Genomic DNA, 54,538 nt, shown 5'->3' on the forward strand with positions numbered 1-54,538 from the left:
TCGTTGACGAGTGATTCGCCTTCGAGCAGATCAACGATGCGCTGCGGCAGGCCGTTGGTCGGGGTATAGGCCGGGTTGTTGATCTGGAAATAGCCGCTGCCATTCCAGTCGCGCGCGATCGTGTCGACGCCGTCCTGATGAAAATATTCGCCGCTAAGCAGGACATGCAGCCGGTCGCCCAGCAGTGACAGCCCGACGCTCGCATCGATCTTGTAATTATGGCCGTCGCCATAGGTCGTAAGGCCTTCGTCGGCCGATATCCTGAAGCCTTTGAACTTCTTGTCGAGGATGAAATTGACGACACCGCCGACCGCGTCAGAGCCATATTGCGCCGACGCGCCCCCGGTCACGACCTCGACACGTTCGATCAGGTCCTGCGGAAAGGTATTGATGTCGACGACGCCACTCACCGCGGATGCGACCGATCGCTGGCCATCGAGCAGCACCAGCGTGCGACCAACGCCGAGCCCGCGCAGGTTGACCGAATTGATGCCAGCGATCCCGTTCGACAGGCTGCCCGAACTGTTCGACGACGTGCTGCCGCCCGCGGTGATCGCCGGCAACTGGTTGACGAAGTCCGAGATATTGGCCGGCGACTGCGCGGCGATATCCGCGGCGCCCAGCACGGTGACGGGCGTCGGCGCGCTATAGCCGTCGCGCACGATCCGGCTGCCGGTTACGGTGATGTCGGTAGCCCCCCCGGCTTGATCCTCGCTGGCCGTCGTCTCGGGTGGCCCGGCCTTTGCGTCTGCCGACACCGGCGCGGTCTGCGCAGCCGCGTTAGTACCGAGCATCAGCGCCATCACGGCGGCCGTCGCCAGCAGTGTACCGCGGGCTTTCGATCCTACCATCATCGTTATCATTGCCGACCCCCTTTGACCGTCCATTCAACCCTGGGCGATCCTCTCCGGTTCGGCTCGGCGGGGCAGGTTCCCGAAACGTAATCGGTTGCCAACGTGTCCGCTCAACCAGCGATGCCATAATATGCGATTTGGCATCATCCCATCACAAGGTCGGGTATTAGGCGCATTTTATTACGCACCGATCTCTTGAGACGAACGTTTGATACACCAATCGGATTGTCGTTTCTCATCAAAATTCGATCAATTGCCGAACGCTCACGCACGATAGATATATGGAATGCCATAATCGTGACCGAATTCATCGATGACCGACAAAATGGCACTGAGAATCGGTCTTCAAGACGCGGATCGATCGCGTTAAGCGCCGTAGAATACCACTGGTGGCACGCCACGCTGCGTAACTTCACGCATCACGAAGCTGCTGCGGATCTTGGCGACGTGCGGCAACGTGGACAATTCGCTGCGATAGACGCGGTCGTAGTCTTCGAACGATCGCACATGCACCATCATCATGAAGTCGGTGTCGCCGGAAACGAAGCTGCAATAGGTCATCGAGGGACAGCGGATGACGGCGGCTTCGAATTCGTTGAGCACGTGCTCCGCCTGCGACCGCAGTTCGATGCTGACGATCGCCACGATCCCGTAGCCAAGCCGGTTGAGATCGAGTTCAGCCGTATAGCCTTTAACCGCGCCATTTTCTTCCAGGATTTTGCGGCGGCGTGCGGCGGCGGTACTCGACAAATGGACACGCTCTCCGATCGTCACGTCCGACGCACGGCCCTGAAGCGTGAGTTCGCGCATGATGCGAAGATCAGTCTGATCGATCGCTTCAAAATGGTTTTCCATCGGATCGGCTCCACCGCTGGCATGAATGCTGCGATATAGCCGTTTCGATGATCGATAATGACGGGAACCGCAACGTCGTTCATACTAGCCTGCAGGTGATAGGTATTCGATCGTACGAGGGGCCAGACAATGATGCGGATATCACGGCGGAGATGCGGACTGACGCTGCGCATCGGGACGGCGCTGGCAATCGTAGCGGCAGCCATCGTCGGCGCGCAGGATGCGGTGGCGCAGGCAGCGGCTGCGCGGCCCTCTGCCGACGGCACGCTGCTACCGGTTCGCGTGGATTCGGCGGACGGGAAAATCCTCGTGACGCTGCCCCCCGTGGGTGCAGACGGGACGATGGGGCGGTTCCTTTATTCCGCCACGCTCAAGACAGGGCTGGGATCCGCACCGATCCGTCTTGATCACGGCATGCTCGGGCCGACGCAGGTTCTCGCGTTCCGACGACTCGGCAAGAAGGTCGCAATCGTCTTCGAGAACCCGCGATACACCGCGGCCGGCGATGGCGATGCCCAACGGGGCGTGCGCGAGAGCTTTCCCTACAGCGTGATCGCCATCGTCGATACCGTTTCGGTCGATCCGTCAGGCGACACGACGATCAACATCGCGCCCCTGCTGACGCATGACACGATGAACATTGCCGGTGCGCTGAACGGCGCGGTCAAGGGGTTCCGGCTGGTCGAAAGCCTCAGTGCAGCCGATCCCGGCGCAGTGAAGGTCTTTCCCGACAATATCGAGATGGAGGCGGTACAGACCTATGCCTCCGAAACGCCGGGCAAGGAGGTCGATACGATCGCGCCCGACGGCCGGCAGGTGAGCTTCACCGTCCACCACTCGTTCGTCCGGCTGCCGGCACCCGGCTTCCTGCCGCGGCGCTTCGATATCCGGTCCGGCACGCACGCGACGCAGGTCTATGATTTCGGTACGCCGCTCGGCGATGACGTGATGCGGCAATATGCCAACCATTTCCGCCTCGACAAGATCGATCCGGGTACGGCAGGCTCGCATGTGCGCAAGCCGATCGTCTTCTACATCGACAACAGCGCACCCGAACCGATCCGCAGCGCTTTAGCAGAGGGGGTGGCTTGGTGGAATCAGGCGTTCGATGCGGCGGGCTACATCGATGCCTTCCAAGTTAAAATCCTGGAACCCGGCATGGATCCACAGGACGTCCGCTACAACATCGTCAACTGGACGGAGCGGCAGACGCGCAGTTGGTCCTATGGCGGCGGCGTGATCGATCCCCGGACGGGCGAGATCGTCAAGGGCAACGTCGTGCTTGAAGGACTGCGGTTGCGGCAGGACATCATCCTGTTCGAGGGGCTGGTCGGCACCGCTGGCGACAATACCGGAACCGCCAACGATCCCATCCGCGTCTCGCTGGCACGCATCCGCCAGCTGGGCGCGCATGAGGTCGGCCATGCGATCGGCTTCGTCCACAATTTCGCGGGCAGCACGCAGGGGCGCACCTCGGTCATGGACTATCCCTTCGCGCGGATGACGCTGACCGACGGCAGGATCGACCTGTCCGACGCGTATGCGACCGGGATCGGACCATGGGACAAGTTCACCGTGGACTGGCTTTACGGACGACCCCCGCCCGGCATCGATCCGGATGCCGATGCCGCGCGCAAGGCGGCCGCGGTGGAGGCGGCGGGCCTGCACTATCTGACCGACATCGACGGACGCAATCCGGATCTGGGTGTTCCGGGCGATAATATGTGGACCGACGGTACCGATGAGGCGCCCGATCTCGCGCGCGTGATGGCGGTGCGGCGCGTGGCGCTCGCCAATTTCGGGCCGGGGGTACTGCGTGCGGGCGAACCCCTGTCCGATCTGCGCCGCAAGTTCGCGCCCGTCTGGCTACTCCATCGCTACGAAGTAGCCGCCGTCGGCAAGCTGATCGGTGGCATCGACTATCGCTACGCGATCGTCGGCGGCGCTAGCCCAACGCCGACGCCCGTCGCCGCCGCCAGGCAGCGCGCGGCGCTGGATGGGCTGATCGATACGCTGTCCGCCAAGGCGCTGACCATTCCCACGGCGGTGTCGCTACAACTCTCTTCGGGTGTGAACGGCCGGGAGGATCCGCAATTCGATACCGAGGTGTTCGACACGGCCGGCGCATCGGTGTTCGATCCGCTGGTCGCGGCCGACGTCGCCGCACAGGTCACGCTCGATACGCTATTGGCGCCATCGCGGCTCGCCCGGGTGTATCTCCAGCATAGCCAGGATACGGCGCTACCGGGATTGGACGAGATACTCGACGCGCTTTCGAAGGCCGTCATCGACACCCGGTGCACCGCGGTCGAGCGGCGCGTGGCCCATCGCACCATTCTGGAGATGGCCCGCACCCGCCGCGATCCGACGACGTCGATCGATGTCGCCGCGGTGCTGAGCGGCCGCCTGGGCGCGCTCGCAACTCGCTTCGCCGCGGCGAAGGGGGACGGCGAGGATGCCGCCTGGTGCCGCGGCACCGCCGACCTGTTGCGCGACGACGCCACCTTGGAGCGCGAGATCGGCAAAAGCGGGCGCTCCACCCCTACGATCCCGCCCGGCATGCCGATCTGAGGAATAATGCGACTCCTTAAGAGTCTCGTTAAGTAGCGGCGGCACCGTGCTCGCAAATCGCAAGACCAATCGTTGCGGTAGCGGCAAAGCAAGTGTTCGAGGCGAATGGAATGAAGACCCAGCAGCAGCGTATTTGAGTGATTTGTTGAGATGGATCCTGCTCCGCTTTCCGCCGATCTCTTCCGAAGCCTGTCGGACAGCAAGCGATCAGCGCAGACCGTCGGCGCCGAAGACGGTTCGAGCGGTGCTCATAGGGTTTGACCGGGAGCGGGTGAAGGGAATCGAACCCTCGTCGTAAGCTTGGGAAGCTTCTGCTCTGCCATTGAGCTACACCCGCGAAACGCCGTCAACCGACTGCCACAAGCATCGCGCCCGGGTCAACAGACATTGCGGACCGTGGGTGAGACCGCCGAGCCTACCGTTCTGCGGTCATTCCGTCAGCGCACCGTTATAGGCGACCTCGAAATTGCCCCAGCGGCGGCCATTGAAATATAACGGGACGTAGACGCTCTTTATGAGGACGGGATCGATCCCGCGATCGATCTGGTAGACCGACATCATGAACGGCGCGTCGCTGGCGGTGGCACGGGCGGTCGCGGCATCCATCAGAATACGCCGATTGCGGCAATGCAGGTCGTTCCATTCGTGATCGCCCGTACGCGGGGTCAGCGAGCGCGATGACTGGTGCGTGACGAGATAGCCGTTCATGTCAGAACACACCGTTCCTTCCACACGGTCGTGATCGCGCGCGACCTCGTCCAGGATCGGGCGGATATGCACGTCCGCAAACGCGTTGAACCAGTTGTCGAACCGCGGCGGGCTCGACCCTTCGATCGGCCGGTAGGCCGTGTCGAAAACATCCTCCGCGCGCAGTTCACCGCGACCGAGTGCCGCCTCGACCACGCGCCGGACCGCGTCTCGCCCGCGGATCGCCACATCGACGAAGGACTGGTCGTTGGCGGAAAATCCCCCGGTCACCATCCGGTCGAACATCCCGTTCGCCAATGCCTCAAGCGTATTGACCCGGGTCGCGGCCTCGCCAAGCCGGACGCCGTTGGTCTTCGCATCGGCAATGAACCCGGCGAGACCGTCGGCCATCCGATCGATCCCCTGCAGCACCACCGAACTGGAATGCGCGGTACTTTCGGCCTGCGCGCGGACGAATTCGGCGAGCCGGGTAACCTCGTCCATGACGCCATCGACCGCGCCGAACTGCGATTGCGCGCTGCGGGCGCGATCGACGCCCGATTGCAGTTCGGCGGTGATCGTCTGCGCCTCCTGATACAGCGACGAAATGCTCGTTTCGATCCGGTCGTTGGCAGCGCGCGTGCTGCCCGCCAGCCGCTTCATCTCGTCCGCGACCACGGCGAAGGCGGCACCGCCGCCCCCCGACCGCGCAGCCTCGATCGTCGCGTTCAACGAAAGGACCTTGGTCGTCTGGGCAAGCCCGTCGATCTCCGCGGTTGCGTGCTGCACGGCACCCATCGCGCCGGAAAACCGCGCGATCCGCTCGCCCAGTTGAACGACCAGTTCGGTCAACGCGGCGAAATCTTGGATCGCGCTGCCCACCAGACGTGCGCCCGTCTGCGCATTGTCCAACGACATTTCAGCCACGCGCAGTCCGTCGGCGGAGGATTGCGCGCTGGTTCGCTGTTCGTTGGACAGTGCGGTGGCGACCGAATCGAGCGCAGCGAGCGTCCGGCGCTGATCATCGATACTGTTGGACACCCGCTTCAGATGGCCAAACGCATCCGTTGCACCGATCGCGACCGCGCCGCAGCTATTGGCGATGTCGTCGACCGCGCCACGAACCCGCGCCTCCAGCATCTGATTGAGCTGGCGCTGTTTCTCCTCGCTCGACCGCAGTTCGTCTTCGAGCTCGCATTGGCCGCTCATGTCGATATTGGTGCCGAACCAACGAAGGATCGTGCCGTCGGGATCGCGGTGAGGAACGACACGCGTCAAAAACGGGTGGAAGACGCCGTCATGCCCGCGCAAAGGAAAGGTCTGTTCGAACGGCGTACCAGCCGCGATTGCCGCCTGCCAATTGCGCATGACATTCGGCAGGGCTGCCGGATCATGCACCGATGTCCAACCCGACCCTTCCGTCTGGGCGGGCGTCGTTCCGCAATAGTCGTGCCAGCGGCGGTTACACCATACGTTCGAACCATCCACGTCGGCTATCCAGCACAGCACGGGCAGGTTGTCCGCGAGAACGCGAAAGTCGATATCGCCCCCCGCCCGTGGAGGCGTCGGCGTTCTCGATGCCAGGTCCAGGCCCGGCTCATGCGCATCCGTTTCGGTCTGAAGCATCGTAGCCCAATCAAATTGCGCTACGTCAGTATCACGTCTTGGTTAAATTCCTGTTTTCGACGAGCGTGTCTGCTTGGAAAAAACAATTGCAGCCACTTGAAGTCAACCCTGTGTCGGGTTCGATCGTGGCTGCTACCCACAACGCGGTTATGGTGCCATTTCGTTAGGCGGCACCGACTCGTGAGACGGTGCCGCCAACCGGCGCATCAGGAAATCGATCGGGGCAGCAAGCTGTGCCAGAAAAAGCGTTTCATCCGCCGCTTCCCTGAGGCGGTCCGGTTCGAGCAAATGACGAAGCGCTTCGTCGTATGATCGCATGGTTTTCCTATCGTTGCGCGTAACCGATGACGACGTGCAGATAACATGACTTCGCGGGTGCAGAGAAGCGTGCCCGTTCGCGCGATATTAACCCGGTATAATGTCGTTTGGAGAGAGTGACGCCGATGCCGGGGCTGTCAGATCGTCCCGATTATTCGAGATCGTTCTCGCTCACCACGATCAGCGCGGCGTCGTCGTCGCGCGCCAGCGCGGCAAGCGAGGCATCGGTGATGGGATCGATGAACCGATTGAACATGTCGATGGCGCTGTCGTCGGCGTCGGGCCGATCGCCGCTCAGCGCCTCCAGCACGTCATATTGCACCGCGAATTCATATTCGTCGCCGTCGACCTCCGCGGCAAATTCGACCTGTTGCTCCTCGATATTGTCGAGGATCGTCGCGTTGTCGATGTCGAGGCGGTTCGCAGCCATATGATCGTCTCCCCAAGTCGTGTCATTGTCCCGTGAGGCTCGGGCTAGACGCCGCAGGGATCAAACGGTTCCGCCTTGCAGCAGCGGACCAGCAATTACGCGGCGAACGCCCGCGGTGCACAGCGTCGGGCGTCCAGGCAGGACCGCGAGATAGCATCGACCTTCGACGATGGCATCACGTCAAAGTCTCGACTGGCAGATTACCGCGATGCGATCTGCGTGTTCGGCTTAGCAACCCATTGCGCGACCCGGTCGCCGGCATCCTTGCGAACGAAACACGCGCCACCATGCGCACGGTAGCGGTCGCACAGCGCATTCGCGTCGGCGCGCGCGAAGCCCCCGACCGACAGACGATAGAAGGTGGCGCTCTTGGCCGCAAAGGTCATGCCCTGCGGGATGCGCGACCCCATATCCCCGAGCATATGCCGCGCGCGGCCCCAGGCATCCTTGGCAACTCCGGCATTCGCGAACGCGCCGATCTGTACCACGAACGGACCCTTCGCGATGGTGCGGCCCAGCGACGGGGCTGCGGCGACCTTCGTTGCGCCCTTCATCGCCGGGATCGTGACGACGGGCAGGCTCTGCACGACTTCGCTACGTGGCCCGAAAACCGTACCGGCTGTGGCGGTGGCTGCTACGGTCGTCGATGCGGCGACCGGTATCGGCTCGACCGGCGCGCTCGCCACGACCGGGGAAGGTGCAACCGCTGCGACCGCGGCCGGAGGCGTCTGCACGTTCAGCGCCAGCGCGACCGGCTGACCATGGTCGACCGTCGCATGCACGCCGAGCAGGGTCGCTACTTGGTCCGACGCCGCGGCGGGCTGCGCAAAGCTGGCCCATTGCTGCAGGCGGCTATCGAGCTGATCGCCGGCCAGATCCATTCCGGCGACGAGACGCGCCGCCTGCCATTGTCCCGCCAACGCGAAGCTGAGCGCGAGGTTCTGGCGTGCCTTCGCATCGCCAGCGGGCGAACGAACCAATGTCGTCAGTAGCGTTATCGCGCCCTGCGTGTCGCCGGCCAGCGCGAGCGCAAGGCCACGGTCGCGGACGGGGATGATATCGGCGTGATCCGCCAGTTGCGCGCGCGCCGCCTGCCAGTCGCCGGTCGCGATCGTAGCGAGCGCCTGGTTCAGCGCGGCCTTGCCGTTACCCGGCGACAGCCGGAGCACGTCGGCATAAGCTTGGCGCGCGGAGGCGAAACGGCCCGCCTGGATATAGCTTTGGGCCAGCAGCAGCCGGTATGCGACGTCGCGCGGCGCGGCACCAACCGCGCTTTCGGCCAATCCGACCGCGCCGGGGCCGTCGTGCCGCGCCAATGCCTTTTCGGCCCGCGCGGCATCTTGCACCGCATCCTCGGCCGCGGCATCGGTTGCGTGATCACTTGCAGATGCGATGCCGAAGCCTCCGGCGGCACCCCCAAGCATCAACGCGGAAAGAGCGATCGGCAGCAGCGTGCGGGTATTCATCGCGAAAGTCCTCACTTGATCCGACCTTTGGCCGGGGGAAGCTGCACGGCGAGAGTCTCGACCTCCGGCAGCGTCGACAGGAGTTGATCGAGTGCCTGCGCCAACAGCGCCTGCGCCGACCGATTGGTGATCGCACTGGCCAGCCGCATCCGCAGATGGCGATCGGCGTCGAGTCGCAAGGTGAAAGCGGACTTGCCCGCATGCGTCGTTTCGCGCCGCAACCGCGCGGCGGTCGGGACGGAAATTGATTTCACCGCGACCAGCGATCCGGCGACGGACGGTTCGGCCGCGGGCGGCGCTGGATCGGGCGCGATCTCGGCTGCCAGCGCGGCGCGTTCGACCAGGACCGCGGGAAGCGGTATTGCGGGAATGACCAGCTCCGATGCACCCTCCAGATGCTGTGCAACGATGTCCCGATCGGTCGGTTTGTCGGCCTGACCCATATCGTTCCAGCCAAGGTCTTCCAGCGGATGCGCGGGAGCGCCGAACGCGTCGAACCCCTGCCCGCCATAGCCCTGCGATCGCATCGCCGGACGCGCCTGCCCCTTGCGCGCCAACAGCCCCGAGGAAAGGGTTGCAAGCCCGCTCGCCGGCTGTCCGCGCATCACGCGACCACCCGGCGGCCAAAGCCGCCATTCGCCGTACGATTGCCGTGTCCGGCCGGTGCGTTGGGCACACTGAAGACGGTGCGACGGAAATTCTTTTCGAGCCGGTCTGCGATATAGCCCCACAGCGCGACGACCTCAGCAGCCGATCGGCTGGCCGGATCGACCTCCATCACCGTTCGGCCGTCGATCATCGACGCCGCGAAGTCGACGCGGTGGTGGATCGTGATTGGCGCGACGGTGCCGTGCTGGGACAGCGCGACGGCGGCGTCGGCGGTGATCCGCGCCTTGGGCGTTGCGGCGTTGACGACGAAGATCGCGGCCTTGCCCGCGCGCTCACACAGATCGACCGTGGCACCCACCGCGCGCAGATCGTGCGGGCTGGGGCGCGTCGGTATGACGACGAGTTCGGCAACCTGGATGACGCTCTGGATCGCCATCGTGATCGCAGGCGGCGTGTCGATGACCGCGAGCTTGAACCCTTTCTGGCGAAGCGCCTCCAAATCGGCAGCTAGTCGCGCAACAGTGGTCTGCGCGAAGGCTGGATATTCGGTCTGGCGCTCGTTCCACCAATCGGACAGCGATCCTTGCGGGTCGATATCGATCAGCACGACCGGACCCGCGCCGGCATGCTGCGCCTGCACGGCCAGATGACCGGACAGGGTTGTCTTGCCCGACCCACCTTTTTGCGATGCCATCGCGAGAACGCGCATAGTCCCCCGACCCTCCCGGTTTCCAGACATCGGACTGCCACACAGACGCCTAAGAACAGGTTAACGGCGCACGATCGCGTTTGAGCGGGCCGACCTACGCACCCTTTGCCAATCGCGACGAACATCGGCATGGTGAACGACAGTTTAGGCGAGTTGGGGTAGATCGATGCGCAAGGTCATTCTTACGGCGATAGGCATTGCGGCATGGAGCTTGGCGGTACCGGCGGCGGCGGACGTGAAGGGTGGCGTCGATGCCTGGAGCCGCGGCGACTACAAGGCGGCGGTCGAACAATGGCGCGGGCCGGCGGTCGCCGGAGATGCGGATGCTCAGTTCAACCTTGGCCAGGCGTACAAGCTTGGTCGCGGCGTCGCGCTCGACCCTGCGCAGGCGGAAAGCTGGTTCCAGAAGGCCGCGACGCACGGCCATTTGCAGGCACAGGACAATTACGGACTTGCGCTCTACCAGGATCATAAGCTGTCCGACGCGGTGCCCTGGCTCGAAAAGTCGGTAGCGCGGGGCGAGCCACGCGCTCAGCTTGTCCTCGGTACGATGCTCTTCAACGGCGACGGCGTCGGCCGCGATTACCCGCGCGCCTATGCGCTGATGACGAGAGCTGCCGCGCAGGGTCTGCCGTCGGCCTCCGAGACGCTGGCGCAGATGGACCAGTATATCTCCCCGCCGGATCGTGAGAAAGGCACCGCGCTCGCGCAGCAATATGCCGCTCCGGCGGCCGCGGTACCGCGGCCTGCGGGCAACGGTGCGCTGGTTGCAGCGCGTCCCGCGGTACGCCAGACCGAGGTGCCGCCGTCGCGGGTCATGCCGACGCCGGCCCACCCACCGGTGCGCCCAACCCCCGCCCCGGTGGCCGCCGCCGCGGCCGCCCGCCCGGCACCGCCCCGCGCCGAACCGCCGCATGGCGGCTGGCGGGTGCAGCTCGGCGCGTTCCGCGACCGGAGCAACGCGGAGGCTTTATGGGCGAAGACGCGCGGGCACATGGCCGGTGCGGAGCCCGCCTACATCAAGTCGGGTACGGTCACCCGACTGCTGGCCGGCGGTTTCGCGAGCAAGGCGGACGCGCAGCGCGCCTGCGCTGCGGCGGGGACGGCGTGCGTGGTGGTCGCGCCGTAGCTCTCCCCTCGCCGTTATTAGAGATCGTTGCGCACTGTCCTCACCCTTCGCCACCTTCGGCGTTTTTCCTCCCATTGGGAAGAGAGGGAGGGAGGTGCGCAGCGCCGGAAGGGTGAGGATAGCCCGGTACGCTACCAAAGCGCCTACTCGCCCATCCAATCCGCCCGACAAATCCCCTGCGCGTAAAGCAATGTCGACAGGTCGCCATGATCGATCCGCGCGGCCGCCGCCGCGGCGACGATAGGCTTGGCCCGATATGCCACCCCCAGCCCCGCCAAGGCGATCATCGCGAGGTCGTTGGCACCGTCGCCCACCGCCATCGTAGCCGCGGGATCGATCCCGAGCGCGGTGCGCTCCTCGACCAATGTCCGCTCCTTGGTCACCGAATCGACGATGGGCTTCGCGACCATCCCCGTCAGCCGCCCGTCCGCGACCAGCAGTTCGTTCGCGATCACCCGGTCGAACCCGATCCGCTCGCCGACCGGCCCGGCAAAGCGCGTGAAGCCGCCCGATACCAGGACCGTTCGGCACCCCCGCGCCTTCATCGTGCGGACCAGCGCGACGGCCCCCGGCATGATTCGCACCCGCTCCACCAGGCAGCGATCGATAACGTCGTCCGCCAATCCCGCCAATAGCGCGACACGCGCGTCCAGCGCGGCGGCGAAGTCCAGCTCGCCGCGCATCGCCGCCTCGGTCACAGCGGCAACTTGCGGCTTGATCCCGGCATAATCCGCCAGCTCATCGATGCATTCGACGGTGATCATCGTCGAATCCATGTCTGCAATCAGCAACGCTTTTTCCCGGCCGACGACGGGCTGAACGACGATATCGACGCCGGCGAACGCGTGCTCCAGCGCGGACCGCGCCGCGGCCGGATCGCTCGCGAAGCCGATATCTGCTGCGTGATCTACGTCCAGCCACGACGTTCCGCCCGGCGCGCAACCCGCCGCCGCCAGCCGATCCGCCGCCGCCGACAAATCGCCCGCCGACAGCAAATCCGATGCTATCAGCGTCGTAATGAACAAGGCTCATCTCCCCAGAGTCGCGCTCATCGCAGGGCCGACCGCGAGCGGCAAGTCCGCGCTGGCGATCAGGCTCGCCGAGGAGGCGAACGGCTGCGTGGTCAATGCGGACGCCAGCCAGGTCTATCGCGACCTGCGCATCCTGACCGCCCGCCCCTCGCCCGCCGACGAGCGCCGCGTCCCGCACCGGCTGTTCGGACATGTCGATGGTGCCAATACGACCTATTCCGCTGCACGCTGGGCGGCGGAAGCGCGAGCCGTCATCGGCGAGACGGTCGCGGCCGGGCGGTTGCCCGTAATCGTCGGCGGGACGGGAATGTATCTGCGTACCTTGCTCGACGGCATCGCACCGGTACCAGCGATCGATCCCGCGATCCGCGAGGCCGTGCGCGCGTTGCCCGTCGCCGACGCGCATGCGCTACTGGCGGTCGAGGACCCGCCCGCCGCGATCCGCCTCGCCCCCGCGGACACGACGCGGGTCGCCCGCGCGCTGGAGGTGGTGCGATCGACCGGCCGGCCGCTGGCGACGTGGCAGGCGGAGCGGGCCGGCGGGATCGGAGATTCGATCGACTTGCGCGCCGTGGTGCTGCTCCCCGACCGCGCGGTGCTCGCCGAACGGATCGATGCGCGGGCGGTGGCGATGATGGCGCAGGGCGCGGACGCCGAAGTCGCGGCGCTGCTCGCCCGCCCGGACATCGCCCCCGCCGCGCCCGTCCGCCGCGCGATCGGCGTGGCGGCGATCGGCGAACGGATCGCCGGAACCCTGTCCGAACACGAGGTTCTCGCGTTGCTTCAACACGATACGCGGCGTTATGCGAAGCGCCAGGCGACATGGTTCCGCAATCAAACACCTACAGGGTGGTTCAGATCGACAGAAAACAATGATATGAACCGTTCTATTGGTCTTTTATTACGGGATCGATGGTTGACGTGACATTTTTTGACGGCTAGCGCGCTCGCTCTGGACAGTGTCAGTCGTTTTTGGAGTATTATCGTGCCCGAACGCAGTGGAGCCGATATCCTGGTCGAGGCGTTCGTCGATCTCGGCGTGGAGGTCGTCTTCGGCTATCCGGGCGGCGCGGTCCTGCCGATCTACGACGCGCTGTTCCGCCACAACGCCGCGGGCGGCCGCCTGCGCCACATCCTCGTCCGCCACGAACAGGCCGCGACCCACGCCGCGGAAGGCTATGCGCGATCGACCGGCAAGCCCGGCGTCGTGCTGGTGACGAGCGGCCCCGGCGCGACCAACGCGGTAACGGGCATCACCGACGCGCTGATGGATTCGATCCCGATGGTCGTCATCACCGGCCAGGTGCCGACCGCGCTGATCGGCACCGACGCGTTCCAGGAGGCGGACACCGTCGGCATTACCCGGCATTGCAGCAAGCATAATTACCTCGTGAAGGACCCGGCGCGCCTCGGTTCGGTGATCCACGAGGCGTTTCACATCGCGACCTCCGGCCGTCCCGGCCCGGTGGTCGTCGATATCCCCAAGGACGTGCAGGTCGCGACGGCGCGCTACACGAAGCCCGGCCCGATCCAGCACAAGACGTATCGCCCCCAGGTTAAGGCCGATCGCGGTGCGGTCGAGCAGCTGGTCGACATGCTCGCCGCCGCCGAGCGGCCGGTCCTCTACACCGGCGGCGGCGTCATCAATTCGGGACCGGGCGCGAGCCAGCTGCTGCGCGAACTCGCCCGATTGACCGGCGCGCCCGTTACCTCGACGCTGATGGGCCTCGGCGCGTTCCCTGCGTCCAGCGCGCAATGGCTGGGCATGCTGGGCATGCACGGGACGTACGAAGCGAACATGGCGATGAACCAGGCCGATCTGGTGGTCGCGCTGGGCAGCCGGTTCGACGACCGGGTGACGGGACGGCTCGACGCGTTCAGCCCGAACAGCCGCAAGGTGCATGTCGACATCGATCGGTCGTCGATGAACAAGACGGTCCGGATCGACCTGCCGATCGTTGCCGATGTCGGCCACGCGCTGGAGGATGCGGTGCGCATCTGGAAGAGCCGCCAGCATCCCAAGCCCGATACTGCCGATTGGTGGCAGCGGATCGCCGGCTGGCGCGCACGCGGCTCGCTCGATTTTCCGGAAGACGGCACCGCGATCATGCCGCAGCGCGCGGTGCGTGCGCTGTGGGAGGCGACGCATGCCCGCAATCCGATCATCACGACCGAGGTCGGTCAGCACCAGATGTGGGCCGCACAGCATTTCGGGTTCGAACTGCCAAATAAGTGGCTGACGAGCGGTGGCCTCGGCACGATGGGCTACGGGCTGCCCGCGGCGATCGGTGCTCAGCTGGGCAACCCGAACGCGCTCGTGATCGACATCGCCGGCGAGGCATCGATCCAGATGAACATCCAGGAACTGGCCACCGCGACGCAGTACCGGCTGCCGGTCAAGATCTTTATCCTGAACAACGAATATATGGGCATGGTCCGCCAGTGGCAGGAACTGACCTATGAGAGTCGCTATGCGGAGAGCTATTCGGATAGCCTGCCCGATTTCGTGAAGCTGGGTGAGGCCTATGGCTGGAAGGGCATCCGCATCTCGGCCCCTCGCGAACTGAACGACGGCATTGCGGACATGCTGGCGCATGACGGGCCGGTGATCGTCGATTGCCGCGTAGCGCAGCTCGCCAATTGCTTCCCGATGATCCCCTCGGGTGCTGCGCATACCGACATGATCCTCCAGGCGAACGAGGTGTCGGGCACCATGGACGACGAAGCGAAAGCGCTGGTGTGATGGCAAACTTCTTCGCTCCCCTCCCGCTTGCGGGAGGAGCGGGGGGTGGGCGCTCGCTCTCCTCTAGGTTCACAGCTTCTGGGAGGTCGAGCGCCCACCCCCGACCCCTCCCGCTCGCGGGAAGGAAGTGAGAAGATGCATATCACGCAGGAAAAGGCCGAGCGGCATACGCTCGCGGTCGTGGTCGACAACGAGCCGGGGATCCTCGCGCGGATCGCCGGGCTGTTCACTGCGCGCGGCTACAACATCGAGAGCCTGACGGTCAGCGAGGTCACCGCGGACAAGGCGGTCAGCCGGATCACGATCGTCACCAGCGCGTCGCCCTCGGTACTGGAACAGATCGTGGCGCAGCTCGACCGGCTGATCCCCGTTCACACCGTCACTGACCTGACCGCCGCCGGCCCGCACGTCGAACGCGAACTGGCTCTGGTGAAGGTGGCGGGCACCGGCGACCACCGGATCGAGGCGCTGCGCCTCGCCGAGGTGTACCGTGCGCGGGTGCTGGATGCGACCACGTCGAGCTTCGTGTTCGAGGTAACGGGCGGGCGCGACAAGATCGATACGTTCGTTGCGCTGATGGCGGAAGTCGGCCTCGTCGAGGTCGCCCGCACCGGCATCGTCGCCATCGCAAGGGGGCGCGAGGCGGCCTGAATTTCCCTCTCCCGGCGGGAGAGGGAGGGAGCCGCAAAGCGGCGGAAGGGTGAGGGCAGCAACTGCCCCTGCCCTTACCAACTCCGACTAGGCAGCAAGCCGCCAAGTCTTCGTATCCTCGCCCGGCTGGAGAGGAGCTAGAAAGGAACAACCAATGCGTGTCTATTACGATCGTGACGCCGATCTGAACCTCATCACCGACAAGAAGATCGCGATCGTCGGCTATGGATCGCAGGGCCATGCCCATGCGCAGAACCTGCGCGACAGCGGCGTCAAGGAAGTCGCGATCGCGCTCAAGCAAAGTTCCGCCACCGCGAAGAAGGCGATCGACGCGGGCTTTGCGGTGAAGTCGAACGAGGACGCCGCCAAATGGGCGGACATCGTCATGTTCCTCGCCCCCGACGAACATCAGGCCGCGATCTATGCCGACGCCTATCACGAACATATGAAGCAGGGCGCGGCGCTGGCCTTCGCGCACGGGCTGAACGTACATTTCGGGCTGATCGAGCCCCGCGCGGATCTCGACATCATCATGATCGCGCCCAAGGGCCCAGGCCACACGGTGCGAAGCGAATATGTCCGCGGCGGCGGTGTCCCCTGCCTGATCGCGGTCGAGAAGGACGCGAGCGGCAACGCGCACGACATCGCGCTCGCTTATGCGTCGGGTGTCGGCGGCGGTCGGTCTGGCGTGATCGAGACCAATTTTCGCGAAGAGTGCGAGACCGACCTGTTCGGCGAGCAGGCGGTGCTGTGCGGCGGGCTGACCCACCTGATCCAGGCCGGGTTCGAGACGCTGACCGAGGCGGGCTACGCGCCGGAGATGGCATATTTCGAATGCCTCCATGAGGTGAAGCTGATCGTTGACCTGATGTACGAGGGCGGCATCGCCAATATGCGCTATTCGATCAGCAATACCGCCGAATATGGCGACATCACAACCGGCCCGCGGATCATCACGTCGGAGACCAAGGCGGAGATGAAGCGCGTCCTTGCCGATATCCAGGGCGGCCGGTTCGTGAAGAACTTCGTCCTCGACAACCGCGCCGGCCAGCCCGAACTGAAGGCCGCTCGCAAGGCCGCCGCCGCGCACCCGATCGAAAAGGTCGGGGCCGAGTTGCGCGCGATGATGCCGTGGATCGGGAAGAACGCGCTGGTGGACAAAAGCAAGAACTGAGCGTCACGACAAAGAAAGGCCCGACGGTCTTCCGCCGGGCCGAGGTTACGTCAGGGAGCTTCACTTCGCCTGCGTATCGGTTGGCAAGCCTATAGCGCGTTGGACGGTGCGGTCGCCACGTTGTCTACCGACGCATTGTCGAGCGGCACACCGTCCGAATTGAGTATGCCATCGCCCACGCTATTGGTATCCGCTGAGCCTTCGTCGTTGAGCAATTCGTAATTCACCGCCGCATTGTTGGCGTCTGCATCATGCTTGCTGCAGGCTGCGAGGGACATGGCCGAAATCAGCAGGAACGACGTAACGGCAAGCAGTTTCTTCATGGTCCATTCTCCGTATTGAAAGATCAATGCCCACGCAGCGACGCAACGGTCGCGGGTGGCGGACGCAGAAACGGGGTTGCATGCGGCCGGCCGGGGCGAATGGCGGTGCCGTGCCGAAGCGCCATTCGCAAGAGCGCAAAAAAGGCGCGGCTTCCTGCCGATTGTCCGGCGTCCCACTCGGGGTGCCATTGCACCGCCAGGACATCGGCTCCGCATGGATTCGCCGAGATCGCCTCGATCAGACCGTCATCGGTCGCCAATGCCTCGATCGACAACCCGCCCCCAAGCCGATCGATGCCCTGTTCGTGCACCGAATTGACCGTCAGTCGGCGTGACCTGGTAGCGGTCGATAGCGCCCCGCCGTCCGTCAGAACCACGTCGTGACGGTGATCGAACAATCGTTCATATCGGTTTCCCACGAGCCCAGATGATGCCGGCCCGCGCATCGTTCGCTCGACAAGGTCCCGCCGAACAGGACATTGATCTCCTGCAAGCCACGGCAAACGCCGTAGACAGGCTTGCCCGCCTCGATCATGCGTCCGGCAAGCGCCAGTGCGACTTCGTCGCGCGTCTCGTCCAGCGTCTGCACGGTTCGCGCGTCGCCCCCATAGCGACGCGCAGCGATATTGGACCGCGATCCGGTGAGCAACAGGCCGTCGAGGATCTGCGAGATCGCGAGGATGTCGCCAGCGTTGCTGCTGGTCGGGACCAACAGCACCGTCGCGGCCGTCAGCATCGACAGCGGCTCGAGGAACCGACTGGCCACGACCTGTACTGCACGTCCCGCTATTTCGTTGCAGCATAGCAACCCGACGACGGGGCGACGATCTGCCATCACCGGCCTCCGCGGCGGTCAAGCGTGTCGCGAACCGCCGTCCCGGCCCCGGCGGACAACTGAATTGCCTCCGGCTGAACGACGACCGTATCAGGCGCGACGTCGGACAACAGCCAGACGTTGCCGCCGATCATCGACCGGTCGCCGATCCTAACGGGTCCGAGGATCGTAGCGCCGGCATAGATGACGACATCGTCGCCGACGACCGGATGGCGCGCGTTGCCACCGATGGTGTCGGTCGAACCCGATCGGAACGCCGATCCCGCGCCGAGCGTCACGTGTTGATACAACCGAACCCGCCGCCCGATGATCGCCGTCTGGCCGATGACGACACCGGTGCCGTGATCGATGAAGAAATGCGACCCGATCCTGGCCCCCGGGTGAATGTCGATACCGGTACGCTCGTTGGCCAGTTCGGAAATGATTCGAGCGACGATGGGCGCACCGAGCGAGTCGAGTTGATGGGCGACCCGGTGGTGGAGGCTGGCGATCGCGCCCGGATAGCAGACCAGCACCTCGTCGACGCTGCGCGCCGCCGGGTCGGCGAGAAACGCGGCCTCCACATCGCTGTCCACCAGCCGCCGGACCTCACCAAGCGCCGCGCCGAACAGGCGCACGACGGTTGACGGCTGGTCGATCTCGAATGACTGGCTCGACTCGTATTGCCAATAACCGAACTCGGCAGCGATCTGCCCCTCCAGCGCGGCGAACGCGCTCATCAGCTTGGCAGCGACGAATGTGTCTTCCGCGGCGCCAGTACCACGGAAGCTTCCCAAGCGCCGTGGATAGATCGCCGAAAACAGAACATCCAGAATACCGGCGAGGATGGCGCGCGACGGGAAACTGTCGACGTCCCGGTTTTCGTCCTTCCGCACGCGCCATGCGCTTCGGGCGGCTGCCAATGCCTCGACCGCATTACCCAGGAACGGCGACGGTGCCTGGCGCGCCATGGTGAGCGCGCTCACGCGCCGACCCTAGCACAGGACATAGCCGGCAATAGATGATCCAGGGGCATGGCCGATCCCTCCTGTCAGGACCATACTCCCCCAATCGCCTGGGATATGAAAGAATTCCTTCGTGTCGTGAAAGTGGCACCTGTCGGACGGTGCGGTATCCAGTATCGAGGGAAACCAAATGCGGCCGTAATTTGTGACGCGAACATATGTCAGTCAAAAAAGCGTGCTATAGAGATGCCATCGGACGGGGGTGGGGCAAGGAAATGGTGGTGCGTACCGATGGCGGCAAACCGCGCTGGTCGATCGTCGTGTCCTGTTACAACGAAACCGCGTTTATCGGTCGGACGATCGCGCAGGCCGGCGTTTCGTTTCAGTCGATTCTGGTCGACAACGCGTCTACCGATGGATCCGAGGCGCTGTGCGGATCGCTGATGGTCGCGGCACCGCATATCGACGCGCTTTTCGTCCGCGAGGGGCGACCTGGGCCGAGCCATGCGCTGAAAGCCGGGTTCGACCGGATCGATACGCCGTTGGTCGCCTTGTGGAATACGGACACCTGGTATCCGTCCGATTACCTTGCGTGCGGAGGCGATGCTGCGCCGACCGGGCATCGTCGCCGCTATGGCGATCGATATCTGTGCCGCCCCCGCCGGCCTGCCGGGCAGTTGCGACGCAGGCACAAGCGGCTGGCCACTCGGCTGATGCCGCGCCAGCCGCATACGGGTACCTTCGGCCAGTGTTTTCGTACCGGGGCATTGCGCGTCACGGGCGGGCCACGGGCGGAAGCATGGCCCTCGGTGCTGGACGACCACGAATTGATGCAGCACGTCCACAAGATCGGCGCACCGCGCGATTGCTCGGATCAATCTGCATGCCGTGCGACAGACGCAGCCATGACTACCGGTTCCTCGCGGGCCGCTTCCGGGTGCGAGGAATGGCGAATGCCAATCTGCGCGAGCGTGCCTGCGCCGAGACGCCGAGCATGTCGCGCCCTGCGATCGGCCAGCGTGCCACCGGAAACGCAGCATTGCCGATTTCCTCCGTTACCGCCGCGATCGAAGGCGGCTAGTCTGCACGTCGTCAACAGGGAGATATCTTCATGCGCACCATGCTCACCACCGCTTTCGCCGCCACGCTGGCATTGTCCTGCGCCGGTGCTGCCCCGCTCGCCGCACAGATGGCGACGCCCGATCAGCTCCATGGCAACGGTACGCCGACGGACGTTGCCGCCGGCACTTATGCCGTCGAGCCCTACCATACCCAGGTGACGTTCAGCGTCAGCCATATGGGCATCTCGCCGTTCGCGGGTACCTTTTCGGGCGGTAGCGGCACGCTGACGGTCGATCCGGCAAAGCCCGACAGCGCAACGGTCACGGTCAGGATCCCGACCAGGAGCGTCCAGACCACCAGCAGCAAGCTGACCGAGGAACTGAACAGCGCCGACTGGCTTGACACCGCGAAATATCCCGATGCGGTCTTCAAATCGACCGCGGTTCATACCCGGGGGCCCGGTGCCATGATCGAGGGTATGTTGACGCTCCACGGCGTGACCAAGCCCGTCGCATTATATGCCCGCTTCTTCGGTGCCGGCACCAACCCGATGAGCAAGAAGGCGTCGGTCGGCTTTCTCGGTCGGATCACGATCAAGCGGTCGGACTTCGGCGTCACCAAATATGTCCCGATGGTGTCGGACGATACCGTGCTGATCGTGAATGCGGCGTTCGAGAAGCAGTGAACGCCGATACACCGCCGGGAAGTCACGACCGTCCGGCGGTGTGGCCGCACTGGACAAGCTGCGTGGCGACCGGGTAATATTATCCATATGACGCGTCGTCGCCTCTCGTTCCTTCGACTTACGCGCCCTTAGGCGCGCCGTCCGACCGTGCGGGTGACACCGCACATCGCGCCTGAGGGTTTTTGCCGCTCCCGAATTTGCCGAGAGACCAAAACCATGCTGCGCGATCCTTCGTCCAAATACCGTCCTTTCCCCCCGATCGATCTGCCCGACCGCCGATGGCCGTCGAGGACCATCGTCAAAGCACCGCATTGGCTCTCCACCGATCTTCGCGACGGCAACCAGGCGCTGGTCGATCCGATGGATGCGGAGAAGAAGACGCGGCTGTTCGATCTGCTGGTGAAGATCGGATTGAAGGAGATCGAGGTCGGCTTCCCGAGCGCCGGCGCGACGGATTTCGACTTCATCACTGGCCTCGTCGCCTCCGGTCGCGTTCCCGACGACGTCACGATCCAGGTCCTGACCCAATCGCGCCGCGACCTGATCGAAACCAGTTTCGCCAGCCTGGACGGCGCGAAGACCGGGATCGTCCATCTGTACAACGCGGTCAGCCCGGCCTGGCGCACCATCGTGTTCGGCATGAGCCGCGCGGAGGTGAAGCAGATCGCGATCGATGGCGCCAAAGTGCTGCGCGACGAGGCGGCAAAGCGGCCGGGCACCGACTGGCGGTTCGAATACAGCCCGGAGACCTTCTCCACCGCGGAACTCGATTTCTCGGTCGAGGTCTGCGAGGCGGTCATGGATATCCTCCGGCCGACCCCCGAACGCCCGCTGATCCTGAACCTTCCCGCCACCGTCGAATGCGCGACGCCGAACGTCTATGCCGATCAGATCGAATGGTTTGGGCGGCATATCCGGAACCGCGACAGCGTGCTGCTGTCGCTTCATACGCACAACGATCGCGGGACCGGCGTCGCCGCGGCCGAGCTTGGCCTGATGGCAGGCGCGGACCGGATCGAGGGATGCCTGCTCGGCAATGGCGAGCGCACCGGCAATTGCGATCTCGTGACGCTGGCGCTGAACATGTACACGCAAGGCGTTGATCCGGGCCTCGATTTGTCCGACATCGATGCGGTCGTCAACACCGTCACCTATTGCACCAACCTCCCCGTCCACCCGCGCACGCCCTATGCGGGTGAGCTGGTCTTCACCGCGTTTTCGGGCAGCCATCAGGACGCGATCAAGAAGGGTTTCAGCGCGCAGGCGGCGCGCAACGATACGCTGTGGGAGGTTCCCTACCTCCCGATCGATCCCGCCGATCTCGGCCGCAGCTACGAAGCCGTGATCCGGGTCAATTCGCAAAGCGGCAAGGGCGGGGTCGCCTGGGTGATCGAACAGGACAAGGGGCTGAAGCTTCCCAAGCGGCTCCAGGCCGATTTCAGCCGCCACGTCCAGACGCTCGCTGACGAGACCAGCCGCGAACTGAACGCCTGGGACATCTGGGGCCGGTTCGAGGCGACGTACCTGCCGCGCCCCACCGACCGTTTCGTCCTGCGCGATTACGAGGAAAGCGGCACCGCCGGCCAGCGGCTGTTCGTCGGCCGGGTCGCGGTTGACGGCGAGGAGCGATCGATCGCAGGACGCGGCAACGGCCTGATCTCGGGTGTGGTCGCCGCGCTCGGTGAGAGCACGGGGCAGGTTCTCGACGTGGTGGACTATAACGAGCACGCGATCGGCCACGGCGCGGACGCGCAGGCGGCGGCGTATGTGGAATGCCGGACCGCGGACGGGCGGACGGTGTTCGGCGTAGGGCTCGACACCGACATCGCGACCGCGAGCGTGCGGGCGGTCCTGAGCGCGGCGAACCGGGTCTCGGGCGTCGTCAACCGTCCGCGCGAGCATACCCGACCTTCGGAAGTGGACGAAGTGGACACTATGCAGGGGTCGGAAACGCACCCTGCAAAATCGAAACGGGTTTCGAAGGCCAGTGCGCGGTGAGACGAGCATCATCGACATCCGCCGGGGGTCGCACGGAAAATCCAACATTGCGAGGGGAGCGGGGCGACGCGACTGCGGGGGTGGAGCGGACGCATGACCTCTACCCACTAGTTGCCGTTCGCGCTTCTTGTGGCACGCATTAAAGGCCGGCATGATACATATGGCCTTTACGACGCGGGGTGTGCAAATGCGGACAATGTTCGTTGGGCTCTTGGCGATAGCAGTGACCGCACTGCCTTCGGCGGTACGCGCGCAGGCAACGACGCGGCAGTGCGGCACGATCGAGGAAGCAGGCCCTGCCTGCCTGCTCGCCCATCGACAGATATCGGCGTTACCCAAGGGCGCGGTGTTCTGGCACATCGACCGTTTCGCGTCGAAGAACGTTGCCCAAAGCGCCGGCGGGACGGACAGCGTGGTGGTCGAAGCGTTCGGATCGACGTGGCTTTTCACGCTGGCAAAAGCTGGATGGCGATCCAAAGGCGGTGAGCGCGTCTCCGTCGTCGGGCCCCTTCCGGTCGCACCCGCCGCAACCTATGCCGCTGAATATCTCCGGTCGATCTTCAGTCCCGGTACGACGGCGCCGCTCCATGTACACTCCGGCCCGGAAGCGTTCTACGCTGTCAGCGGTGATACCTGTCTGGAAACGCCGGACGGCGTCAAGATCGGGCGAGGGCCGGGCAACAGCTTGATGATCAAGGCAGGACCGCCAATGCTTCTGATGGCGATCGGTACAATTCCCCGGCAAGGCTTCGCGCTTATCCTTCACGATGCCAGCCAACCACCTACGACGTTAACCCAAATGTGGCATCCGGATGGCCTGTGCGCGCGGCAGCTTTCGGTGGATCGAGCCCATTAGCGGCTCATCGACTGTCGCTCGACCGTTGCGTCACCGCCCCCGCACCACTTCGCAACCGATCCGCGCGTCGGGATACACGTCGGTCTTCATAGTCCGCACCGTGACGCTCCGCACCCGCGTGTCGTCGAGGCAAAGCACGGCGATCGTCTCGCACAGCGTTTCCTGCAGTGCGAAGCGGCGGTCGGCGGCTAGCGTCAGGATGCCGGTGCGCACGAAGTCGTAATCCAGCACCTCCTCGATCGCGTCTGCGCTGGGCGGGGTCGGGTAGTCGATCGTCATGCGGACGGAGATGGTGACGCGCTGCGGTTCGGCTTCATGGTCGTAGATGCCGAGACGGATCATGACGGTGAGGTCGTCGAGGATGGTGGTGAATTCAGCCATCGGCACCCTCGAACATCACGTCGCGCTCGCGCCGCAGGAAGCGCTGGCCGCAATCGACGTACAGCGTCTGGCCATGGACCCCATGTGCGGTCATCAGGAACGACACCGCAGCGGCGATGTCGGTGGGGTCGACCGGGCGACGGAGCAGGTTCTCGCTTGCCACCGCCCGGAATTCGCCCTCGGTCTGGTCGCCGCTCGGCAACGACAGCCCGGGGGCGACCGCGTTGACCGCGATGCGGGGGCCGATCGCCTGCGCCAGCATCGTCGTCGCGCCCGCCAGCGCGATCTTGCCCGCGGTGTAGGAGAAGAAGTCGGGATTCAGGTTCGCCACTTTCTGGTCGAGAATGTCGATCACCGCGCCGTCGGCGATGTCGTCCTGTCGTGCCATTGCGGACGCCAGCAACACCGGGGACGAATGCCCGATCGCATATAGCCGCGCCAGCAAGCCGGGATCGAGCGCCGGCGGCGTGTCGTATGCGAACGTGGAGGCGCAATTGACCAGACCGTCGATCGCCCCGCCCGCCGCCGCACGCGATCTCGCGAACAGATCGTCGATCGCGCCGGTATCGGCAAGGTCGCCCTGCACGACCCCAACCGCGCCGATATCGTCCGCCAGTGTCCGCGCCGCTTCGCCCGACGAACCATAATGGATCACGACATGATGCCCGTCGCGAGCCAGCCGCCGCGCTAGGGTCGCCCCAAGGCGCTTGGCCCCGCCGGTCACCAATATGGTTCGCGCCATGCCGGTTACGATCCCCGCATCAACGCCAGCACTTCCTTGCGGCTGCGTTCGTCGTCGCGAAAGACGCCCATCATCCGGCTCGTTACCATCGATACGCCAGGCGTCCGCACCCCGCGCGCGGCCATGCAGGCATGGCTCGCCTCGATGACGACGGCGACACCGTGGGGTTTGAGATTTTCCCAGATGCAATCGGCCACCTCCGCGGTCAGCCGCTCCTGGACCTGCAGCCGACGCGCGAACGCGTGGAGCACGCGTGCCAGTTTCGAGATACCGACGACATGGTCGCGCGGCAGATAGGCGATATGCGCCTTGCCGATGATCGGTGCCATATGGTGTTCGCAGTGGGACTGGAACGGGATATCGCGCAGCAGCACCAGCTCGTCATAGCCGCCAACCTCTTCGAACACACGCGCCAGATGGTGCCCGGGGTGATCGGCATAGCCCGAACAATATTCCCGCCAGGCCTTGGCCACGCGGCGCGGGGTGTCGATCAGCCCTTCGCGATCGGGATCATCGCCGGCCCAGCGGATCAGCGTCTTGATCGCATCGGTTACCTCCGCCGGGACCGCGATTGCATTCACCGGCCCGGGTGAGCCACCTCCATCGGGCGAAACGTCGTTCGCGTTCATTGCGCAGACCGGCGCGCAAGACCACCATGGTTACCGAAGTCCACCAACCCACAAGTTCTAATTTGCAACTGTCTCATTCCGGCACTCCAAGCCTTGCCCTCAGAATTACAACGAAAAAGCGATCGACGATCCAGTCATCACGTCGCAGCTTCTCCATACTCGAATAACGAAATCCGACGATCCGGTACAAATCGGACGCGGAACAGAGGGGATGCTAGCATGAAGAAGTCCGAACTGCTCGCCGCAACTGCGTTCATGCTGCTCGGGGTTACACCCGCCATGGCGCAGACCGCAGCCACACGAGCGGCGCGAGCGACAAGTTCCTCGTCAATCCGCGCGGGCGTAGCGATGCAGTGATCATCAAGGACATCACCAACGGATCGAACTGCGTCGTCGTACCTAAGGGCGCGGGCGGCGCGGCGTGGGCCAACGGGTATGTCACCGCCGTCAATGCGGCGGTCGGATTGCAGGGGCCGACCGCGATTCCAACCGTGGCGGCGACGGGGGCCTTCGGCATTTGCAGTGTCCTGAACACCATGCCGCCGCCCCAGGCGTACAGGTGCTCGACGGCGTCGGCCTGAATATCCGGAACAACATGCTGCCCCGGGCACCGACCTATAAGTTTTCGGTCGGCGCACAGTATACGATCGATCTCGGCAACGGCATGAACATCGTGCCGCGCGCCCACCTGAACTATACCGGCAATTTCTACGCCAGCATCTTCAACCAGGATATAGACCGCATTCAGGGGTATGATGTCATCAACACGCAGGTTCAGCTGAATGCGCGCAACGATCGCTTCTATGCCCGCGGCTTCGTCCGGAATCTTACGAACAACAACGGGATCACCGGGCAGTATGTGACCGACCAGTCTTCAGGACTGTTCACCAACATCTTCACGCTGGAACCGCGTCGCTACGGCGTGGCGGTCGGGTTCAAGTTCCGACCGACGCCTTGCCGCGTGCCGGGCGAGACCCCCGCACGGCACGCGGCAAGGCGATACAGAGAGTGACATCCGCGAAAAGGCGGCGCAAAAGACGGGCACGTCGGTAAGGCGTGAGTCCAGAGAGGCCGGGTCCGCCGGCGACAACAGGAAGGAATGCGATGGCTACCACTACGAAGACGGGTGGCATTCACGCCCCGGTCCAGCCCTCCCCCGAGCTTGGCGCGATCGTCGGCAACGAAAAGCTGCCGCGCAGCCAGGTGATCAGCAAGGTCTGGGACTATATCAAGGCGCACAAGCTCCAGAATCCGGAGAACAAGCGCGAAATCCTCGCCGACGAGAAGCTGAAGAAGGTTTTCGGTCGCGACAAATGCACGATGTTCGAGATGAACAAGTATATCTCGCAGCACGTAAAGGCCTGACCGGCCGAGCGGGGGACGGCGCACGCCGCGCCCCCGCTCCATCGTCGTCACCACTGTTACCGGGCGACGCCTGCGGCGAAACTGGTGTCCCCGAGTGGATTCGAACCACCGGCCTGCGGTTTAGGAAACCGTCGCTCTATCCGGCTGAGCTACGGGGACATGGCATGTCCGATACCGCGGGCGATGTCGGGGGGCAATGGCGCGCAGGCCTTGCCACCGGCCACTCCCACCGGTTCGATCATCCACACCTCTCGTCACCCCGAGCCCGACCCGGAGCCCCGCTTCGTCTACGTCGCCGAAGAAGCGGGGCCCCGGCTCGAGGCCGGGGCGACGAGAAGGTGTCGCGCTGGCGAGATAGCTGGCCGTTAATGCTTCGTTTGCGGCGGCACGATCGGCAGCAGCAACGGCAACACCGGCACGCCGTCGTCGACCAGCGCTTTCGCTTCGGCCGGCGAGGCCTGGCCGTGGATCGTCGCTGGCGTCTCGTCCCCGTCGTGCATCGCACGCGCGCGGTCGGCAAAGGCGGTGCCGACCCACTCGGAGGCTTCCAGCGCCTTCGCCTGCGCGGTAGCCAGCGCCTTCAACAGCGTCTTGGCCTCGCGGGGTTGCAGGCCCGCCGCGGCGCGGTTGGCCTTGGCGGGGATGTTGGGGGCCATCAGCGCCTTTGCGACGTCGGCATCGTCGCAGATCGGACAGCGTACCTGATACGCTGCCGACTGCGCCTCGAACGCTGCGCTGGAGGTGAACCAGGCCTCGAACACATGCCCGCGGGAGCAGCGCAGGTCGAAGACGATCAATTGACGGCGACCGGCGGAATGGAACGCCGGTGCGCGCGCACCGGAATGCGTCCCCGCACGTCCGCGATTCGCGCCAGGTCGATCTCCGCGAAGCCGAGACCGGGCGCGTCGCCCATGTCGAGCAACACCTCGCCCCAGGGATCGATCACCAGCGAATGACCGAAGGTCGCACGGCCGTCGGCGTGCAGTCCGGTCTGCGCCGCGGCGACGACGAACGCCCCCGCCTCGATCGCCCGTGCGCGCATCAGCACGTGCCAGTGCGCCGCGCCGGTCGGGCGCGTGAAGGCGGCGGGAATGGCGAGGATGTCCGCCCCCGAATCGCTGAGCGCGGCATATAGCGAGGCGAAACGCAGGTCGTAGCAGATGCTCAGTCCCAGCATCCCCACGGGCGTATCGACCACCACGGCACCCTCCCCGGCCGCATAAGCCGCAGATTCGCGCCACGACTCGCCGCCAGGCAGATCGACGTCGAACAAATGCAGCTTGTCGTACCGTGCGCGAACCTCGCCCCGGTCGTCGATCACGAATGCGCGATTGGCGTAGCGTCCGTCGGCGCGCCGGATCGCAAGCGAGCCGACATGCACCCAAACACCTGCCTTCGCCGCCGCCGCGCGGACCGCCGCCAGCACAGGGTCGGCATTCTCGGCAACGATCGACGTTGCGGCACGTGCGCGGTCCCGGTCGATCAGTCCCGACATCTCGGGCGTGAAGACCATGCCCGCGCCCCCTTCGGCAGCCGCTGCGACTGCATCGACCAGCGTCCGGGCGTTGATGGCGGGATCGATCCCGCTGGTCATCTGGAGAATGCCGATCCGCATCAGCCGAGCAGCGGGTCGAGCTTCCCTGCGCGATCCAGCGCGGCGAGATCGTCCGACCCGCCGATATGCGCGCCGTCGATGAAGATCTGCGGCACGGTCGATCGCCCTTGCGCGCGGTCGAGCATCTCGGCCCGCTTCGTGCGGTCCATCGTGATGTCATATTCGTCCGGATCGACGCCCTTGCCGGCGAGCAACTGCATCGCGCGCGCGCAATAGGGGCAGAATGCCTTGGTATAGATTTCGACTTTGGCCATGCATGGGAAATGTGGCGCGCCGCCGACCTTGTCAATCGGTGCCGTCGACGACCCGGGTCCAGCACAGGACCGACACCGACGTCGCCCCAGCCCTCAGCAAGACACGCGCGCAGGCACCGGCGGTGGCACCCGTGGTGTAGACATCGTCGACCAGCACGACCGCCCGGCCCTTGACCCGCGCCGGATCGACGACGGCGAACGCGCCCGCCACGATCTCGGCCCGCTTGCGCCGGCTCATCGCCCGCATCGACGGCGTGGCGCGGCGGCGGACGAGGACATGGCGATCGACCGGGACCCGCGTACGCTTCGCCAGCGCATCGGCGATCAGCGCCGCCTGATTGTAGCCGCGCGACCAGAGCCGCCAGCGGTGGAGCGGCACCGGCACCATCAGCGCCGCGTCGGCGGGCATCAGCCGCTGCATCTGTCGCGCCATGGTCTGCGCGATCGATATCCGCCGGCCATATTTGAGCCGCAGCGCGAGGATGCGCGCGGTGTCGCCATAGGCCACCGCCGCGCGAACGCCGTCATGGGCGGGCGGATTGGCGAGGCAGGCGGCACAACGCGCGCCTGGTCCACGATCATACGCGAAGGGCCGATGGCAGGTCGCGCACCAGGGCGGCGCGATGAAGCGCAGGCCGCCCCAGCAGGCGGCGCAGAAATGATGGTCCTCGCCGACAGGAATGCCGCAGCCGGCACAGCGGGGCGGGAGTGCGAGGCGGCCGATGGCGTTTATCGGGGCGAGCCAGCGGGGCATGGCCGAAGGTTGCGCGGCAGGGGCGTGTGGCAGCAAGCGGGGTTGGGCCGGATTCCGATGGATCGGCCGGAGCAGAGGGTTGTGGCGATTGCGATTGCGCTTGCCCCCTCCCTTTACCCCCCCGGCGAAGGCCGGGGCCCAGTTGCCACGGTTTCGGTGACGCAGGACATTGCGCCCCCGCGATCGTCCCGCCGCTGGGCCCCGGCCTCCGCCGGGGAGGGAAAGAAAGGCCGATCTCGAATGCTTGGTACGCTCGGCGTCGAGTGCCAGGAGCCGGCTACCGTTAGCCGGGCAACGGATGCCGAACGCGATCAGCGCTGGTGGCGATCGCGTCGCCTACGATATAGACGGCATATGACCCCCGACATCTTCGACCGCAGCGCGCGCCGCCAGCGCCGCGACCGCGCCGCGCCGGCATACGCGGCACACGACTTCCTGCGCGCGACGATGCTGGACGGGATCGCCGAACGGCTGGACAGCGTGACGCGCGATTTCGACGATGTCCTCGATCTCGGCAGCTTCGACGGCGCGTTCGTCCCCCCGCCCGGCGCGCGGGTCGCACGCGTTGATCCCGGTGCCCGGTTCGCGCGCGCGAGCCGCGGCGTGCAAGGGGACGAGGACCGCCTGCCCTTCGCGGACGCCGCGTTCGACCTGGTGGTCAGCGCGGGCGTGCTCGATCAGGTCGGCGATCTGCCCGGCGCGCTCACGCTGGCGCGGCGGACGCTACGGCCCGACGGTCTATTCATCGGTGCGTTCGTCGGCGCGGGCAGTCTGCCCCAACTACGCGCCGCGCTCCGGACGGCGGAGTCGGAAAGGCCGGTCGCGCGGCTGCACCCGCAGGTGGATGTGCGATCGGCGGGCGACCTGCTGGTCCGCGCCGGCTTCGCGCTGCCCGTCGCGGATGTCGAGACGCTCGACGTCGGCTATCCCGACCTGTTCCGGCTGATCGAGGATTTGCGCGGGATGGCGGCGACGAACATCCTGGTCGATCGCACGCCGATGACCCGTGGCGTGTTGGCCGGCGCGGCGGCGGCGTTCGCGGCAAGCGCGGGGCCGGACGGGCGCGTGCGCGAACGGTTCGATATCGTCTACCTCACCGGCTGGGCACCCGATCCGTCGCAGCCCGTGGCGGCGAAGCGCGGCAGCGCGACGGTTTCGATCGCGGGGATGTTGGGTAGGCGGACCTGACTTGCTCCCCTCCCGCTTGCGGGAGGGGGGAAGAAGCTAAGCCACCTCCACCACCAGCTTCCCGATCGCGCCGCGCGCGGCCATCTTCGCGATCGCATCCCCGCCGCGGGCCAGCGGAAAGGTTTCGGTCACGCGGGGCGCGATCTTGCCCTCCTCCCACAGGCGGAACAGGTGATCCATATGCGCCGCGTTCGCCTTCGGATCGTGCGCCGCGAACGCGCCCCAGAACACGCCGCACACGTCGCAACTCTTCAGCAGGGTCAGGTTGAGCGGCAGTTTCGGGATGCCCGCGGGGAAGCCGACGACGAGATACCGCCCTTCCCAGCCGATCGAGCGCAAAGCGGGCTCCGCATAATCGCCGCCGACCGGATCGTAGATGACGTCGAAGCCACCCTTCCCGCCCGCCGCCTTGAACTGGTCCGCCAGCGCCTTGGACTGCGCCTTGTCGAACGGCGCGCGCGCGTAGACGATCGTCTCGTCCGCGCCCGCTTGGCGAGCCGCCGCCGCCTTCTCGTCCGACGACACCGCCGCGACGACGCGTGCGCCGAACGCCTTGCCAAGTTCGATCGCGGCCAGCCCCACGCCACCAGCCGCGCCCAGCACCAGCAACGACTGCCCCGCCTTCAGACGGCCGCGGTCGAGCAGTGCGTGGATCGTCGTGCCATAGGTCAGGATCAGCGACGCGCCCTCCGCGAAGCTGCGCCCTTCGGGCAGCCGATACATCCGCGCGGGGTCGACGACGACCTTCTCGACCAGCCCGCCATTCCCGATCATTCCGATGACCCGATCGCCGATTGCCCATCCCTCGACGCCGTCACCCACCGAATCGATCACGCCCGCGATCTCGCCGCCCGGCGCGAAGGGCCGTTCGGGCTTGAACTGATACCTGTCCTCGATGATCAGGACGTCCGGATAGTTGATCGCACAGGCGCGGACCGCGACGACGACCTGACCCGGCCCCACGACCGGATCGGGCGCGTCGCTCAGTTCCAGTGTTTCGGGTCCGCCGACCGCCCTAGACAGCAATGCCTTCATAACCGCGCCTCTCCGCAATCCAGGGGCGGCTTTCGTTGACCGCGCCTTCGTATTTCGAAATCGCGGTATCCCTTGCCAGCGTCAGGCCGATCTCGTCCAGCCCTTCCATCAGGCATTGCCGGCGGAACGGATCGAGCGTGAAGGCGAAGCGGTCCTGGTACGGCGTCGTGACGGTCATCGTCTCGAGGTCGATCGTGATCGGCTGGCCTTGCGCGACCTCCATCAGCCGGTCGATCGCCTCCTGCGGCAGGACGACGGCAACAATCCCGTTCTTGAACGCGTTGCCCGAAAAGATGTCGGAGAAACTCGGCGCGATCACCGCCTTGATGCCCATGTCGGCGAGCGCCCAGGCGGCATGTTCGCGGCTGGAGCCGCAACCGAAATTGTCGCCCGCGATCAGGATCGGGCTGCCCGCATAGGTCGGATCGTCGAAGATGTTGCCCGGCTGCGAGCGCACCGTCTCGAACGCGCCGCGGCCGAGACCGGTGCGAGTCACCGTCTTCAGCCAGTGCGCAGGGATGATGACGTCGGTGTCGACGTTCTTCGCCCCCCACGGGTACGCTCCCCCGGAAACCGCGAGGACCGGCTGCATCCGATCAGTCCGCGCGCGTGGTCGCGGCAGCGGCGCGCGTCGTGGCGGCATAGGCGAACACGCCGCTCATCACCGCACCCATGACCAGCAACGCAAAAACCTTCTTCATGACATTCTCTCCATTTTCAAACCGTCATCAGATCGCGGACATCGGCCAGCCGCCCTGTCACCGCCGCCGCCGCCGCCATCGCCGGACTGACCAGATGCGTCCGTGCGCCCGGCCCCTGGCGGCCGACGAAGTTGCGGTTGCTGGTCGACGCGCAACGCTCGCCGGGCGGCACCTTGTCGGGGTTCATCGCCAGGCACATCGAACAGCCGGGCTCGCGCCATTCGAAGCCGGCACCCAGGAAGATGCGATCCAGCCCCTCGGCCTCGGCCTGACGCTTCACCAGCCCCGAACCGGGGACGACCAGCGCCCGCACGCCATCGGCGACGTGGCGGCCGTTCGCGACCGAGGCGGCGGCGCGCAGATCCTCGATCCGGCTGTTGGTGCAGCTGCCGATAAAGACGTGCTGAACGGCGACGTCCTGCATCGCCGTACCCGGCGTCAGTCCCATATAGTCCAGCGACTTGCGGGCGGCGGCCTGTTTCGACGGGTCGGCGAAGCTTTCCGGATCAGGTACGACGCCGGTGATCGCGACCACATCCTCGGGGCTGGTACCCCATGTCAGTGCGGGGGCGATGTCGCTCGCATCCAGCCTTACGACGCGGTCGTACGCAGCGCCGGGGTCGCTCGGCAGCGTTCGCCAATACGCCATCGCGCGGTCCCAGGCCTCACCCGTCGGTGCCATCGGCCGGCCCTTCAGATACGCGAACGTCCTGTCGTCCGGTGCGATGAGCCCAGCCCGTGCGCCACCCTCGATCGACATGTTCGCGACCGTCAGCCGACCCTCGATCGACAGGCTGCGGATCGTGTCGCCGGTATATTCGATGACATGCCCCGTGCCGCCCGCCGCGCCGATCCGGCCGATGACCGACAGGATCACGTCTTTCGCACTGACCCCGAAGCCCAGAATACCCTCGACGCGAACCTCCATCGTCTTTGACGAGGTCAGCAGCAACGTCTGCGTGGCGAGGACATGCTCGACCTCGCTCGTCCCGATCCCGAACGCCAGCGCGCCAAGCGCACCATGCGCGGAGGTGTGACTGTCGCCGCAGACCAGGGTCGTACCGGGCAGCGTGAAGCCCAGTTCCGGGCCGATGACATGGACGATCCCCTGTTCGGCGGCGGTGGCGTCGATATAGTCGATGCCGAACTCGGCGGTGTTGCGCTGGAGCGCGTCGAGCTGCTGCGCGCTTTGGGCATCCGCGATCGGCAAAATCCGTCCGGCGGCATCGACGCGCCGGGTGGTCGGCAGATTATGGTCGGGCACCGCCAGCGTCAGTTCCGGGCGGCGTACCCGCCGGCCGTTCGCGCGCAGGCCGTCGAACGCCTGCGGGCTGGTTACCTCGTGGACCAGATGGCGGTCGATATAGATCAGGCACGTCCCGTCGTCCCGGCGTTCGACGACGTGCGCGTTCCAGATCTTCTCGTACAGGGTTTGCGGACGCGGGTTCATGACGATGTTCGCGTTAACCCAAACCACGCGCCGGTCAATCTTCCGGGTTGTTTTGCGGCATTTACGACGGCGACAGGATCGCCCAGCTCGCCGGACCGACGATCCCGTCGGGAACGATATGATGCCGTGTCTGGAAAGCGCGGACGATCGCTTCGGTACCGGGGCCGAACGCGCCATCGACCGGCACCCCGAGCAGACGCTGCAACGTCTCGACCGATTCCCCCGTCGCGCCTCGCCGCAAGGTCTGCCGGCCGGCCGCATCGACGAGCGCGATCGGCGGACGCGGCGCGAGCGTTCCCGCCATCGACTGTGCGACTGCCGCGCGAAACGAGTCCATGTCGAACAGCGGATCGGTCTTGCGTCCCTTTGGCAGCGCCCATTCCTTGTGCCCGCAGCACATGATCGCCGGCGCGCCGAGCCGCGTGAGGATCGCCGCGATCCCGCGACGCAGCGCGTCAATCTGCACATCGGGCCACGGCAGGTCGACCGGCAGCCCGGTATTTTCGGACTCGATCCCCACGAAGCTGGTGTTGCCCGTCGTGATCCCGTGCCAGGCCCCGGGCCCCGCATGCTGCGCGAACCCCGCGGCGATGCAGTAGAAGGTCCCGTCGCGCCCAAGCCCCAGCTGCGACAGCGGCCCGGTCAAATCGGGTCGCCCATTGGTGACGATGCCCAGACTCGGCATGTTGCCCATCGCCGGACCGCCGGTATGGTGAACAACGACGCCCTTGGGATCGAAGCCATGGTTCAGCCCACGGGTCTGCCAGCCGGGTACCTCGGCAACCTTCAGCCCGGCGGCGAGGAGGATATCGTTCAGCCATGTCAGCGGATAGTCGGTCATTGCACCCCTCCCGCCGCGGCCGGCAGCGCGGCGTCGGGCGTCGCATCGCTCTCCGCCAGCGGCACATCGGACGCGCAATCGCCATCGACATGGACCGGCGGACCGCCGCCGGGATCGGTCTTCGCTGCTGGCGTGGGCTGGGCGACGCGCAGCGGATCCCTGTTCGGCAAGGGCGTCGCCTCGACCGCTGCGCCCGCCTTGGCGAGTAGATCGGGCACCAGCCGTTCGGAAAAGCCCGCGAGGAAGCCCAGCGTGACCAATTGCATCCAGGCATGATCGACGCCCTGCGGCACGATCTGCACGCCCACACCCGAATGGATGACGCAGATGACGATGCCGGCGGAGATGAACCCGATCAGCATCCTGAGGATCGCATCCTGCGCATTGTCGCGCTGTTGCAGGTCGGTCAGGATCGTGCGCTTCGACAGCCCGGTCGCGATGGAATAGAACGACCCCGCAACGCCGCCGACGGTGGCGATCAGGACGTCGTTCGCCCCGCCCCACCCGGCCAGCAGACCAAGGCCCGGCAGGCTGGCGATGGCTACCAGCACTATGAGCGCCAGCGCTACGACGAACGCGGTGATGAGGTACAGGAACCGCGCGGCGGATTTGCGGCCGTCGATGATGGCGTTGCGGACCGCGTTGAGTTCGATCGTCGCGTTGGAAACGTCGTCATCCTCCAGCGCCATGACGATCGCGTCGGCGGTCCGGCGGTCGAACGTGCGCGCCTTCGCCAGCCGGCGATGGTCCCGGCTGCTGCGCCAGCCGTCGATCAGCCCGTTGATCTCGCTGCGCAGCGGCCCCAGCGGCGCCAGCTTCGCACGCTGCACCCGCTCGGTCGCGCCCTTGTCCGCGAACGCGATCATGACCCGCGCGTCGGTACGATAGACCGCGTAAGCGGGCGGGTTGCAGGCGTAGAACTCGCGGATCGCGTTGCCCGCGCTGTCGTTGCGGCTGCTGATCAGCGCCGCGATATGCCCCGGCGTATCGCCGTCCCCGTCGTCCGCCATGCTGGCCCCCGCCGTTCGTTTCAGACGGGGGCGATCTAGGCATGGCGCGGTTTCGAGCGCGACCGGAGGTCGCGCCGTTTCGGCGGTTTCTCAGACGGTATAATGCGCCGTGGTCTTCGCCGCGATTTCGTCGGTGCCGACACCCGGCGCGCATTCCACAAGCGCAAAGGGTGCCGTATGATCCGGCCGCCGGAACACCGCCAGATCGGTCACGATCATGTCGACCACGTTCTTCCCAGTCAGCGGCAGCGTACAGGTGGGCAAGAATTTCGGGCTGCCGTCCTTCGACACATGCTCCATCACGACGATGATCTTCTTGACGCCGGCGACCAGGTCCATCGCGCCGCCCATGCCCTTGATCATCTTGCCGGGGATCATCCAGTTGGCGATGTCGCCGCCTTCGCCGACCTCCATCGCGCCGAGGACCGTAAGGTCGATATGCCCGCCGCGGATCATCGCGAAACTGTCTGCACTACTGAAATAGGCGGAGTTGGGCAGTTCGCTGATCGTCTGCTTGCCTGCGTTGATCAGATCAGGGTCGATCTCGTCCGGATAGGGGAACGGCCCGATCCCAAGCAATCCGTTCTCGCTTTGCAGCGTGACCGTCATCCCGTCCGGGATATTGTTCGCCACCAGCGTCGGAATGCCGATGCCCAGGTTCACGTAAAACCCGTCCTGCAGTTCCTTCGCGGCACGGGCTGCCATGTCGTTACGGGACCAAGTCATTATGCTGCTTCCCTTTCGCGCACGGTGCGAAATTCGATTTTTTTGTCATACGGCGCGCCGACGATCATCCGCTTCACATAAATGCCGGGCAAATGGATGCAGTCAGGGTCGAGGCTACCGACCGACACTACCTCCTCGACTTCCGCGACGCAGATTTTACCGGCCGTTGCCATGGGTTGATTGAAGTTCCTCGCGGTCTTTCGGAAGATCAGATTGCCGCTCTCGTCCGCTTTCCACCCCTTGATGATCGCCAGATCGGCGCGGATGCCGCGTTCCAGGATGAATTCCTCCGGTCCGTTCGGGCCATCGAAGACCTTCACTTCCTTGCCCTCGGCGACCTGCGTGCCGACCCCGGTCTTTGTGTAGAAGCCAGGAATACCGGCCCCGCCCGCGCGACACCGTTCCGCAAGCGTGCCCTGGGGGCAGAACTCGACGTCGAGTTCGCCGCTCAGATATTGCCGTTCGAACTCCTTGTTCTCGCCGACATAGCTGGAGATCATCTTCGCGACCTGACGCGTGCGCAGCAGCTTGCCCAGCCCCTCGCCATCGATGCCGGCATTGTTGCTGGCGATTGTCAGCCCGGTCGTCCCCGCGTCGCGGATTGCGTCGATCAAGCGTTCGGGTATGCCGCACAGCCCGAACCCTCCGGCGCAGATCGTCATGCCGTCGAACAGCAATCCGTCCAGCGCCGCCGCCGCATCGGGGTAGAGTTTCTGCGCCATGCCGCCTCCGTTGGTTGACCGGGATGTGGCATAGAAGCGTCGGCCGCGCCCAGCAACCGGGCGCTGGAAACTGCCTGCGAGCATGCCGGCGCGACCAGCATCAATGCGCCAGTTTAAGCCCTGGACGCGGCCAGCGCGTCTTTACCAGCCGGCCCGTGCCGGAACACGTCACATACGCATCGCGCATATCCTCGCCGCCCCAGCAGATATTGGTGGTGAAGGCATCACGCCAGCGAATCGAAGAAATTGTACCCCGCGAGCCGATATAGCGGGACGCCCTATCCACCCGGCCCCGCATTGGGACCGACCTTGCCCGGCGATCTTGCCGTGATCGGTGAACCAGGAGCCGCGATGATCGTCGAACATTATATTGTTGGGGCCACGAAGCACGCAGCCGTTATCGCCCGATTCGTACAGGACTTCCACCACGCCGGTTTTAATCTCGCTCCGTCGATCCGGCCGCCCGGATAACCCGTCGCGATGCCGCGCGGCGCAAGCGTGCCGCCCGCTTCGCGATACGCGAAGCCGCCGTTATTGCAGCAATACAGTGCGCCGTCCGGGCGATCGCGAGTCCGTTCGGGCCGCCGCCGGGTTCGGACCGTCGCGATGGTGCCGTCCGGATGGACGCGCGTGATCCGGCCCGCGGCGATCTCGACCAGGATGATGCTGCCGTCGGGCATAGCGACCGGACCTTCGGGAAAGCGCAGTCCTTTCACTTTGGTCGTCCATTCAGCCACCACCGCTCTCCTTTATGCGCACGATCTCACGCGGCGTCGGCAAGCGGTTGACCTACGGAAACGCCAGTTAGAACAAGGCGGGAACGGGTTTACGATAATCGCAAAGTAAGGCGTAAGCGCAATTTGCAACGCAAATAGAAGCGAAAGTGCAATGGAGCGGCTTGACGAGCAAATCGATTCGCCCTAAACAACGATGGGGCCGCAGCTTATAGCTACGACCCCATACATCGCGATCCAGAACCTCATCGCCAAACGGTGTTCTGAACCGCCTCATTTCAAGGAGGCCTTTATGGCCGACCACCTCGAGTCAGTCAAGACTCTGGCAGCTAATTATCGTGCCTGGGCTTCTAATAGCCGTAAGAAGGGCGACCCCGGTCTGGGCGACCGCCAAGACGCGAACGCAATCTTTCTTGCCGCTGCGGCGAGCGAAATTGAAGAGCTGCGCCGCGTCACCAAGCCAATCCCGAAATCATATGGCGATATTAATGACCTTCCTCCCGAACTTTTGAGGGAACTGACAGGCATTAAAGTCGATGATCTGGAACAGCAGCTTTTTAATATCATTAATTCTAGTCTTGATGATGTCGAATTAGATACGATTCTAATTGAATTGTATCGCCGTCACAACGTTCTTCAAACCCGTAAGTTCCTTCAAAACAAGCTATGGAGGATGGTTCAAAAGGGCGTCATCGAGTCTGTGGCAGGCAAGAAAGGCGTTTACAGCAGCGTCACTCCAAGCCCCCCGACTACACCTTTTGGCGGATTTGACGACTTAGACGACGACGTACCTTTTTGAGTTTGTGAACGCCCCGCTCCTTGCGGAACGGGGCGTTGCAAGAGTGGGCCTAACATAGTGTGGGGTGCGGCTTTCCATCCAACGCCCCGAGGGTGCAAGTCCCTCTAGGTCCACCACCTCTCGTTGCCGAGAAGGACGACATAGTGATATGTCTCCTTCTCGGCAACAAGCCCTTAAGAAAGCGTTCCCATGGTCGAACCAGCTCCTTCCCAACTCGACAAGTTTAAAGAAGCCGCGCGCGACCTAGAACCGACGACGACGAAGCGCGGTTTGACGAGCGCGTGAAAAAGCTGGTGAAGCAGAAGCCGGTGGAGAAGCCGGAATGATCGCCTTGGCTATGATGCTAGCGGCCAGTCCCGGACACGGCTGGCGCTGCATCTATCGTGGCTTCGGCACACCAGCGAGCGTGTCGTCTGACTTTCGGCGAGAAAGTTCCAGTCTCATCGACCAATGGGACCTCAGATATCGGGTCGTAGAAGACGACGCGGATGGGATCGCGGCTATCGTGTCATCGGGGTACAGGGGCAGCGTGACGGCCAGCACTATCGTCATCAATAAGCATACAGGCGCTTTTAACCGATCAACTATCACTGCGCCGGCATCCGGGAAACCTCAGGAAGCCGCTGGCCGGTGTGTCCCGTTCTGACGGGTTTGTGAAATACGTAATCGCCAAAGAAAAAAGCCGCGCCGGTTGCCCGGAGCGGCCTTTGATCGAACGTTCGACTTAATCAGATATCGTCGCCGAGCGCACCCTTGACGCTGCCAGTGACGTCCTGGCCGACGCCCTTGACCTGCTGCGCCTGGCCTTCCGCGGTCAGTTCCTCGTTATGCGTCGCCTTGCCGATGGCTTCCTTGGCTTCGCCCGCGATCTTGTTGCCGGCCGCTTTGACCTTGTCGGTGAATTCACCCATCGTGACCTCCATCACTCCTCGCGTCCGCCGGTGGTGACGTACGCTTGAATTGCCGGGAATAAACCAGCGATATTGATCTGGGTTCCATCGCGCTTCAGATCAACCCGGCCAGCGGGCTCGACGGATCGGCATAGCGACGCTTGGCCATCCGGCCCGCGCGATAGGCCAACCGACCGCTTTCGACCGCGGCGCGCATTGCCGCCGCCATCATGACCGGGTCCTTCGCTTCCGCGATCGCGGTGTTCATCAACACGCCGTCGCAGCCCAGTTCCATCGCGAACGCCGCGTCGGACGCGGTGCCGACGCCAGCATCGACGAGCACGGGAACGCTCGCGCCCTCGACGATCAGCCGGATCGTGACCGCGTTCTGGATACCGAGCCCCGATCCGATCGGCGCGCCGAGCGGCATGATCGCGACCGCGCCGACATTCTCCAGCCGCTTGGCGGCGATCGGATCATCGACGCAGTAGACCATCGGCAGGAAACCTTCCTTCGCCAGCACCTCGGTCGCGCGCAGCGTCTCGACCATGTCGGGATACAGCGTCCTGGCCTCGCCCAGGACCTCCAGCTTCACCAGGTCCCAGCCACCCGCCTCGCGCGCCAGACGCAACGTCCGGATCGCCGATTCGGCGTCGAAGCAGCCGGCTGTGTTGGGTAGGTATGTTACCTTCTTCGCATCGATGAAGTCGGTCAGCATCGGTGCGTTCGGATCGCTGACGTTCACGCGCCGCACCGCCACCGTCACGATCTCCGCTCCCGATGCCTCCAGCGCAGCGGCGTTCTGCGCGAAATCCTTGTATTTGCCGGTGCCGACGATCAGCCGCGATCGGAAGGTGCGGCCCGCGACCGTCCAGCTGTCGGTATCGATCGCAGCTGCATGGTCGCCGCCGCCCACGAAGTGCACGATCTCGAAATCGTCGCCGTCCTGGACCATGACCTTTGCCAAGGTGGAGCGCGGCACGACCTCCATATTGCGTTCGACCGCGACCTTTTCGGGTATCAGCCCAAGTTCGGTAGCGAGGTCGGCGATCGAAAGGCCGGCCGTCACCCTCTTTTGGTCGCCGTTGACGGTGATGGAGACGGTTCCGTCGCTATGAGTCTGCATAGCTGTCATCTAGGTCGGAGAAGGACGATGTCCACCTCCCCGGTCGGCAGCCGCAGATCAATTGTGAGCAGGCCAAGCCACTTTGAGCCGAGTGCTCGTCCGTTTGGCTTTGCCGTCAGGACCGATAGCGGGTTTGTATCGCGCTTTTTCGATAGCGATTGAACATGCCTTCGCATCGAGCTGGGGCGTTCCGCTCGGTTCGACGACGCGGCAATCCGTTACCCTGCCCGCTTCGTCAATGTCGAGTTCCATCGTCGTGGCACTCGTCCCAGCGGCAGAAGCGGGAAGGCGAATGCTATCCCAAGTGGATTGTTCGCAAAGTTTGGGATCGACGTCGACCAGCTTGCCGCGCGGCCCTTTTAGGCGACAAGGTTGGCCGGGAACCGGCGTCGGGGCAGCAGGCACGGCCTGCACGAGAAGGAGCAGCGCGGTAAACATAACCCAAGTACTACCCTGTCTTCGTTAAGCCCCGGTTTGCAGCGGCCACGGCCGGGCGCTACCTGAACGGCTCGGCCGAAGGAGCCCCGACTTGCCCCACACCATCTACGTCCTGAACGGCCCCAACCTCAACCTGCTGGGTCTGCGCGAGCCCGATATCTACGGCACCGATACGCTCGACGACATCGCCGGCATGTTGGAGGACCGGGCGCGCGAACTGGACCTGGCGATCGACATGCGCCAATCGAACCATGAGGGGCATCTGGTCGACTGGCTGCACGAGGCGCAGGCAAGGAGCGCGAAGGCGGTGTTGCTGAACGCGGGCGGCTTCACGCACACGTCGGTCGCGGTGCACGACGCCATCAAGGCGGTGACGACGCCGGTGATCGAGGTGCATCTTTCGAACCCGCATACCCGTGACTCCTTTCGTCACGCCAGCCTGGTCGGGCAGGCGGCGAAGGGCACGATCGCAGGCTTCGGCGCGTTATCCTATGTTCTCGCGCTTGAAGCGGCGGCGCGCTTCTGACAGACGCCCGCGCAACGATACTGGGGACGATGGTCTGATGGCCGATACGAATGAAACCGGCGCGATGAAGGTCGATGTCGATCTGGTGCGCGCGCTCGCCGAACTGCTCGATACCACGCAGCTGACCGAGATCGAGGTCGAGGACGGCCCGCGCAAGATCCGCGTCGCGCGGAAGGCCGCACCCGTTGCGGCACCTGTGCATTACGCGCCCCCGCCCCCGCTGGCTGCTCCTGCGCCCGCCGCCGCGCCGCTTGCCGAGCTCGGCGCATCGGCTCCATCCAGCAACGCCAACGCGGTCAAGTCGCCGATGGTGGGCACGGCCTATCTGTCCGCGGAACCGGGATCGAAAGCGTTCGCCGCCGTCGGACAGAGGGTCGCGGCGGGTGACACGCTGTTGATCGTCGAGGCGATGAAGGTGATGAACCCGATCCTCGCGCCGTCCGCCGGCACCGTCACTGCGGTGATGGTGGAGAACGGACAGCCGGTCGAATTCGATCAGCCCCTCGTCGTGATCGAGTAGAGGCATTGCGCGAGATCAAGAAACTGCTGATCGCCAATCGCGGCGAGATCGCGCTGCGCATCCACCGCGCCTGCCACGAGATGGGTATCAAGACTGTCGCGGTGCATTCCACCGCCGACGCCGACGCCATGCACGTACGACTTGCGGATGAGGCGATCTGTATCGGACCGCCGGCGGCAACAGACAGCTATCTCAACATCCCCAACATCATCTCCGCGGCGGAAATTTCGGGCGCGGATGCGATCCATCCGGGTTACGGCTTCCTCAGCGAGAATGCGCGCTTCGCCGAGATCGTCGAACTGCACGGCATCGTCTTCGTAGGTCCCAAGCCCGAACATATCCGGACGATGGGCGACAAGGTCGAGGCGAAGCGAACGGCGGGAAAGCTCGGCCTGCCGCTCGTCCCGGGTTCGGACGGCGCGATCCACGATGTCGGCGAGGCGAAGGCGCTGGCAGCGGAGATCGGTTATCCGGTCATCATAAAGGCGGCGTCGGGCGGGGGCGGGCGCGGGATGAAAGTGGTCAACGACCCCTCCGCGCTCGAAACCCAGATGCAGCAGGCGGGCACCGAGGCGAAGGCGGCGTTCGGCGACGCGACCGTCTACATGGAGAAATATCTCGGCAATCCGCGCCACATCGAATTCCAGATCTTCGGCGACGGCAACGGCAATGCGATCCATCTGGGCGAACGCGACTGCTCGCTCCAGCGCCGCCATCAGAAGGTGCTGGAGGAGGCCCCCTCCCCGATCATCACCCCCGAAGAGCGCGAGCGGATGGGCGGGGTCGTCGCGAGGGCGATGGCGGACATGGGCTATCGCGGCGCGGGGACGATCGAGTTCCTGTGGGAAGACGGCGAATTCTACTTCATCGAGATGAACACCCGGCTGCAGGTCGAACATCCGGTGACCGAGATGATAACGGGCCTGGACCTGGTGCGCGAACAGATCCGGATCGCGGAAGGTCATCAGCTGACGTTGCGCCAGCAGGACGTTCAGTTCCGCGGTCACGCGATCGAATGCCGCATCAACGCCGAGGACCCGCGCACCTTCGCGCCCTCGCCTGGCCTGGTGAAACTATACCACGCGCCCGGCGGGATGAACGTGCGCGTCGATAGCGGCTTGTACGCGGGGTACCGCGTGCCCCCTTACTATGACAGCATGATTGCGAAGCTGATCGTCTACGGCACCACGCGCGCCGGCGCGCTGCGCCGGTTGCGGCGCGCGCTGGAGGAGTTCGTGATCGAGGGGGTGACCACGACGATCCCGCTGCACCGCGCGCTGCTCGACGATCCGGAGTTCCAGCAGGGGGCGTACACCATCAAGTGGCTGGAGGAATGGCTGGCGAAGCAGGAGGATTGAATTCGGGGCTACTTCAGCCCCACCGCCCCGCCGCATCCGCATCCGCCGCCCGCGCCTCCACCCAGGCCGCATCCCCGGCGCGAACCTCCCGCTTCCAGAACGGCGCGTCGGTCTTCAGCCGGTCGATCAGGTACGCGCACGCCTCCAGCGCCGCCGCCCGGTGCGCCGCCGCCGCCGCCACGAACACGATCCGGTCGCCCGGCACCATTGGCCCGACCCGGTGGACGATCGTCGCGGCGGTCAGCGACCAGCGCGCGACCGCGCTCGTCGCGACTGCGTGCAACGCCGCCTCGGTCGCCCCGGGATAATGTTCCAATTCCAGCGTATCGACGCCGTCGTCCGTCCGGACCAGCCCCGTGAACGTCGCGAGCGCGCCCGTCCCCGTGACCTCCGCCAGTGTCATCTCGACGGCCAGATCGATCGGCTCGCGCTGTACCGAAATCCGGATCATCCCCCCGTCACCGGCGGAAATAGCGCCACTTCTCGGGCTCCGACGATCGAGGCGTCCATCGCAACGAAATCCTGATCGACCGCCGCGCGCAATCGACCGCGATCGGCGAATGCCGCGGCATAGCGCTCGCTACCCGCTGCAAGCCAATCGACCAGCGTGGCAACGGTCGTGACCGTCGCGGGCGGATCGACCAGTTCCTCCGCCGTTCCCACGCGCTCACGCACCCAGGCAAAATACACCATCCGGATCGCCATCAATCCATGTGCCGAATGCCGACGCGCAGATAATCCCATCCGGTGATCGCGGTCAGCACCGCCGCCCCCCATAGCGCCGTCAGCCCCACCTCGTGGACCCAGACCGCCGTCGGGCTCGCCCCACCGAGGATCAATGCACCGAGCGATACCATCTGCAGCGTCGTCTTCCACTTCGCCAGTCGCGAGACCGGCACCGACACATGAAGCGGTGCCAGGAACTCGCGCAGTCCCGACACCGCGATCTCACGCAACAGGATGACGAGCGCGGCGATGACGTTCACGCCGCCGATATGCCCCGTCGCGACCAGCATCAGGATGACCGCGGCGACCATGATCTTGTCCGCGATCGGATCGAGGAACACACCCAACCGCGACACCGCACCCTGCGCACGCGCCAGGTAACCGTCGAAATAATCGGTGATTCCCATCGCGCAGTACAAGATGAAGGCGGCCGCATAGCCAAGCGCCCAGCCAGGCCACCACAATAACGCCACGAGCACGGGCAGCGCGACGATACGCGACAGCGTCAACACGTTGGGAAGCGACAACATCCCCCCGGTGTAGCGGCACCCGAGCCCGCGCGAAACCGGCTTTCGCCATTGGCGTCCGCACCCGGCTCCGCTATCCCATGATCCGTTCACGCCATAGTCGAGGCCGTTCGATGTCATGATCAATGCGCTCGGTTTGCTGAAGGAGCGCCGTTTTCTGCCTTTGTTCACCACCCAGTTCCTGGGGGCGTTCAACGACAATCTGTTCAAGCAGTCGATGGTGCTGTTCGCGACCTACGAGATTTTCGCGGATCCGCGGCGCGAGGCGAATTTCAATGCGCTGGCGACCGGCCTGTCGATCCTGCCATTCGTTCTCCTGTCGGCACTGTCGGGGCAATTGGCGGACTCGCACGACAAGGCGAAGATCATCCGCATCGTGAAGACCGCGGAAATCGCGATCATGGTCCTGGGGGCGGCCGGGCTCCTGATCGCGCATGCCGGTCATGGCTCGATCGGGCTTGGGCTCATGCTGGGTGCCGTGCTGTTCCTCGGGGTGCATTCGACCTTTTTCGGTCCGATCAAATACGCGATCCTGCCGCAGCATCTGCCCGCGAACGACGTGCTCGGGGGAACCGGACTGGTCGAGGCGGGCACCTATCTGGCGATTCTGATCGGCACGGTCGTCGCCGGTTATATTGCGCCGGAGGGTGCGGCGATCGGCGTGCTGGTGGTAGCCGCGATCGGCTGGTTCGCGGCGCGGCAAGTCCCGCCCGCCCCGCGCGAGGGACCAAAGCTCGCGATCAACTGGAATCCGTTCACCTCGTCCTGGCGGCTGATCAACGCGACGCTCCACATTCCGCGGCTGTTCCTGGCGATCTGCGCGATCAGCTTTTTCTGGACGATCGGGGCGGTGCTGATCATCATGTTCCCGCCGCTCGTGAAAAACGAACTGACCGCCAGCCGCGAGGTGGCGAGCGTCGTCACCGCGATATTCTCGGTCGGCATCGCGATCGGGTCGGTCGCGATCAACGCCATGCTGAAGGGCAAGGTATCGGCGAAGTTCGCGCCCGTATCGGTCATCGCGATGGGCGGTTTCGTCTGCCTGTTCTCGTTCCTGGTTCGCCACTGGACGAAGGCACCGCCCGGCATCTTCTATCGCTGGCACGAATTCGTTCACCAGCCGGGCGCGATCCCGATTTTGGCGACGTTGCTGGCGATCGCGATCACCGGGGGGATGTTCGTCGTGCCGCTCTACGCATTCCTGACGACGACGGTCGCGCCGGATCAGACCGCGCGGACGGTCGCTGCGAACAACGTCGTCAATTCGTTCGCGATGGCGATCGGATCGGTGGCGGTGCTGTTCATCAGTTCGCTCGGCGTCGGCCCGGCGGACATGCTGTTCCTGGTCGCCGGCATGTGCCTGGTCGCCGCATGGCTGGCGCAGCTGCTCCACCGCGCCTGCGATTGAGCGTGCCTAGAACAGGAATGTGTAGAAACAGGTGAAGAACGCGCCGAAGCTGAGCGCGAACAGCTTCCAGTCGTGGTCGCCACCGAGTGGCGCGCGGATGGCAACCGGCGGCGGCAGCGACGCGCGAAACGGATGGCGGGCGGATTCGTTGGTGAGGACAAGGCGTCTGGTCATGATGCCGTGTTAACGCGTTGTTTACGAATTCGGCTATCTGCAAAGGTGGTTAAATCACTGGCATAGCGCGATTGTCCTCGATCGGGACGAACAGGTAACGGTGAAAGGATCGACGACGCATGAGCGTGGCATTCCGTCGCGAGAGCGATGAGGAGCATCTGGAACCCAAATTCGAACTACCGATCCCGGCTGCGGCGAACCTGGTCACCACCCGCGGCCTGGCGCGGATCGCCGAACGGATCGCCGCACTCGACGCCGCTCTGGCGACCGCGGCAGGCGACGATACGGAGACGATACGACGCGACCTGCGCTACTGGCATACGCGCCGCACCACCGCCGCGCTGACGCTCCCGCCAGCGGACGGCAGCGCGGGGTTCGGGACGGTGGTGGAGGTTCGAATGAACGGGCGCGTCCGCCGGATCGCGCTGGTCGGCGACGACGAGGCCGATCCGGCGAGCGATCGCCTCGCCTATTCCGCACCGCTGGCCCGCGCGCTGATAGCCGCGGAACCGGGCGATGTGCTGCCGTTCGGCGGGCGTGAGGACGCGATCATCGTCCTGTCCGTCACGCCGATCGACGGCTGAACCGCGATCGGGCCGAGTAGAACCGCATCGGACGGCGCGATCGTCCTTCCGACATGCGCCCGGAACGATTAAGGTCCGCCGGTGCCATCGTTCGCGCATATCCTGCTGGCGGTCGCCGCCGCGACCGGTCTGGTGTCCGCCGCAGCGGCACAGGATCTGCCCCCGCCCCCGGCCACTCAGGCGATACCTGCGCAGACACCCCCCGCACCGGCTCCAGCGGTCGCTTTGCCAACGGACCCCGGCGATGCCGCCGCTTATGCCACCGCCTTCGGGGTATCGGTCGCCGCCGCACGCCAGCGGCTGGACACGCTGGCGGCATTGGTCGCGCCAATCGCCGCGCTGCGCGTCGCGTACCGCGATCGGCTGGCCGGCATCGCGCTCGATCATTCGCCGGCGCTTGGGGTTCGCGTTCTGCTGACCGGGCCGACGCCCGTCTCCGATAGCGTCATCGTCGCGGCTGGATCGAGCGTCCCGGTCACGTTCGCCACGGGTGCCGGGGCCACGCTGGAGCAATTGCGCGCCGCGCTCGCCAATTCCCAGGCCGATCTGCGTGCCGCGCTGACCAGTCCACCCGGGATCGGGATCGACCAGCGAACCGGCGAACTGGTGATCATCGTCGGCAAGGGAGACCTCATACCCGAAGGTGGCGAATTGCTCACCGCGCGCCTGCGCGACATCGCCGGCGTGCCGCTGCGCATCCGGTCGATCGACGTGCCGGGCGTGGACTTGGCTGCGGAAGGGGGATCGCGGCTGATCGGCACCAATCCTCTCGACGGCAAGCGCTATGTCTGCACGGCGGGCTTCGTCGTCACCGATGGAACACGCACGGCCATCGCGACCGCGGCGCACTGCCCGGACACGATTGCCTATATCGATGCGGACCGGCGCGAATGGCCGCTCGCGTTCGTCGGCCAATGGGGCTGGGGCTATCAGGATGTGCAGATCAACGCGAGCGACATACCCCTATCGCCTTTGTTCTTCGCCGACACCGCGCGCTCGGTCTCCCGGTCGGTGACCGGCCAACGCGGCGTCGTGCAAACCACTACGGGCGATTTCGTGTGTCATCGCGGCGAACGCACCGGTTACAGCTGCGCACTCGTGGAACTCACCGATTTCGCCCCCGCAGGTGACTTGTGCGGCGGGGCCTGCACGCCAAGCTGGATCACCGTCGCTGGCCCGCATTGCGGGGCCGGCGACAGCGGCGCGCCGGTGTTCATCGACACGACCGGGTTCGGCATCGTCAAGGGCGGCAGCTATCGCAGCGACGGCCGCTGCGCATTTTATTTCTACATGTCGGTCGATTATCTGCCCGCGGGCTGGCGATTGCTGACGGTATCGCCGCCGGCAATGCTCGCCCCGCCCGCTGCGGTGGAGTAGCGCCGTCATATGCAGCATGGTTCAACCGATCGTCCCTGGTGGGAACGCGGCGTCATCTACCAGATCTATCCACGCTCGTTCCAGGACAGCGACGGCGACGGGATCGGCGACCTGGCGGGGATCGAGGCGCGGCTGGATCACGTCGCGACGCTAGGCGTCGATGCGATCTGGCTGTCGCCGGTCTTCCCGTCGCCGATGGCCGATTTCGGTTATGACGTAGCGGATTACTGCGGGATCGACCCGATGTTCGGTGACCTCGCGGCGTTCGACCGATTGCTGGCGGCGGTACACGCGCGCGGGTTGAAGCTGCTGCTGGATTTCGTGCCCAACCATAGTTCGGACCGGCACCCCTGGTTCCAGCAGAGCCGATCGTCGCGGGACGACCCCAGACGAGACTGGTATATCTGGCGCGATCCGGCCCCCGGCGGCGGCCCGCCCAACAACTGGATCAGCGATTTCGGCGGCCCGGCCTGGGAACATGACGCGGCGACGGGCCAATATTTTCTGCACACGTTCCTGAAGGAACAGCCCGATCTGAATTGGCGCGATCCCGATCTGCGCGCCGCGATGATGGCGGCTATGCGGTTCTGGTTCGATCGCGGGGTCGACGGGTTCCGGATCGACGTGCTGTGGCACATCGTTAAGGCGCGAGGGCTGCCCGACAACCCGGTCAATCCGGACTGGCATCCCGGTCTCAACGCGCGCGATCAGGTAATCCAGACCTTCTCCACCGATCAGCCCGAAGCGCACGCGATCGCCGCGGACATGCGTGCGCTGGCGGACAGCTTCGGCGACCGCGCATTGGTCGGCGAGATTTTCCTGCCCAACGATCGCCACGCCCGCTGGTTCGGCAAGCCCGATCGGCCGGAGGTGCATTTGCCGTTCAATTTCCAGCTGATCGAGAATGCATGGGACGCTGCGGTCCTGGCCCGGGTGATCGGCGACTATGACGCGTCGATCCCGGCGCATGGCTGGCCCAATTGGGTGTTCGGCAGCCACGACGCCCCGCGCATCGCCGCGCGGATCGGCGAAGCACAGGCACGCCTGGCGGCCGTGCTGCTCCTGACGCTCCGCGGCACGCCGACGCTGTTCCAGGGCGACGAGATCGGCATCGGCGAGGTCGCGATACCGCCCGACCGGGTGCGCGATCCGCAGGAAATCCGCCAGCCGGGGATCGGCCTCGGCCGCGATCGATCGCGCACACCGATGCCATGGGATGCGTCGGCCCATGCGGGTTTCAGCAGTGCGGAGCCGTGGCTGCCGCTCAACGCCGATTGGTCGACCCGCAACGTCACGGCGCAGGAGGCGGATGCTGGATCGATGCTGCATCTTTACCGATCGCTGCTCGCCTTGCGCCGTGCAAATGCGACGCTTTCGATCGGTGACTTCGCACTGGTCGAGGCGGATACGGGTGTTCTGGCCTATGAACGTCGGTCCGGGGCGGAGCGGTTGCTGGTCGCACTCAATCTGGGCGGGGAACCGCGTCCGCTCCGTTTGCCGGCGGGGGCGGTGGTCGCCGAGACGTTGGCATCCACCCTCCCCCTTCGCACCATCGACGGGATGCTTGCCCCGGACGAGGGGCTGATCCTGCGCCTGACCGAGGCTGACTGACATGCGGATCGCGATGCTCGCCCCGATCGCGTGGCGCACGCCGCCGCGCGGCTATGGACCCTGGGAACTTGTCACCAGCCTGCTGACCGAGGCGCTGGTCGCGCGCGGCGTCGATGTCACGCTGTTCGCGACGATGGACAGCCTGACGACCGCCACGCTGGATGGCGTCGTCCCCGCCCCCTATTCCGAGGACCCGTCGATCGATGCGAAGGTCTGGGAATTTCGCCATTTGTCGCACCTGTTCGCGCAGGCCGACCGCTTCGACCTGATCCATAACCAAGCCGACTTCCCCGCGCATGCCTTCGCACCGCTGACGAAAACGCCGATCGTGACGACGATCCACGGTTTTTCGTCCGGGCGGATATTGCCGATGTACGCGCCCTTTCAGGATCGCGTGCACTTCGTCGCGATCAGTGCGGCGGATCGGCATCCGGCGCTGCGTTATGCCGCCACGATCCACCACGGTATTCCGCTGGGCGATTTCGCGTTCGATGCGAAGGGCAGCGAGGATCTGCTGTTCTTCGGCCGCATCCATCCCGAAAAGGGCGCGGCAGAGGCGATCGCAGCGGCCCGCGCGAGCGGGCGGCGGCTCGACCTTTACGGCCTGGTACAGGACGCCGGCTATCACGACCGGGAAGTCGCGCCGGCGTGCGACGGCGTATCGGTCGCCTTTCACGGCGTGGTCGGCGGGGAGAAACGCGTGCGCGCACTGGGCCACGCCCATGCGCTGCTGCACCTCATTAACTTCGCCGAGCCGTTCGGGCTGTCGGTGATCGAGGCGATGGCCTGCGGCACCCCCGTGATCGCCAACCGCCGCGGATCGATGCCCGAGATCATCGACGACGGCGTGACCGGATTCCTGGTCGACACCCCGGTCGAGGCGATCCGCGCGATCGAGCGCGCCGGCGACATCGACCGCGCCGCCGTTCGCCGGGCGGTCGCCGAGCGTTTTTCCGTGGATCGTATGGCGGACGATTATCTGACGCTGTACCGGCAGATATTGGGCAGCGCCTGACGCACCCCGCTTTTATCGCGGGCGATACGCGATCGTCGCCCGCCCCGAAGCCCGCACCGGCATGAACAACCCCTGCCCCGTCACCGCCAGCGGCTCGTTCTCCACCTTGGTCACGTCGGCGGAGAGGATGAAATCGCCTTCCCGTTTCGCGCCGATCGCCTTGCGCGCCGATCCCAGCACCTTGGCATAATCGGGCGCGAAATCGTGCGTCAGGCCGGCGCGGATACTGTCGCGCACCGACGCGTCGTCGAACACCGACACGAGCAGATTGGTGATGTGGCTATCGGTATTGGTGGCGATCACCACGTCCCGCGCCTGCACGATCTGCGAATTGGGCGTGTTGAACGGCATCGCCGTCAGCCAGATCTCGCCCTTGGTCGACAGCAGCGAAAGATTCTTCGCCTGTGCCTTCGCGACGACGCCGACCGCCAGATGTCCCGCAGTCGTCGCGTAGATCGTGACCTTGTCGAACTGAACGTCGACCGGGCCGATCCCCGCCAGCACGATCCCCTTTTGCGCACGCCTGATGAGCGTACGCTGCACCACGGGTTCCAGCTGCGCATAATCCGCGAGTATGGGAATGAAGAAATTCAGCGCCTGGCTACCGACCGCCTTGGCGGGGGGCGGCAGCGGGGTCGCCGCCGGATCGGCCGGACGGTTGCCGACAAAGGTCTCGGTCAGCGCGTCGGCAGACAGCAGCAGGTCGAGCGTGCGCCCGGCGATGCGATAGCCGCCGAACCCGAGCCGCTTGGGGGTGATCCGCATCCATGCCGGCGGCTTGTCTCGGTTGAGCATGATCGAGGTGAAGCTCTGCCGCCACGCATCGGCCAGCCTGTCGCGCAGATCGGACCTGGCCAATTCGCGCGGCAGGCTGTGCTCCAGCCCCGCGATGACGGGTCTCAATCGTTTGTCCGCCACGCTGGCGAATGCGATCCGCTGGCCCAGGAAATCGATCCCGGGCGGTGTCGTCCAGTCGTAATCGATCGATACTTTTGCCGAAGGGATCCAGTTCCCGGCGATCGACAGCCGCGCGACGGCATGGACGACCGCATCGCCCGTCGCGGTCTTCGACGCCAGACCGCCGACATCCTGCGCGGTGATCGTCGCGTGAACGGGCATCGTGATCGTCAGCCGATCGCCACGCCCGGCCAGCCTGAGCGGCCCGCGCACCACATCACCCACGATCCGGCAACCGAGCCTGGGCAGGATCTTCAGCTTGCCGATCCCCAGATCGACCCTCTTGGCGGGCACGCAAGCGTCGAGATGCTGGTCGATGCGCCATAAGGTCTTCGGCGTCTGCTGTTCGATCGCTGCCTGTATGTCATCGAGCGAGGCTGAGATCGGAACGACGATCGTCGATGCCTCGATCGGAAAATCGGGTGCGCCATCGACGCGCGGCGGCGCGGGCGAGCGGACGGCATGGCTGCAGCCGGTCGCCATGAGCGCGAGCGCGACTCCGACGAGACGATGACGACCTGACAAAACACGACCCTCCGCCCCGCGGGCCTAACCGCCGCCGTACCCGATTTAAACCCCGCACCCCGACGATTGTACTTCTGCTGCGCCGCTTTATCGTGACGCTCCGGGGATTCGTATGAGAACGGCCGTAAAAGCGGAGGGGGGACGTCATCATGGCATCGGCGAACGACACCACGCACTGGCTCGCGCGCGAAAGGACCGTAGCGACGGCGGGCTATAATCGCTGGCTGCTGCCGCCCTGCGCGCTGGCGATCCACTTGTGCATCGGCATGGCGTACGGGTTCAGCGTGTTCTGGCTGCCACTGTCGCGCGCGATCGGCATTAAGGACCCGGTGGTCTGCAAGGGGATGACATTGCTGCAGGCGTACGCGACGTCCACCTGCGACTGGCGCGTCAGCGACCTGACCTGGACCTACAGTCTTTTCTTCGTCGTGCTTGGTGCCTCCGCCGCGATCTGGGGCGGCTGGCTCGAGCGCGCCGGGCCGCGAAAGGCGGGCGTGGTCGCCGCGTGCTGCTGGGCGGGCGGGATCGCCATCGGCGCGATCGGCGTGTCGGTCCATCAATTATGGCTGTTGTGGCTCGGCACTGGGTTTATCGGCGGAATCGGGCTCGGGCTCGGCTACATCTCCCCCGTCTCGACGCTGATCAAATGGTTTCCGGATCGGCGCGGGATGGCCACGGGCATGGCGATCATGGGGTTCGGCGGCGGTGCGCTGATCGGCTCGCCGCTCGCCGACAGGCTGATGAAGCATTTCGCGAGCGCGACCGGGGTGGGCGTCTGGCAGACCTTTCTCGTTCTCGCCGCGGTGTATTTCGTGTTCATGATGGGCGGGGCCTTGGGCTACCGTGTGCCCCCCGCCGAGTGGAAGCCCGCCGGCTGGGCCGCACCGACGGGAACCGGGCTCGTGTCGGGCTTCAACGTGCATCTGAAGGACGCGCACCGGACGCCGCAATTCTGGCTGATCTGGCTGGTCCTTCTGCTCAACGTCTCCGCCTCGATCGGCATCATCGGCGTGGCCTCGCCGATGATCCAGGAGATCTTCGCGGGCCGGTTGTTCCGCCATCCCGAGGTCGGCTTTCTGGCGTTCGACGATACGCAGAAGGCGGCCGCCGCCGCTGCGGGTGCGGGGTTCGTCGGGTTCATCAGTCTGTTCAACATCGGCGGGCGGTTCTTCTGGGCATCAATTTCTGACCGGCTGGGGCGCAAGGTGACCTATGCGGTGATGCTGGCGACGGGCGCGGTGCTGTACGCGCTGGTCGCGCCCTGGTCCGCGACGGCGGCGGCGCTGCTGGTGTTCGCGCTGACCTTCGGGGTCATCGCGTCGATGTATGGCGGCGGGTTCGCGACGGTGCCCGCGTATCTGGCGGATATCTTCGGGACGCAGTTCGTGGGTGCCATTCATGGCCGTTTGCTGACCGCCTGGTCCACCGCGGGCGTGCTTGGGCCGTTCATCGTGACCTCGATGCGCGACTCCGCGATCGCCGCGGGCACGCCGCGCGCCGCGATCTATCCGCCAATCTACTGGGTGCTTGCGGCGTTGCTGTTCGCCGGGTTCGTCGCGAACCTGTTCATGCGGCCAGTGGCGGCGCGGTTCCATATGAGCGATGCGGAACTGGAGGCCGTGCGTCCGGTGGGGGCGAGTGGTACCGTGCATGACGGTACGATCGGGATCGGCGGCATCGATGCGCGGGTGCTGCTCGCCTGGGCGGCGGTGTGCATGCCGCTCGCTTGGGGGCTGTGGACGACGGGGGTGAAGGCGGTGGCGCTGTTTGCGTATTAGGGCGGTGCTGCTCCCCTCGCTTGCGGGAGGGGGCAGGTCAGTTCAGCCCCACGATCTCCCCGTCCGCGCCGATCCGGATATGTTCAGCGGCCGGTACGCGCGGCAGGCCCGGCATCGTCATCAGGTCGCCGCAGATCGCGACGACGAACCCCGCCCCCGCCGCCAGCCGGACTTCGCGCACCGGGATGACGTGGCCCGTCGGCGCGCCGAGCACCGTAGGATCGACGGTGAAGCCGTATTGCGTCTTCGCCATGCACACGGGCAGAAGGCCGAACCCCTCCGCCTCCCACCGCGCCAGTTGTGCGCGGATCTTCGCGTCCGCCGCCACGCCGTCGGCGCGGTAGATGCGCCGGGCGACGGTTTCGATCTTGTCGAACAGCGACGCCTCGTCCTCATAGATCGGCGCGAATTGCGCGACGTCCGCATCGGCCAGTTTCGCGACCGCCTCCGCCAGATCGACCGCGCCCGCACCGCCCTGTGCCCAATGGCGACACAG

The 54,538-nt window shown here is 65.3% G+C and carries 60 protein-coding genes, 2 tRNA genes and 2 pseudogenes (1 of these 64 cut by a window edge); 26 read left to right on the top strand and 38 right to left on the bottom strand.

All coding sequences use genetic code 11. The features are described from left to right. Together ACFE7D_RS00970 and ACFE7D_RS00975 are read right to left on the bottom strand one after the other, a co-directional pair. Positions 1-851: TonB-dependent receptor plug domain-containing protein (locus ACFE7D_RS00970; RefSeq protein WP_375393561.1), on the bottom strand; the 851-nt coding region annotated here is incomplete at its 3' end. 369 nt (positions 852-1,220) lie between these two features. Continuing rightward, positions 1,221-1,709, bottom strand: coding sequence for an Lrp/AsnC family transcriptional regulator (locus tag ACFE7D_RS00975; protein WP_375393562.1), 489 nt, complete (start codon positions 1,707-1,709; stop codon positions 1,221-1,223). A 129-nt stretch (positions 1,710-1,838) separates the two neighbouring features. Between ACFE7D_RS00975 and ACFE7D_RS00980 the strand changes: the two genes are divergently transcribed. Beyond that, positions 1,839-4,280 carry a zinc-dependent metalloprotease gene (locus ACFE7D_RS00980; protein ID WP_375393563.1) on the top strand — a complete coding sequence of 814 codons (2,442 nt, stop codon included), beginning with the start codon at positions 1,839-1,841 and terminating at the stop codon, positions 4,278-4,280. A 266-nt stretch (positions 4,281-4,546) separates the two neighbouring features. Here ACFE7D_RS00980 and ACFE7D_RS00985 read toward each other — a convergent pair. The 6 genes from ACFE7D_RS00985 to ACFE7D_RS01010 all read right to left on the bottom strand — a co-directional run bounded on the left by ACFE7D_RS00985 (position 4,547) and on the right by ACFE7D_RS01010 (position 10,125). Beyond that, positions 4,547-4,617, bottom strand: a tRNA-Gly gene (locus ACFE7D_RS00985). A gap of 92 nt (positions 4,618-4,709) precedes the next feature. After that, positions 4,710-6,593 carry a methyl-accepting chemotaxis protein gene (locus ACFE7D_RS00990; RefSeq protein ID WP_375393564.1) on the bottom strand — a complete coding sequence of 628 codons (1,884 nt, stop codon included), beginning with the start codon at positions 6,591-6,593 and terminating at the stop codon, positions 4,710-4,712. Between the two features lie 469 nt (positions 6,594-7,062). Next, complete coding sequence (locus tag ACFE7D_RS00995; RefSeq protein WP_375393565.1) at positions 7,063-7,341, bottom strand: hypothetical protein; 279 nt, start codon at positions 7,339-7,341, stop codon at positions 7,063-7,065. Positions 7,342-7,541: 200 nt separating this feature from the next. Next, positions 7,542-8,807 carry an SPOR domain-containing protein gene (locus ACFE7D_RS01000; protein WP_375393566.1) on the bottom strand — a complete coding sequence of 422 codons (1,266 nt, stop codon included), beginning with the start codon at positions 8,805-8,807 and terminating at the stop codon, positions 7,542-7,544. 11 nt (positions 8,808-8,818) lie between these two features. After that, entirely contained in the window at positions 8,819-9,412 is a 594-nt protein-coding gene (locus ACFE7D_RS01005) for a hypothetical protein (protein WP_375393635.1), read from the bottom strand. Next, complete coding sequence (locus ACFE7D_RS01010) at positions 9,412-10,125, bottom strand: AAA family ATPase (RefSeq protein WP_375393567.1); 714 nt, start codon at positions 10,123-10,125, stop codon at positions 9,412-9,414. Before ACFE7D_RS01010 ends, ACFE7D_RS01005 begins: the two co-directional genes overlap by 1 nt. A gap of 166 nt (positions 10,126-10,291) precedes the next feature. Here ACFE7D_RS01010 and ACFE7D_RS01015 point away from each other — a divergent pair, with 166 nt between their 5' ends. Continuing rightward, a complete protein-coding gene (locus ACFE7D_RS01015) occupies positions 10,292-11,254 on the top strand; it encodes an SPOR domain-containing protein (protein WP_375393568.1) in 963 nt (320 codons plus the stop codon). Between the two features lie 143 nt (positions 11,255-11,397). Here ACFE7D_RS01015 and serB read toward each other — a convergent pair whose 3' ends face one another. Beyond that, the gene (gene serB, locus ACFE7D_RS01020; protein WP_375393569.1) at positions 11,398-12,279 is read right to left on the bottom strand and encodes a phosphoserine phosphatase SerB; all 882 of its coding nucleotides are present in this window, start codon (positions 12,277-12,279) and stop codon (positions 11,398-11,400) included. On the opposite strand from serB, the gene miaA reads away from it, so the two are divergent. The 4 genes from miaA to ilvC all read left to right on the top strand — a co-directional run bounded on the left by miaA (position 12,272) and on the right by ilvC (position 16,853). Then, positions 12,272-13,210 carry a tRNA (adenosine(37)-N6)-dimethylallyltransferase MiaA gene (gene miaA / locus ACFE7D_RS01025; RefSeq protein ID WP_375393570.1) on the top strand — a complete coding sequence of 313 codons (939 nt, stop codon included), beginning with the start codon at positions 12,272-12,274 and terminating at the stop codon, positions 13,208-13,210. The two genes, serB and miaA, sit on opposite strands and share 8 nt — an antisense overlap. A 60-nt stretch (positions 13,211-13,270) precedes the next feature. Further along, positions 13,271-15,028, top strand: coding sequence for an acetolactate synthase 3 large subunit (locus tag ACFE7D_RS01030; protein ID WP_375393571.1), 1,758 nt, complete (start codon positions 13,271-13,273; stop codon positions 15,026-15,028). A 135-nt stretch (positions 15,029-15,163) separates the two neighbouring features. Continuing rightward, positions 15,164-15,679 (top strand): acetolactate synthase small subunit, encoded by a 516-nt coding sequence (ilvN, locus tag ACFE7D_RS01035; protein WP_375393572.1) that lies wholly within the window; start codon positions 15,164-15,166, stop codon positions 15,677-15,679. A 154-nt stretch (positions 15,680-15,833) separates the two neighbouring features. Next, the gene (gene ilvC / locus ACFE7D_RS01040) at positions 15,834-16,853 is read left to right on the top strand and encodes a ketol-acid reductoisomerase (protein ID WP_375393573.1); all 1,020 of its coding nucleotides are present in this window, start codon (positions 15,834-15,836) and stop codon (positions 16,851-16,853) included. An 89-nt stretch (positions 16,854-16,942) separates the two neighbouring features. On the opposite strand, the gene ACFE7D_RS01045 is transcribed toward ilvC, so the two are convergent. From ACFE7D_RS01045 to epsC, 4 genes are read right to left on the bottom strand one after another with little or no spacing between them, the layout of a single operon-like run. Next, positions 16,943-17,176, bottom strand: coding sequence for a hypothetical protein (locus ACFE7D_RS01045; RefSeq protein WP_375393574.1), 234 nt, complete (start codon positions 17,174-17,176; stop codon positions 16,943-16,945). A 23-nt stretch (positions 17,177-17,199) separates the two neighbouring features. Next, entirely contained in the window at positions 17,200-17,553 is a 354-nt protein-coding gene (locus tag ACFE7D_RS01050; RefSeq protein WP_375393575.1) for a gamma-glutamyl-gamma-aminobutyrate hydrolase family protein, read from the bottom strand. Next, positions 17,544-18,011, bottom strand: coding sequence for a gamma-glutamyl-gamma-aminobutyrate hydrolase family protein (locus tag ACFE7D_RS01055; protein ID WP_375393576.1), 468 nt, complete (start codon positions 18,009-18,011; stop codon positions 17,544-17,546). The genes ACFE7D_RS01050 and ACFE7D_RS01055 overlap by 10 nt, the downstream gene beginning before the upstream one ends. After that, a complete protein-coding gene (gene epsC, locus ACFE7D_RS01060) occupies positions 18,011-18,976 on the bottom strand; it encodes a serine O-acetyltransferase EpsC (RefSeq protein WP_375393577.1) in 966 nt (321 codons plus the stop codon). Before epsC ends, ACFE7D_RS01055 begins: the two co-directional genes overlap by 1 nt. 254 nt (positions 18,977-19,230) lie before the next feature. Here epsC and ACFE7D_RS01065 point away from each other — a divergent pair. The 5 genes and pseudogenes from ACFE7D_RS01065 to ACFE7D_RS01085 all read left to right on the top strand — a co-directional run. Further along, positions 19,231-19,533 (top strand): annotated as a pseudogene (locus ACFE7D_RS01065) (glycosyltransferase family 2 protein); the annotation flags it as partial. 305 nt (positions 19,534-19,838) lie between these two features. Continuing rightward, positions 19,839-20,036, top strand: coding sequence for a hypothetical protein (locus ACFE7D_RS01070; protein WP_375393638.1), 198 nt, complete (start codon positions 19,839-19,841; stop codon positions 20,034-20,036). A 30-nt stretch (positions 20,037-20,066) separates the two neighbouring features. Then, positions 20,067-20,702 carry a YceI family protein gene (locus ACFE7D_RS01075; protein ID WP_375393578.1) on the top strand — a complete coding sequence of 212 codons (636 nt, stop codon included), beginning with the start codon at positions 20,067-20,069 and terminating at the stop codon, positions 20,700-20,702. 216 nt (positions 20,703-20,918) lie between these two features. Next, positions 20,919-22,574 (top strand): annotated as a pseudogene (gene leuA, locus ACFE7D_RS01080) (2-isopropylmalate synthase); the annotation flags it as partial. Between the two features lie 349 nt (positions 22,575-22,923). Next, the gene (locus ACFE7D_RS01085) at positions 22,924-23,556 is read left to right on the top strand and encodes a hypothetical protein (protein WP_375393579.1); all 633 of its coding nucleotides are present in this window, start codon (positions 22,924-22,926) and stop codon (positions 23,554-23,556) included. Between the two features lie 30 nt (positions 23,557-23,586). Here the strand turns inward: ACFE7D_RS01085 and ACFE7D_RS01090 are convergent, their stop codons facing one another. From ACFE7D_RS01090 to folE, 3 genes are read right to left on the bottom strand one after another with little or no spacing between them, the layout of a single operon-like run. Beyond that, positions 23,587-23,937, bottom strand: coding sequence for a dihydroneopterin aldolase (locus ACFE7D_RS01090; RefSeq protein ID WP_375393580.1), 351 nt, complete (start codon positions 23,935-23,937; stop codon positions 23,587-23,589). Further along, positions 23,930-24,679, bottom strand: coding sequence for an SDR family oxidoreductase (locus ACFE7D_RS01095; RefSeq protein WP_375393581.1), 750 nt, complete (start codon positions 24,677-24,679; stop codon positions 23,930-23,932). Before ACFE7D_RS01095 ends, ACFE7D_RS01090 begins: the two co-directional genes overlap by 8 nt. A 5-nt stretch (positions 24,680-24,684) precedes the next feature. After that, positions 24,685-25,308 carry a GTP cyclohydrolase I FolE gene (folE, locus tag ACFE7D_RS01100; protein WP_375393582.1) on the bottom strand — a complete coding sequence of 208 codons (624 nt, stop codon included), beginning with the start codon at positions 25,306-25,308 and terminating at the stop codon, positions 24,685-24,687. 219 nt (positions 25,309-25,527) lie between these two features. On the opposite strand from folE, the gene ACFE7D_RS01105 reads away from it, so the two are divergent. From ACFE7D_RS01105 to ACFE7D_RS01120, 4 genes are all read left to right on the top strand, one after another. Beyond that, on the top strand, positions 25,528-25,665 hold the full coding sequence (locus tag ACFE7D_RS01105) for a hypothetical protein (protein WP_375393583.1): 138 nt from the start codon (positions 25,528-25,530) through the stop codon (positions 25,663-25,665). Further along, complete coding sequence (locus ACFE7D_RS01110; RefSeq protein WP_375393584.1) at positions 25,662-25,889, top strand: hypothetical protein; 228 nt, start codon at positions 25,662-25,664, stop codon at positions 25,887-25,889. Before ACFE7D_RS01105 ends, ACFE7D_RS01110 begins: the two co-directional genes overlap by 4 nt. Further along, positions 25,868-26,320: a hypothetical protein gene (locus tag ACFE7D_RS01115; protein WP_375393585.1), complete on the top strand. Its 453-nt coding sequence runs from the start codon at positions 25,868-25,870 to the stop codon at positions 26,318-26,320. The genes ACFE7D_RS01110 and ACFE7D_RS01115 overlap by 22 nt, the downstream gene beginning before the upstream one ends. 92 nt (positions 26,321-26,412) lie before the next feature. Then, positions 26,413-26,673, top strand: a complete 261-nt coding sequence (locus tag ACFE7D_RS01120; RefSeq protein ID WP_174286612.1) for an SWIB/MDM2 domain-containing protein — start codon at positions 26,413-26,415, stop codon at positions 26,671-26,673. A gap of 82 nt (positions 26,674-26,755) precedes the next feature. On the opposite strand, the gene ACFE7D_RS01125 is transcribed toward ACFE7D_RS01120, so the two are convergent. From ACFE7D_RS01125 to ACFE7D_RS01145, 5 genes are all read right to left on the bottom strand, one after another. Then, a tRNA-Arg gene (locus ACFE7D_RS01125) sits at positions 26,756-26,832 on the bottom strand. 206 nt (positions 26,833-27,038) lie between these two features. Continuing rightward, a complete protein-coding gene (locus tag ACFE7D_RS01130) occupies positions 27,039-27,470 on the bottom strand; it encodes a DUF1178 family protein (protein WP_375393586.1) in 432 nt (143 codons plus the stop codon). After that, positions 27,467-28,288 (bottom strand): carbon-nitrogen hydrolase family protein, encoded by an 822-nt coding sequence (locus ACFE7D_RS01135; protein ID WP_375393587.1) that lies wholly within the window; start codon positions 28,286-28,288, stop codon positions 27,467-27,469. The genes ACFE7D_RS01130 and ACFE7D_RS01135 overlap by 4 nt, the downstream gene beginning before the upstream one ends. Further along, positions 28,288-28,542, bottom strand: coding sequence for a glutaredoxin 3 (gene grxC, locus ACFE7D_RS01140; protein ID WP_375393588.1), 255 nt, complete (start codon positions 28,540-28,542; stop codon positions 28,288-28,290). The genes ACFE7D_RS01135 and grxC overlap by 1 nt, the downstream gene beginning before the upstream one ends. A gap of 31 nt (positions 28,543-28,573) precedes the next feature. After that, positions 28,574-29,296, bottom strand: coding sequence for a ComF family protein (locus ACFE7D_RS01145; RefSeq protein WP_375393589.1), 723 nt, complete (start codon positions 29,294-29,296; stop codon positions 28,574-28,576). A 354-nt stretch (positions 29,297-29,650) separates the two neighbouring features. Between ACFE7D_RS01145 and ACFE7D_RS01150 the strand changes: the two genes are divergently transcribed. After that, positions 29,651-30,484 (top strand): class I SAM-dependent methyltransferase, encoded by an 834-nt coding sequence (locus ACFE7D_RS01150; RefSeq protein WP_375393590.1) that lies wholly within the window; start codon positions 29,651-29,653, stop codon positions 30,482-30,484. Positions 30,485-30,520: 36 nt separating this feature from the next. Here ACFE7D_RS01150 and ACFE7D_RS01155 read toward each other — a convergent pair whose 3' ends face one another. The 8 genes from ACFE7D_RS01155 to ACFE7D_RS01190 form a co-directional block, all read right to left on the bottom strand. Further along, positions 30,521-31,519 (bottom strand): NADPH:quinone oxidoreductase family protein, encoded by a 999-nt coding sequence (locus ACFE7D_RS01155; RefSeq protein WP_375393591.1) that lies wholly within the window; start codon positions 31,517-31,519, stop codon positions 30,521-30,523. Then, the gene (gene leuD / locus ACFE7D_RS01160) at positions 31,500-32,111 is read right to left on the bottom strand and encodes a 3-isopropylmalate dehydratase small subunit (RefSeq protein ID WP_375393592.1); all 612 of its coding nucleotides are present in this window, start codon (positions 32,109-32,111) and stop codon (positions 31,500-31,502) included. The genes ACFE7D_RS01155 and leuD overlap by 20 nt, the downstream gene beginning before the upstream one ends. A 125-nt stretch (positions 32,112-32,236) precedes the next feature. Next, on the bottom strand, positions 32,237-33,670 hold the full coding sequence (gene leuC, locus ACFE7D_RS01165; RefSeq protein WP_375393636.1) for a 3-isopropylmalate dehydratase large subunit: 1,434 nt from the start codon (positions 33,668-33,670) through the stop codon (positions 32,237-32,239). A gap of 61 nt (positions 33,671-33,731) precedes the next feature. Continuing rightward, positions 33,732-34,511 carry an N-acetylmuramoyl-L-alanine amidase gene (locus ACFE7D_RS01170; RefSeq protein ID WP_375393593.1) on the bottom strand — a complete coding sequence of 260 codons (780 nt, stop codon included), beginning with the start codon at positions 34,509-34,511 and terminating at the stop codon, positions 33,732-33,734. Next, positions 34,508-35,521 (bottom strand): hypothetical protein, encoded by a 1,014-nt coding sequence (locus ACFE7D_RS01175; protein ID WP_375393594.1) that lies wholly within the window; start codon positions 35,519-35,521, stop codon positions 34,508-34,510. The genes ACFE7D_RS01170 and ACFE7D_RS01175 overlap by 4 nt, the downstream gene beginning before the upstream one ends. A gap of 90 nt (positions 35,522-35,611) precedes the next feature. Next, the gene (locus tag ACFE7D_RS01180) at positions 35,612-36,247 is read right to left on the bottom strand and encodes a 3-oxoacid CoA-transferase subunit B (protein ID WP_375393595.1); all 636 of its coding nucleotides are present in this window, start codon (positions 36,245-36,247) and stop codon (positions 35,612-35,614) included. Then, on the bottom strand, positions 36,247-36,969 hold the full coding sequence (locus tag ACFE7D_RS01185) for a CoA transferase subunit A (protein ID WP_375393596.1): 723 nt from the start codon (positions 36,967-36,969) through the stop codon (positions 36,247-36,249). The genes ACFE7D_RS01180 and ACFE7D_RS01185 overlap by 1 nt, the downstream gene beginning before the upstream one ends. A gap of 365 nt (positions 36,970-37,334) precedes the next feature. Continuing rightward, positions 37,335-37,706 (bottom strand): hypothetical protein, encoded by a 372-nt coding sequence (locus tag ACFE7D_RS01190; protein WP_375393597.1) that lies wholly within the window; start codon positions 37,704-37,706, stop codon positions 37,335-37,337. A 289-nt stretch (positions 37,707-37,995) separates the two neighbouring features. Between ACFE7D_RS01190 and ACFE7D_RS01195 the strand changes: the two genes are divergently transcribed. Then, on the top strand, positions 37,996-38,502 hold the full coding sequence (locus tag ACFE7D_RS01195) for a hypothetical protein (RefSeq protein WP_375393598.1): 507 nt from the start codon (positions 37,996-37,998) through the stop codon (positions 38,500-38,502). 728 nt (positions 38,503-39,230) lie between these two features. Here ACFE7D_RS01195 and ACFE7D_RS01200 read toward each other — a convergent pair. The 3 genes from ACFE7D_RS01200 to ACFE7D_RS01210 form a co-directional block, all read right to left on the bottom strand. Further along, complete coding sequence (locus tag ACFE7D_RS01200) at positions 39,231-39,413, bottom strand: CsbD family protein (RefSeq protein ID WP_174287412.1); 183 nt, start codon at positions 39,411-39,413, stop codon at positions 39,231-39,233. A 94-nt stretch (positions 39,414-39,507) separates the two neighbouring features. Next, on the bottom strand, positions 39,508-40,518 hold the full coding sequence (thiS, locus tag ACFE7D_RS01205; protein ID WP_375393599.1) for a sulfur carrier protein ThiS: 1,011 nt from the start codon (positions 40,516-40,518) through the stop codon (positions 39,508-39,510). A 57-nt stretch (positions 40,519-40,575) separates the two neighbouring features. Next, positions 40,576-40,956 carry an energy transducer TonB gene (locus ACFE7D_RS01210; RefSeq protein WP_375393600.1) on the bottom strand — a complete coding sequence of 127 codons (381 nt, stop codon included), beginning with the start codon at positions 40,954-40,956 and terminating at the stop codon, positions 40,576-40,578. Between the two features lie 91 nt (positions 40,957-41,047). Between ACFE7D_RS01210 and aroQ the strand changes: the two genes are divergently transcribed. From aroQ to accC, 3 genes are read left to right on the top strand one after another with little or no spacing between them, the layout of a single operon-like run. Next, the gene (aroQ, locus tag ACFE7D_RS01215) at positions 41,048-41,482 is read left to right on the top strand and encodes a type II 3-dehydroquinate dehydratase (RefSeq protein WP_375393601.1); all 435 of its coding nucleotides are present in this window, start codon (positions 41,048-41,050) and stop codon (positions 41,480-41,482) included. A gap of 37 nt (positions 41,483-41,519) precedes the next feature. Next, positions 41,520-42,002 (top strand): acetyl-CoA carboxylase biotin carboxyl carrier protein, encoded by a 483-nt coding sequence (gene accB, locus ACFE7D_RS01220; protein ID WP_375393602.1) that lies wholly within the window; start codon positions 41,520-41,522, stop codon positions 42,000-42,002. 5 nt (positions 42,003-42,007) lie between these two features. Then, positions 42,008-43,360 (top strand): acetyl-CoA carboxylase biotin carboxylase subunit, encoded by a 1,353-nt coding sequence (gene accC / locus ACFE7D_RS01225; protein ID WP_375393603.1) that lies wholly within the window; start codon positions 42,008-42,010, stop codon positions 43,358-43,360. A 13-nt stretch (positions 43,361-43,373) separates the two neighbouring features. Here accC and ACFE7D_RS01230 read toward each other — a convergent pair whose 3' ends face one another. From ACFE7D_RS01230 to pgsA, 3 genes are read right to left on the bottom strand one after another with little or no spacing between them, the layout of a single operon-like run. Continuing rightward, positions 43,374-43,811 (bottom strand): molybdenum cofactor biosynthesis protein MoaE, encoded by a 438-nt coding sequence (locus ACFE7D_RS01230; protein ID WP_375393604.1) that lies wholly within the window; start codon positions 43,809-43,811, stop codon positions 43,374-43,376. Beyond that, the gene (gene moaD, locus ACFE7D_RS01235) at positions 43,808-44,065 is read right to left on the bottom strand and encodes a molybdopterin converting factor subunit 1 (protein ID WP_375393605.1); all 258 of its coding nucleotides are present in this window, start codon (positions 44,063-44,065) and stop codon (positions 43,808-43,810) included. The genes ACFE7D_RS01230 and moaD overlap by 4 nt, the downstream gene beginning before the upstream one ends. Continuing rightward, positions 44,065-44,616, bottom strand: a complete 552-nt coding sequence (gene pgsA, locus ACFE7D_RS01240) for a CDP-diacylglycerol--glycerol-3-phosphate 3-phosphatidyltransferase (RefSeq protein ID WP_375393606.1) — start codon at positions 44,614-44,616, stop codon at positions 44,065-44,067. The genes moaD and pgsA overlap by 1 nt, the downstream gene beginning before the upstream one ends. Before the next feature lie 115 nt (positions 44,617-44,731). On the opposite strand from pgsA, the gene ACFE7D_RS01245 reads away from it, so the two are divergent. After that, a complete protein-coding gene (locus ACFE7D_RS01245; RefSeq protein WP_375393607.1) occupies positions 44,732-46,021 on the top strand; it encodes an MFS transporter in 1,290 nt (429 codons plus the stop codon). Positions 46,022-46,027: 6 nt separating this feature from the next. On the opposite strand, the gene ACFE7D_RS01250 is transcribed toward ACFE7D_RS01245, so the two are convergent. Then, on the bottom strand, positions 46,028-46,195 hold the full coding sequence (locus ACFE7D_RS01250) for a hypothetical protein (RefSeq protein ID WP_375393608.1): 168 nt from the start codon (positions 46,193-46,195) through the stop codon (positions 46,028-46,030). Positions 46,196-46,314: 119 nt separating this feature from the next. Between ACFE7D_RS01250 and ACFE7D_RS01255 the strand changes: the two genes are divergently transcribed. From ACFE7D_RS01255 to ACFE7D_RS01270, 4 genes are all read left to right on the top strand, one after another. After that, entirely contained in the window at positions 46,315-46,779 is a 465-nt protein-coding gene (locus tag ACFE7D_RS01255) for a GreA/GreB family elongation factor (RefSeq protein ID WP_375393609.1), read from the top strand. An 81-nt stretch (positions 46,780-46,860) separates the two neighbouring features. After that, positions 46,861-48,156, top strand: coding sequence for a hypothetical protein (locus ACFE7D_RS01260; RefSeq protein ID WP_375393610.1), 1,296 nt, complete (start codon positions 46,861-46,863; stop codon positions 48,154-48,156). 9 nt (positions 48,157-48,165) lie between these two features. Continuing rightward, complete coding sequence (locus ACFE7D_RS01265; protein WP_375393611.1) at positions 48,166-49,767, top strand: alpha-amylase family glycosyl hydrolase; 1,602 nt, start codon at positions 48,166-48,168, stop codon at positions 49,765-49,767. 1 nt (position 49,768) lies between these two features. Beyond that, on the top strand, positions 49,769-50,782 hold the full coding sequence (locus ACFE7D_RS01270) for a glycosyltransferase family 4 protein (protein WP_375393612.1): 1,014 nt from the start codon (positions 49,769-49,771) through the stop codon (positions 50,780-50,782). A gap of 12 nt (positions 50,783-50,794) precedes the next feature. Here the strand turns inward: ACFE7D_RS01270 and ACFE7D_RS01275 are convergent, their stop codons facing one another. Continuing rightward, complete coding sequence (locus tag ACFE7D_RS01275) at positions 50,795-52,264, bottom strand: DUF4403 family protein (protein ID WP_375393613.1); 1,470 nt, start codon at positions 52,262-52,264, stop codon at positions 50,795-50,797. A gap of 149 nt (positions 52,265-52,413) precedes the next feature. On the opposite strand from ACFE7D_RS01275, the gene ACFE7D_RS01280 reads away from it, so the two are divergent. Then, a complete protein-coding gene (locus ACFE7D_RS01280) occupies positions 52,414-54,042 on the top strand; it encodes an OFA family MFS transporter (RefSeq protein WP_375393614.1) in 1,629 nt (542 codons plus the stop codon). A gap of 37 nt (positions 54,043-54,079) precedes the next feature. Here ACFE7D_RS01280 and ACFE7D_RS01285 read toward each other — a convergent pair whose 3' ends face one another. After that, positions 54,080-54,538: the 3' end of a formate--tetrahydrofolate ligase gene (locus ACFE7D_RS01285; RefSeq protein WP_375393615.1), read on the bottom strand. The gene runs 1,209 nt beyond the window's last position; only the last 459 of its 1,668 coding nucleotides appear in the window; its start codon lies beyond the right edge, outside the window; it ends in the stop codon at positions 54,080-54,082.

Source organism: uncultured Sphingomonas sp., assembly GCF_964244235.1.
Classification (GTDB): Bacteria; Pseudomonadota; Alphaproteobacteria; order Sphingomonadales; family Sphingomonadaceae; genus Sphingomonas.

Excerpts from the sequence above, each read along its gene's own strand:
- ACFE7D_RS00975 (WP_375393562.1), bottom strand. The coding sequence starts at position 1,709 with ATGGAAAACCATTTTGAAGCGATCGATCAGACTGATCTTCGCATCATG.
- ACFE7D_RS00980 (WP_375393563.1), top strand. The coding sequence starts at position 1,839 with ATGATGCGGATATCACGGCGGAGATGCGGACTGACGCTGCGCATCGGG.
- ACFE7D_RS00990 (WP_375393564.1), bottom strand. The coding sequence starts at position 6,593 with ATGCTTCAGACCGAAACGGATGCGCATGAGCCGGGCCTGGACCTGGCA.
- ACFE7D_RS00995 (WP_375393565.1), bottom strand. The coding sequence starts at position 7,341 with ATGGCTGCGAACCGCCTCGACATCGACAACGCGACGATCCTCGACAAT.
- ACFE7D_RS01000 (WP_375393566.1), bottom strand. The coding sequence starts at position 8,807 with ATGAATACCCGCACGCTGCTGCCGATCGCTCTTTCCGCGTTGATGCTT.
- ACFE7D_RS01005 (WP_375393635.1), bottom strand. The coding sequence starts at position 9,412 with ATGCGCGGACAGCCGGCGAGCGGGCTTGCAACCCTTTCCTCGGGGCTG.
- ACFE7D_RS01010 (WP_375393567.1), bottom strand. The coding sequence starts at position 10,125 with ATGCGCGTTCTCGCGATGGCATCGCAAAAAGGTGGGTCGGGCAAGACA.
- ACFE7D_RS01015 (WP_375393568.1), top strand. The coding sequence starts at position 10,292 with ATGCGCAAGGTCATTCTTACGGCGATAGGCATTGCGGCATGGAGCTTG.
- miaA (WP_375393570.1), top strand. The coding sequence starts at position 12,272 with ATGAACAAGGCTCATCTCCCCAGAGTCGCGCTCATCGCAGGGCCGACC.
- ilvN (WP_375393572.1), top strand. The coding sequence starts at position 15,164 with ATGCATATCACGCAGGAAAAGGCCGAGCGGCATACGCTCGCGGTCGTG.
- ilvC (WP_375393573.1), top strand. The coding sequence starts at position 15,834 with ATGCGTGTCTATTACGATCGTGACGCCGATCTGAACCTCATCACCGAC.
- ACFE7D_RS01045 (WP_375393574.1), bottom strand. The coding sequence starts at position 17,176 with ATGAAGAAACTGCTTGCCGTTACGTCGTTCCTGCTGATTTCGGCCATG.
- ACFE7D_RS01055 (WP_375393576.1), bottom strand. The coding sequence starts at position 18,011 with ATGGCAGATCGTCGCCCCGTCGTCGGGTTGCTATGCTGCAACGAAATA.
- ACFE7D_RS01070 (WP_375393638.1), top strand. The coding sequence starts at position 19,839 with ATGCCGTGCGACAGACGCAGCCATGACTACCGGTTCCTCGCGGGCCGC.
- ACFE7D_RS01075 (WP_375393578.1), top strand. The coding sequence starts at position 20,067 with ATGCGCACCATGCTCACCACCGCTTTCGCCGCCACGCTGGCATTGTCC.
- ACFE7D_RS01090 (WP_375393580.1), bottom strand. The coding sequence starts at position 23,937 with ATGGCTGAATTCACCACCATCCTCGACGACCTCACCGTCATGATCCGT.
- ACFE7D_RS01095 (WP_375393581.1), bottom strand. The coding sequence starts at position 24,679 with ATGGCGCGAACCATATTGGTGACCGGCGGGGCCAAGCGCCTTGGGGCG.
- folE (WP_375393582.1), bottom strand. The coding sequence starts at position 25,308 with ATGAACGCGAACGACGTTTCGCCCGATGGAGGTGGCTCACCCGGGCCG.
- ACFE7D_RS01105 (WP_375393583.1), top strand. The coding sequence starts at position 25,528 with ATGAAGAAGTCCGAACTGCTCGCCGCAACTGCGTTCATGCTGCTCGGG.
- ACFE7D_RS01120 (WP_174286612.1), top strand. The coding sequence starts at position 26,413 with ATGGCTACCACTACGAAGACGGGTGGCATTCACGCCCCGGTCCAGCCC.
- ACFE7D_RS01135 (WP_375393587.1), bottom strand. The coding sequence starts at position 28,288 with ATGCGGATCGGCATTCTCCAGATGACCAGCGGGATCGATCCCGCCATC.
- grxC (WP_375393588.1), bottom strand. The coding sequence starts at position 28,542 with ATGGCCAAAGTCGAAATCTATACCAAGGCATTCTGCCCCTATTGCGCG.
- ACFE7D_RS01145 (WP_375393589.1), bottom strand. The coding sequence starts at position 29,296 with ATGCCCCGCTGGCTCGCCCCGATAAACGCCATCGGCCGCCTCGCACTC.
- ACFE7D_RS01150 (WP_375393590.1), top strand. The coding sequence starts at position 29,651 with ATGACCCCCGACATCTTCGACCGCAGCGCGCGCCGCCAGCGCCGCGAC.
- ACFE7D_RS01155 (WP_375393591.1), bottom strand. The coding sequence starts at position 31,519 with ATGAAGGCATTGCTGTCTAGGGCGGTCGGCGGACCCGAAACACTGGAA.
- leuD (WP_375393592.1), bottom strand. The coding sequence starts at position 32,111 with ATGCAGCCGGTCCTCGCGGTTTCCGGGGGAGCGTACCCGTGGGGGGCG.
- leuC (WP_375393636.1), bottom strand. The coding sequence starts at position 33,670 with ATGAACCCGCGTCCGCAAACCCTGTACGAGAAGATCTGGAACGCGCAC.
- ACFE7D_RS01170 (WP_375393593.1), bottom strand. The coding sequence starts at position 34,511 with ATGACCGACTATCCGCTGACATGGCTGAACGATATCCTCCTCGCCGCC.
- ACFE7D_RS01175 (WP_375393594.1), bottom strand. The coding sequence starts at position 35,521 with ATGGCGGACGACGGGGACGGCGATACGCCGGGGCATATCGCGGCGCTG.
- ACFE7D_RS01180 (WP_375393595.1), bottom strand. The coding sequence starts at position 36,247 with ATGACTTGGTCCCGTAACGACATGGCAGCCCGTGCCGCGAAGGAACTG.
- ACFE7D_RS01185 (WP_375393596.1), bottom strand. The coding sequence starts at position 36,969 with ATGGCGCAGAAACTCTACCCCGATGCGGCGGCGGCGCTGGACGGATTG.
- ACFE7D_RS01195 (WP_375393598.1), top strand. The coding sequence starts at position 37,996 with ATGGCCGACCACCTCGAGTCAGTCAAGACTCTGGCAGCTAATTATCGT.
- ACFE7D_RS01200 (WP_174287412.1), bottom strand. The coding sequence starts at position 39,413 with ATGGGTGAATTCACCGACAAGGTCAAAGCGGCCGGCAACAAGATCGCG.
- thiS (WP_375393599.1), bottom strand. The coding sequence starts at position 40,518 with ATGCAGACTCATAGCGACGGAACCGTCTCCATCACCGTCAACGGCGAC.
- ACFE7D_RS01210 (WP_375393600.1), bottom strand. The coding sequence starts at position 40,956 with ATGTTTACCGCGCTGCTCCTTCTCGTGCAGGCCGTGCCTGCTGCCCCG.
- accB (WP_375393602.1), top strand. The coding sequence starts at position 41,520 with ATGGCCGATACGAATGAAACCGGCGCGATGAAGGTCGATGTCGATCTG.
- ACFE7D_RS01230 (WP_375393604.1), bottom strand. The coding sequence starts at position 43,811 with ATGATCCGGATTTCGGTACAGCGCGAGCCGATCGATCTGGCCGTCGAG.
- moaD (WP_375393605.1), bottom strand. The coding sequence starts at position 44,065 with ATGGCGATCCGGATGGTGTATTTTGCCTGGGTGCGTGAGCGCGTGGGA.
- pgsA (WP_375393606.1), bottom strand. The coding sequence starts at position 44,616 with ATGTTGTCGCTTCCCAACGTGTTGACGCTGTCGCGTATCGTCGCGCTG.
- ACFE7D_RS01245 (WP_375393607.1), top strand. The coding sequence starts at position 44,732 with ATGATCAATGCGCTCGGTTTGCTGAAGGAGCGCCGTTTTCTGCCTTTG.
- ACFE7D_RS01250 (WP_375393608.1), bottom strand. The coding sequence starts at position 46,195 with ATGACCAGACGCCTTGTCCTCACCAACGAATCCGCCCGCCATCCGTTT.
- ACFE7D_RS01255 (WP_375393609.1), top strand. The coding sequence starts at position 46,315 with ATGAGCGTGGCATTCCGTCGCGAGAGCGATGAGGAGCATCTGGAACCC.
- ACFE7D_RS01265 (WP_375393611.1), top strand. The coding sequence starts at position 48,166 with ATGCAGCATGGTTCAACCGATCGTCCCTGGTGGGAACGCGGCGTCATC.
- ACFE7D_RS01270 (WP_375393612.1), top strand. The coding sequence starts at position 49,769 with ATGCGGATCGCGATGCTCGCCCCGATCGCGTGGCGCACGCCGCCGCGC.
- ACFE7D_RS01280 (WP_375393614.1), top strand. The coding sequence starts at position 52,414 with ATGGCATCGGCGAACGACACCACGCACTGGCTCGCGCGCGAAAGGACC.